The organism is Hellea balneolensis DSM 19091 (assembly GCF_000428525.1).
Lineage (GTDB): Bacteria > Pseudomonadota > Alphaproteobacteria > Caulobacterales > Maricaulaceae > Hellea > Hellea balneolensis.
The window spans coordinates 1-57,671 of the sequence record NZ_AUAC01000002.1 but is presented as its reverse complement, the minus strand read 5'-3'; the positions used below and the strand labels follow the sequence as shown (position 1 = coordinate 57,671).

The 57,671-nt window shown below is 46.8% G+C and carries 57 protein-coding genes, 1 tRNA gene and 2 pseudogenes (1 of these 60 running past the window's edge); 19 read left to right on the top strand and 41 right to left on the bottom strand.

Features of this window, described 5'->3' with window-relative positions:
- A protein-coding gene (gene rplM, locus F569_RS0100380) for a 50S ribosomal protein L13 (protein ID WP_026940553.1) crosses the window boundary here: on the bottom strand, nucleotides 1–250 show its 5' portion. It extends 221 nt beyond the left edge of the window; 250 of the gene's 471 nt are visible here — the first part of the coding sequence; it begins with the start codon at nucleotides 248–250; the stop codon falls past the left edge of the window.
- A gap of 360 nt (nucleotides 251–610) precedes the next feature.
- Between rplM and F569_RS0100375 the strand changes: the two genes are divergently transcribed.
- Nucleotides 611–1,537 (top strand): hypothetical protein, encoded by a 927-nt coding sequence (locus tag F569_RS0100375; RefSeq protein WP_162143703.1) that lies wholly within the window; start codon nucleotides 611–613, stop codon nucleotides 1,535–1,537.
- A 55-nt stretch (nucleotides 1,538–1,592) separates the two neighbouring features.
- A complete protein-coding gene (locus F569_RS0100370) occupies nucleotides 1,593–2,444 on the top strand; it encodes a hypothetical protein (protein ID WP_026940551.1) in 852 nt (283 codons plus the stop codon).
- On the opposite strand, the gene F569_RS0100365 is transcribed toward F569_RS0100370, so the two are convergent.
- From F569_RS0100365 to F569_RS0100350, 4 genes are all read right to left on the bottom strand, one after another.
- Nucleotides 2,441–3,466, bottom strand: a complete 1,026-nt coding sequence (locus F569_RS0100365) for a COX15/CtaA family protein (protein WP_026940550.1) — start codon at nucleotides 3,464–3,466, stop codon at nucleotides 2,441–2,443. The two genes, F569_RS0100370 and F569_RS0100365, sit on opposite strands and share 4 nt — an antisense overlap.
- 58 nt (nucleotides 3,467–3,524) lie before the next feature.
- Nucleotides 3,525–3,601, bottom strand: a tRNA-Pro gene (locus tag F569_RS0100360).
- 63 nt (nucleotides 3,602–3,664) lie between these two features.
- Nucleotides 3,665–4,258 (bottom strand): MerR family transcriptional regulator, encoded by a 594-nt coding sequence (locus tag F569_RS18600; RefSeq protein WP_051279020.1) that lies wholly within the window; start codon nucleotides 4,256–4,258, stop codon nucleotides 3,665–3,667.
- A gap of 34 nt (nucleotides 4,259–4,292) precedes the next feature.
- Nucleotides 4,293–4,598 carry an integration host factor subunit alpha gene (locus F569_RS0100350; protein ID WP_026940549.1) on the bottom strand — a complete coding sequence of 102 codons (306 nt, stop codon included), beginning with the start codon at nucleotides 4,596–4,598 and terminating at the stop codon, nucleotides 4,293–4,295.
- A 329-nt stretch (nucleotides 4,599–4,927) separates the two neighbouring features.
- Between F569_RS0100350 and rpsU the strand changes: the two genes are divergently transcribed.
- Entirely contained in the window at nucleotides 4,928–5,164 is a 237-nt protein-coding gene (gene rpsU / locus F569_RS0100345; protein ID WP_026940548.1) for a 30S ribosomal protein S21, read from the top strand.
- A 60-nt stretch (nucleotides 5,165–5,224) separates the two neighbouring features.
- Here the strand turns inward: rpsU and F569_RS15765 are convergent, their stop codons facing one another.
- The 5 genes from F569_RS15765 to F569_RS0100320 form a co-directional block, all read right to left on the bottom strand.
- Entirely contained in the window at nucleotides 5,225–5,515 is a 291-nt protein-coding gene (locus F569_RS15765; protein WP_034386968.1) for a type II toxin-antitoxin system RelE/ParE family toxin, read from the bottom strand.
- Nucleotides 5,516–5,518: 3 nt separating this feature from the next.
- Nucleotides 5,519–5,794: a CopG family ribbon-helix-helix protein gene (locus F569_RS0100335; RefSeq protein WP_026940547.1), complete on the bottom strand. Its 276-nt coding sequence runs from the start codon at nucleotides 5,792–5,794 to the stop codon at nucleotides 5,519–5,521.
- Nucleotides 5,795–5,881: 87 nt separating this feature from the next.
- The gene (locus tag F569_RS0100330; protein WP_034386965.1) at nucleotides 5,882–6,589 is read right to left on the bottom strand and encodes a DUF4272 domain-containing protein; all 708 of its coding nucleotides are present in this window, start codon (nucleotides 6,587–6,589) and stop codon (nucleotides 5,882–5,884) included.
- A 10-nt stretch (nucleotides 6,590–6,599) separates the two neighbouring features.
- The gene (locus tag F569_RS0100325) at nucleotides 6,600–7,628 is read right to left on the bottom strand and encodes an aspartate-semialdehyde dehydrogenase (protein WP_026940545.1); all 1,029 of its coding nucleotides are present in this window, start codon (nucleotides 7,626–7,628) and stop codon (nucleotides 6,600–6,602) included.
- A gap of 121 nt (nucleotides 7,629–7,749) precedes the next feature.
- Complete coding sequence (locus F569_RS0100320) at nucleotides 7,750–8,052, bottom strand: hypothetical protein (protein WP_026940544.1); 303 nt, start codon at nucleotides 8,050–8,052, stop codon at nucleotides 7,750–7,752.
- 48 nt (nucleotides 8,053–8,100) lie between these two features.
- Between F569_RS0100320 and F569_RS0100315 the strand changes: the two genes are divergently transcribed.
- The 3 genes from F569_RS0100315 to F569_RS0100305 are packed head-to-tail and all read left to right on the top strand — an operon-like array spanning nucleotide 8,101 to nucleotide 9,468.
- On the top strand, nucleotides 8,101–8,568 hold the full coding sequence (locus tag F569_RS0100315) for a hypothetical protein (protein ID WP_026940543.1): 468 nt from the start codon (nucleotides 8,101–8,103) through the stop codon (nucleotides 8,566–8,568).
- Nucleotides 8,549–9,022 (top strand): hypothetical protein, encoded by a 474-nt coding sequence (locus F569_RS15760; protein WP_154813592.1) that lies wholly within the window; start codon nucleotides 8,549–8,551, stop codon nucleotides 9,020–9,022. Before F569_RS0100315 ends, F569_RS15760 begins: the two co-directional genes overlap by 20 nt.
- Nucleotides 9,019–9,468, top strand: a complete 450-nt coding sequence (locus tag F569_RS0100305) for a hypothetical protein (protein ID WP_026940542.1) — start codon at nucleotides 9,019–9,021, stop codon at nucleotides 9,466–9,468. Before F569_RS15760 ends, F569_RS0100305 begins: the two co-directional genes overlap by 4 nt.
- Here F569_RS0100305 and F569_RS0100300 read toward each other — a convergent pair.
- A complete protein-coding gene (locus F569_RS0100300; protein ID WP_026940541.1) occupies nucleotides 9,465–10,649 on the bottom strand; it encodes an acyl-CoA dehydrogenase in 1,185 nt (394 codons plus the stop codon). The two genes, F569_RS0100305 and F569_RS0100300, sit on opposite strands and share 4 nt — an antisense overlap.
- A 36-nt stretch (nucleotides 10,650–10,685) precedes the next feature.
- Entirely contained in the window at nucleotides 10,686–11,771 is a 1,086-nt protein-coding gene (locus F569_RS18595) for an arginine N-succinyltransferase (protein ID WP_051279018.1), read from the bottom strand.
- A gap of 106 nt (nucleotides 11,772–11,877) precedes the next feature.
- On the opposite strand from F569_RS18595, the gene F569_RS0100290 reads away from it, so the two are divergent.
- Nucleotides 11,878–12,309 (top strand): Lrp/AsnC family transcriptional regulator, encoded by a 432-nt coding sequence (locus tag F569_RS0100290; protein ID WP_026940540.1) that lies wholly within the window; start codon nucleotides 11,878–11,880, stop codon nucleotides 12,307–12,309.
- On the opposite strand, the gene F569_RS18590 is transcribed toward F569_RS0100290, so the two are convergent.
- Nucleotides 12,306–12,917: a DUF2799 domain-containing protein gene (locus F569_RS18590; RefSeq protein WP_051279016.1), complete on the bottom strand. Its 612-nt coding sequence runs from the start codon at nucleotides 12,915–12,917 to the stop codon at nucleotides 12,306–12,308. The two genes, F569_RS0100290 and F569_RS18590, sit on opposite strands and share 4 nt — an antisense overlap.
- A 103-nt stretch (nucleotides 12,918–13,020) precedes the next feature.
- Between F569_RS18590 and F569_RS15745 the strand changes: the two genes are divergently transcribed.
- Entirely contained in the window at nucleotides 13,021–14,016 is a 996-nt protein-coding gene (locus tag F569_RS15745) for a patatin-like phospholipase family protein (RefSeq protein WP_051279014.1), read from the top strand.
- A gap of 12 nt (nucleotides 14,017–14,028) precedes the next feature.
- Here the strand turns inward: F569_RS15745 and F569_RS0100275 are convergent, their stop codons facing one another.
- From F569_RS0100275 to F569_RS0100265, 3 genes are all read right to left on the bottom strand, one after another.
- On the bottom strand, nucleotides 14,029–14,988 hold the full coding sequence (locus tag F569_RS0100275; RefSeq protein WP_026940539.1) for a beta-ketoacyl-ACP synthase III: 960 nt from the start codon (nucleotides 14,986–14,988) through the stop codon (nucleotides 14,029–14,031).
- Complete coding sequence (gene plsX, locus F569_RS0100270; protein ID WP_026940538.1) at nucleotides 14,985–16,037, bottom strand: phosphate acyltransferase PlsX; 1,053 nt, start codon at nucleotides 16,035–16,037, stop codon at nucleotides 14,985–14,987. The genes F569_RS0100275 and plsX overlap by 4 nt, the downstream gene beginning before the upstream one ends.
- 90 nt (nucleotides 16,038–16,127) lie before the next feature.
- On the bottom strand, nucleotides 16,128–16,676 hold the full coding sequence (locus F569_RS0100265) for a ubiquinol-cytochrome C chaperone family protein (RefSeq protein ID WP_026940537.1): 549 nt from the start codon (nucleotides 16,674–16,676) through the stop codon (nucleotides 16,128–16,130).
- 91 nt (nucleotides 16,677–16,767) lie between these two features.
- On the opposite strand from F569_RS0100265, the gene F569_RS0100260 reads away from it, so the two are divergent.
- A complete protein-coding gene (locus F569_RS0100260) occupies nucleotides 16,768–17,274 on the top strand; it encodes an outer membrane protein assembly factor BamE (RefSeq protein WP_034387290.1) in 507 nt (168 codons plus the stop codon).
- Nucleotides 17,275–17,346: 72 nt separating this feature from the next.
- Here the strand turns inward: F569_RS0100260 and thiL are convergent, their stop codons facing one another.
- Genes thiL through nrdR form a run of 7 tightly spaced genes read right to left on the bottom strand, consistent with a single transcriptional unit; the run spans nucleotide 17,347 to nucleotide 22,139 of the window.
- Nucleotides 17,347–18,354 carry a thiamine-phosphate kinase gene (gene thiL, locus F569_RS0100255; RefSeq protein WP_162143702.1) on the bottom strand — a complete coding sequence of 336 codons (1,008 nt, stop codon included), beginning with the start codon at nucleotides 18,352–18,354 and terminating at the stop codon, nucleotides 17,347–17,349.
- Nucleotides 18,317–18,808 carry a transcription antitermination factor NusB gene (nusB, locus tag F569_RS15740; RefSeq protein WP_051279012.1) on the bottom strand — a complete coding sequence of 164 codons (492 nt, stop codon included), beginning with the start codon at nucleotides 18,806–18,808 and terminating at the stop codon, nucleotides 18,317–18,319. Before nusB ends, thiL begins: the two co-directional genes overlap by 38 nt.
- Nucleotides 18,805–19,236: a 6,7-dimethyl-8-ribityllumazine synthase gene (ribH, locus tag F569_RS0100245; protein ID WP_034386960.1), complete on the bottom strand. Its 432-nt coding sequence runs from the start codon at nucleotides 19,234–19,236 to the stop codon at nucleotides 18,805–18,807. Before ribH ends, nusB begins: the two co-directional genes overlap by 4 nt.
- A 2-nt stretch (nucleotides 19,237–19,238) precedes the next feature.
- The gene (ribB, locus tag F569_RS0100240) at nucleotides 19,239–20,387 is read right to left on the bottom strand and encodes a 3,4-dihydroxy-2-butanone-4-phosphate synthase (RefSeq protein WP_026940533.1); all 1,149 of its coding nucleotides are present in this window, start codon (nucleotides 20,385–20,387) and stop codon (nucleotides 19,239–19,241) included.
- Between the two features lies 1 nt (nucleotide 20,388).
- A complete protein-coding gene (locus F569_RS0100235; protein ID WP_026940532.1) occupies nucleotides 20,389–21,009 on the bottom strand; it encodes a riboflavin synthase in 621 nt (206 codons plus the stop codon).
- A complete protein-coding gene (locus F569_RS0100230) occupies nucleotides 21,009–21,662 on the bottom strand; it encodes a RibD family protein (RefSeq protein ID WP_026940531.1) in 654 nt (217 codons plus the stop codon). Before F569_RS0100230 ends, F569_RS0100235 begins: the two co-directional genes overlap by 1 nt.
- A 3-nt stretch (nucleotides 21,663–21,665) precedes the next feature.
- Entirely contained in the window at nucleotides 21,666–22,139 is a 474-nt protein-coding gene (nrdR, locus tag F569_RS0100225; RefSeq protein ID WP_026940530.1) for a transcriptional regulator NrdR, read from the bottom strand.
- 76 nt (nucleotides 22,140–22,215) lie between these two features.
- Between nrdR and F569_RS0100220 the strand changes: the two genes are divergently transcribed.
- A complete protein-coding gene (locus F569_RS0100220) occupies nucleotides 22,216–22,635 on the top strand; it encodes a PaaI family thioesterase (RefSeq protein WP_026940529.1) in 420 nt (139 codons plus the stop codon).
- Here F569_RS0100220 and glyA read toward each other — a convergent pair.
- Both glyA and hemA read right to left on the bottom strand, forming a co-directional pair.
- Nucleotides 22,623–23,918 (bottom strand): serine hydroxymethyltransferase, encoded by a 1,296-nt coding sequence (gene glyA, locus F569_RS0100215; RefSeq protein ID WP_026940528.1) that lies wholly within the window; start codon nucleotides 23,916–23,918, stop codon nucleotides 22,623–22,625. The genes F569_RS0100220 and glyA overlap by 13 nt on opposite strands.
- Nucleotides 23,919–24,002: 84 nt before the next feature.
- Nucleotides 24,003–25,259, bottom strand: coding sequence for a 5-aminolevulinate synthase (hemA, locus tag F569_RS0100210; RefSeq protein ID WP_233353548.1), 1,257 nt, complete (start codon nucleotides 25,257–25,259; stop codon nucleotides 24,003–24,005).
- Between the two features lie 120 nt (nucleotides 25,260–25,379).
- On the opposite strand from hemA, the gene hemB reads away from it, so the two are divergent.
- Nucleotides 25,380–26,348: a porphobilinogen synthase gene (gene hemB / locus F569_RS0100205; RefSeq protein WP_324603223.1), complete on the top strand. Its 969-nt coding sequence runs from the start codon at nucleotides 25,380–25,382 to the stop codon at nucleotides 26,346–26,348.
- 2 nt (nucleotides 26,349–26,350) lie between these two features.
- Here the strand turns inward: hemB and F569_RS0100200 are convergent, their stop codons facing one another.
- Nucleotides 26,351–27,205, bottom strand: coding sequence for an NAD(P)-dependent oxidoreductase (locus F569_RS0100200; protein ID WP_026940525.1), 855 nt, complete (start codon nucleotides 27,203–27,205; stop codon nucleotides 26,351–26,353).
- Nucleotides 27,206–27,317: 112 nt separating this feature from the next.
- On the opposite strand from F569_RS0100200, the gene F569_RS0100195 reads away from it, so the two are divergent.
- The 8 genes from F569_RS0100195 (at nucleotide 27,318) to F569_RS0100160 (ending at nucleotide 38,001) form a co-directional block, all read left to right on the top strand.
- A complete protein-coding gene (locus tag F569_RS0100195; RefSeq protein ID WP_026940524.1) occupies nucleotides 27,318–29,156 on the top strand; it encodes an SLC13 family permease in 1,839 nt (612 codons plus the stop codon).
- Between the two features lie 16 nt (nucleotides 29,157–29,172).
- Entirely contained in the window at nucleotides 29,173–29,901 is a 729-nt protein-coding gene (locus F569_RS0100190) for an arginyltransferase (RefSeq protein WP_026940523.1), read from the top strand.
- Nucleotides 29,898–31,040 (top strand): TRAP transporter substrate-binding protein, encoded by a 1,143-nt coding sequence (locus tag F569_RS0100185; protein ID WP_026940522.1) that lies wholly within the window; start codon nucleotides 29,898–29,900, stop codon nucleotides 31,038–31,040. Before F569_RS0100190 ends, F569_RS0100185 begins: the two co-directional genes overlap by 4 nt.
- A 1-nt stretch (nucleotide 31,041) precedes the next feature.
- Nucleotides 31,042–31,728, top strand: a complete 687-nt coding sequence (locus tag F569_RS15735; RefSeq protein WP_051279010.1) for a TRAP transporter small permease subunit — start codon at nucleotides 31,042–31,044, stop codon at nucleotides 31,726–31,728.
- Nucleotides 31,728–33,302 (top strand): TRAP transporter large permease, encoded by a 1,575-nt coding sequence (locus F569_RS0100175; protein WP_026940521.1) that lies wholly within the window; start codon nucleotides 31,728–31,730, stop codon nucleotides 33,300–33,302. Before F569_RS15735 ends, F569_RS0100175 begins: the two co-directional genes overlap by 1 nt.
- 64 nt (nucleotides 33,303–33,366) lie before the next feature.
- On the top strand, nucleotides 33,367–33,933 hold the full coding sequence (locus F569_RS0100170; RefSeq protein WP_026940520.1) for a LemA family protein: 567 nt from the start codon (nucleotides 33,367–33,369) through the stop codon (nucleotides 33,931–33,933).
- A gap of 24 nt (nucleotides 33,934–33,957) precedes the next feature.
- The gene (locus F569_RS15730) at nucleotides 33,958–35,025 is read left to right on the top strand and encodes a M48 family metallopeptidase (RefSeq protein WP_051279008.1); all 1,068 of its coding nucleotides are present in this window, start codon (nucleotides 33,958–33,960) and stop codon (nucleotides 35,023–35,025) included.
- A 69-nt stretch (nucleotides 35,026–35,094) separates the two neighbouring features.
- Nucleotides 35,095–38,001, top strand: a complete 2,907-nt coding sequence (locus F569_RS0100160; RefSeq protein ID WP_026940519.1) for a M16 family metallopeptidase — start codon at nucleotides 35,095–35,097, stop codon at nucleotides 37,999–38,001.
- A gap of 65 nt (nucleotides 38,002–38,066) precedes the next feature.
- Here F569_RS0100160 and parC read toward each other — a convergent pair whose 3' ends face one another.
- From parC to F569_RS15710, 15 genes and pseudogenes are all read right to left on the bottom strand, one after another.
- The gene (parC, locus tag F569_RS0100155; protein WP_051279006.1) at nucleotides 38,067–40,325 is read right to left on the bottom strand and encodes a DNA topoisomerase IV subunit A; all 2,259 of its coding nucleotides are present in this window, start codon (nucleotides 40,323–40,325) and stop codon (nucleotides 38,067–38,069) included.
- A 132-nt stretch (nucleotides 40,326–40,457) separates the two neighbouring features.
- On the bottom strand, nucleotides 40,458–40,598 hold the full coding sequence (locus tag F569_RS0100150) for a hypothetical protein (RefSeq protein WP_154813591.1): 141 nt from the start codon (nucleotides 40,596–40,598) through the stop codon (nucleotides 40,458–40,460).
- A 387-nt stretch (nucleotides 40,599–40,985) separates the two neighbouring features.
- A pseudogene (locus F569_RS15725) lies at nucleotides 40,986–42,020 on the bottom strand (IS110 family RNA-guided transposase).
- 383 nt (nucleotides 42,021–42,403) lie between these two features.
- On the bottom strand, nucleotides 42,404–42,694 hold the full coding sequence (locus tag F569_RS0100140) for a hypothetical protein (RefSeq protein ID WP_162143701.1): 291 nt from the start codon (nucleotides 42,692–42,694) through the stop codon (nucleotides 42,404–42,406).
- The gene (locus tag F569_RS19450; protein WP_154813589.1) at nucleotides 42,684–42,821 is read right to left on the bottom strand and encodes a hypothetical protein; all 138 of its coding nucleotides are present in this window, start codon (nucleotides 42,819–42,821) and stop codon (nucleotides 42,684–42,686) included. The genes F569_RS0100140 and F569_RS19450 overlap by 11 nt, the downstream gene beginning before the upstream one ends.
- 722 nt (nucleotides 42,822–43,543) lie before the next feature.
- Nucleotides 43,544–44,581 (bottom strand): sugar kinase, encoded by a 1,038-nt coding sequence (locus F569_RS0100130; protein ID WP_026940515.1) that lies wholly within the window; start codon nucleotides 44,579–44,581, stop codon nucleotides 43,544–43,546.
- A gap of 12 nt (nucleotides 44,582–44,593) precedes the next feature.
- Entirely contained in the window at nucleotides 44,594–45,226 is a 633-nt protein-coding gene (gene eda, locus F569_RS0100125; protein WP_051279004.1) for a bifunctional 4-hydroxy-2-oxoglutarate aldolase/2-dehydro-3-deoxy-phosphogluconate aldolase, read from the bottom strand.
- Between the two features lie 79 nt (nucleotides 45,227–45,305).
- Nucleotides 45,306–46,187 (bottom strand): NAD(P)-dependent oxidoreductase, encoded by an 882-nt coding sequence (locus tag F569_RS0100120; protein WP_026940513.1) that lies wholly within the window; start codon nucleotides 46,185–46,187, stop codon nucleotides 45,306–45,308.
- 39 nt (nucleotides 46,188–46,226) lie between these two features.
- A complete protein-coding gene (locus F569_RS0100115) occupies nucleotides 46,227–47,513 on the bottom strand; it encodes an MFS transporter (protein ID WP_026940512.1) in 1,287 nt (428 codons plus the stop codon).
- Complete coding sequence (locus F569_RS15720) at nucleotides 47,510–47,884, bottom strand: cupin domain-containing protein (protein WP_051279002.1); 375 nt, start codon at nucleotides 47,882–47,884, stop codon at nucleotides 47,510–47,512. The genes F569_RS0100115 and F569_RS15720 overlap by 4 nt, the downstream gene beginning before the upstream one ends.
- 2 nt (nucleotides 47,885–47,886) lie before the next feature.
- Complete coding sequence (locus tag F569_RS15715) at nucleotides 47,887–50,091, bottom strand: heparinase II/III domain-containing protein (RefSeq protein WP_051279000.1); 2,205 nt, start codon at nucleotides 50,089–50,091, stop codon at nucleotides 47,887–47,889.
- A complete protein-coding gene (locus F569_RS0100100) occupies nucleotides 50,091–52,343 on the bottom strand; it encodes a polysaccharide lyase 6 family protein (RefSeq protein WP_026940511.1) in 2,253 nt (750 codons plus the stop codon). The genes F569_RS15715 and F569_RS0100100 overlap by 1 nt, the downstream gene beginning before the upstream one ends.
- 128 nt (nucleotides 52,344–52,471) lie before the next feature.
- Entirely contained in the window at nucleotides 52,472–53,218 is a 747-nt protein-coding gene (locus F569_RS0100095; RefSeq protein ID WP_026940510.1) for a FadR/GntR family transcriptional regulator, read from the bottom strand.
- Nucleotides 53,219–53,362: 144 nt separating this feature from the next.
- Entirely contained in the window at nucleotides 53,363–56,443 is a 3,081-nt protein-coding gene (locus tag F569_RS0100085) for a TonB-dependent receptor (RefSeq protein ID WP_034386958.1), read from the bottom strand.
- 412 nt (nucleotides 56,444–56,855) lie between these two features.
- Nucleotides 56,856–57,671: pseudogene (locus tag F569_RS15710) on the bottom strand (IS30 family transposase); the annotation flags it as partial.

Here is a 57,671-nt window from a genome sequence, read left to right as displayed (position 1 = left end):
CGCCCGGGTAACCTGTGTGCCAGTAATAAACTTTGTCATTACGTTTCTTGCCTGTGAAAGCGACTTTCTCAGCATTGATGACAATAACATTATCGCCGTGGTCGATGTGCGGCGTGTAATTTGGTAGGTGTTTACCGCGGAGACGCATGGCAATGAATGTAGCAAGGCGGCCAACAACGACATCCTCAGCATCAATCAAAATCCATTTCTTCTCAACCTCAGCGGTTTTGACGAATTTTGTGGTTTTCATAATATCCTCTAATGAATTCAGCCGTCCCAAATGAAACAACATCTTTCGTGATGGCGGGTAACTACAGAGATGAAGCATAGGCGTCAACACCTTATTCTCATAACCTATTGCAATTTTACAAACAAAAACAATATGTTATAAAAGCGGTATTATGTTACCATACTTTTTTCTGCTTAAATATTCATAAAGCTCAATACGGCACTCTATCTCCTAATAGCCTTTCAGTAGACACTCATCGGCAACTTCATCAGAGAGGTAACAGAAATGTGAGATCGGCACTGTAAAAATCATAGCTCATTTCAAGGTCTAGGCACGCTGTTTGCAAAGATAGTTGAGAATTTTATCGTTGGAATGAAGATTATGATACTGCAAAACTGGACAACTGAACATTCACAAAACTTTCGTAAGAAAACTTTAGTTGCTAATCACAATCTGAATGAAACCGGCCTCTTTACAGATGACGCCTTAGCTATGCTTTTGGACAAACATCCAAGATCTCATTTGGATGTCTGCACCTTAGCAGGCCATGAGATTTATCAAGGAAAGTTCCGCACAGGCGATGCCAGAGACGTAGACGGCAAAACTCTTATTGAAGCCGCTCGAAAAGGCGTGATTTGGATGAATGTCCGTGAAGGCATGAACTTGCACCCTGAGTATAAAGATGTTCTGGATCAAATGTATGGAGAGCTTTCAGAGCATAGCGGAACGAAGGCTTTCAACCCCCGCGGCGGTATCTTAATCACCTGCCCTACCGCGCAGACGCCTTATCATTGCGATCCTACGGATACGATGTTGTGGCATATTCATGGGCATAAACGGTTCTATTTATACCCCGATACACCACGCTTTCTACCCGACGAAAACTATGAACGCGTCCTATACTCAATGACGGAAGATTATTTACCCTACGACATATCTATGGAAAAAGATGCGACCATATACGATCTCACAGGTAATGATCTTATTAGTTGGCCACTAAATATGCCACACCGCGTAGAAAATATGGGGTTTTGCGTGTCCATAACAGCCGAATTCTCAACGCCTGAAAGTTCGCTCAAAAACGCAGTTATGTATTGCAATGCTGTCTTGCGCCAAAAATTAGGTATGAATCCGCAATGGCGTAGCGCTTCTACTCCTGAAAAATTAGCCAAAGCCTTTGCGGGACGGGTCATGCGTAAGCTCAACGTGCTCTCTTCTTTCAAAGATAAAGACTATGTAACTTTCAAGGTAGATAGAACGGCTCCTAACTATATTGCAGATGTTAAGCCCTTCATTCGAAACTTTTAGAGAATTTGAAGTAATTTTACTATTCTTATAAAAGCTTGATGTCCTATATAGAGTTATGTTTTCACGTAATTTTTTCGCCATTTCGGCTCTAATATCACTTATGGCATGCCAAAGCGGCGAGAGATCTAAAAGTGAAATAGAGGCAACCGAAGCCGACATCGTGCTTCGAGCCACGACTGACATCCAAACGCCCTCCCCCATTCGAGCGGCCACTTTTGTCCCAAATAGCGTCGCCTCTTGGCTTGGACATATCATCTTACTTGACAATAAAGGCACTTTGCATCGCGCGACGACTGATAGCAGCGAGACTGATATTGTTGCACTTGGAAAGTATGATGACGTCATTGGGCTAGCGAGGGAAAAACAATCCGGTGTTTTTCTTGCACTCACACCTCAAGGAAAAATTAAAGCCTTTGTTCAATCGGATAATGACGGCAATTTCAGTCCCCTTGCTGTGTCTCAGGGCGATGAAAGCTTCGAACGGTTTTGTGCGTCTGCAGAGCTAAGCGGCGATACAATCTGGGCCGTCTCCACACGCAAAGACGTTCAAAAGTTAACTGTAGAAATATTTGAGGACACATCACTTTCACTTAGCAAGTCTGAGGTGAAAATTGATGACAACAATAACTGTATGTCAAATAATGCGCTTCATATAAATGAAAATTTCGTCCTAAAACCGGGTTCCTCAAACGGATTGGTGTTAAGCTCTGATAAAGTCAATAAGACAGTAGAAATCACCAATGGCTTAAGTATTAACGGTATAAAGGAAGTCGGTCTCGTGAGCGTTACCTCCGCCAATATGGGCAGTGTTTTCAATGAAGGCGTCGTGCTAGTCGCGGATGAAAATGAAGGACGGCTTGTTCTGATTTCACGCGCATATGCCCTGAATGAGCTGACTACGCCCTAGGCTTTGTGCGCAACTCGCAATGCCATTATCAGCGATATCCAAAGAAATACGGCTGAGAACTGATGCAACAGCGCAAGCCATAATGCATCCCCCGTCAACAAGACATAGATGCCCAATAAGACCTGCCATAGCAGTAGTCCTTTAAAGACAATCATATATTTTTTAAGGCGCTTATGCGGTCTCGCCGCAACGAACACCCATATTGTGACAACCAAAATAATATAAGCCAAAATGCGGTGATTAAATTGAACGGCCGCAATATTCTCAAACATATTTCGCCAAAACGGATCCATAGAAGAATATCCAGCGGGGACAAAATCGCCATCCATCAGAGGCCATGTATTATAAGTTCGCCCGGCCTTGAGACCCGCTACAAAAGCGCCGGCTACGATTTGAAGAAATACAAGGCCTGCTAAGAGCTTCATTCTTTTCTTAGGGACCTCCGAATTTGAAGGTGCTGGCCATCCTTCGGCTTGATTTCGCCAGAGCCAAACGAGCCCAGCTAAGATAATAAAAGCCACACCTAAATGAGTCGCTAACCTATATTGGCTGACATCTACACGGTCATTTACAAGACCACTGGCGACCATCCACCATCCTATGCCGCCTTGCACACCGATCAAGCACATGATGCTGAAAAACTTCAGCGTTTGTCCTTCAGGTAATCTCTTGCGGAAAAAGAAATAGAAAAAAGGAAGTGCATAAGCGAGCCCAATCAGGCGCCCTAATTGCCTGTGGCTCCACTCCCAAAAATAAATGACTTTAAAACCTTCCAAGTCCATATCTGGATGTTCAGCGGAAAACTCCGGAATTTGTTTGTACTTCTCAAACTCTAATAGCCAAGCCTCGAAACTCAGCGGTGGCAAGGCCCCTGAAATCGGGGCCCACTCTGTAATGGAAAGCCCTGAATTTGTAAGGCGCGTTTTTCCGCCCAATACGATCATTAGGGTCACGAGGACTACCATAAAAAACAGCCAATTTCTGATACTTGCATCAGTTTTTTTGAGAGCGGGATAAGTCATATATGCTATATACGGGAGCGGGTGAAAAATGGCGCTGTGACATTTTTTCTAGAGATGATGGTCGGAGTAACAGGATTCGAACCTGTGACCCCTAAGCCCCCAGCTTAGTGCGCTACCGGACTGCGCTATACTCCGACACTCTCATCGAGGCAGCTCTATAGGCGGGTGCGCAAGAGAGAGCAATAGCTCTGTGCGCCTTCAAGTAGGATTTTTAAACTCGGCATCTTTGAACTCCAACCAACGGCGACGCAGAGATACCAATCGTTCTAAAGCGCCCTCAAGGTCGGAACGTTCTTCTGTAGAGAGGCCAACCTCTTCGGGAACAGGCTCCTCTTCCTCAACATACTCAACAATATGGGCAGCTGAGGGTTGTGAGGCCGGCTTTTCCTCTTTACGCGGAATAAAGGCGACAACCCGTTCATCTTCTACTTCTAAGGATTTGACGACTTCTGCCTTTTGAATGCGTTCGGGAATAAGAACTGTTTCTGTGACTTCTTTTTCTGTGGCTGCTTTTTGGACGGATTGTCCAAGCTCAATGACACGTCCGGCGCCTTTTACCCTAATAAGTTTTTGCACGTCTTTGATCGGGTGCTTTTCATCGTGAAGGAGAATTTTGATACCGCGTAAAAATTCAATATCCTCGGGACGATAAAATCTGCGGCCGCCGCCTCTTTTAATGGGCTTAATTTGTGGGAACTTAGATTCCCAGAAACGCAAGACATGCGGCTGCAAACTAAGCTCTTCACCAGCTTCGCTGATAGTTCTAAAGGCACGTGTTGTTTTGGCCTGCATCCAGATTCCTTTGCTTACGAATCAGACTCTAGCATTATTTTGGCGTCAATGCCGAATCGACACGTTCGCGCAAAATTTGTGAGGGTTTAAATACGAGAACACGCCTTGGGGTGATAGGGACTGCTTTGCCCGTTTTCGGGTTGCGGCCCATACGTTCTTTTTTATCCCTCAGAGAGAACGTCCCAAACCCGGCTAGCTTAACCTGCTCTCCGCGGAGAAGGGCTTCACTGATATGGTCGATAACAGACTCTACAAGTTCAGAGCTCTCAGTTCGAGACAAACCGATTTCACGGTAAACTGCCTCAGCTAAGTCTGCGCGTGTGACTGTTCCCGTGCTCATAAACCTAACCCCCTGAAAAGTTGATCACTTAAAGCAAACTCAACAGGGTTGAGGCAAGGGTAAAACTTTAAAAACTGTTAAAAAACAGACGCTTTTGTGCCTAAGGCGGCTGTTCATTGGCAAAGTTGAGTCAATTTTTGACAGCTCCACTTTCCAAGCTTGCTATAAACTAATTCGCCAAGACTTATGTGAAACCTGACATATTGGCTGTTTTTCAACAATTCTTGACTTTACGGCGCGGCTCCGCCCCGCTATGGGAGAGCTATTCAATAAGGCTTCGAAATTGTTCAAAGCCTTAAATTTAGAATTAGAAATGAGTTGAAAACCACATGGTTGAAATCTACGTCCGTCAAAACAATGTCGATCAGGCCCTCCGCGCTTTGAAGAAAAAGCTTCAGAACGAAGGCATCCTGCGCGAAATGAAGGCGCGTAAGCATTTTGAGAAACCTTCCGAGAAGCGTGTCCGCGAAAAAGCAGAAGCTGTTCGCCGCGTTCGCAAGCTTGCACGCAAGCGCGCTCAAATCGAGGGCCTCATCCCTTCCAAGAAAAAACCGCGCCGTCGTTAAGACCCGCAGTTTAGGTTAAAAATAGAAAAAGCCGCCTTTTTTGGGCGGCTTTTTTGTTGGTTAAAACCTTAACCGAGCGCCATCTTGGCGTCGATCCCAAACACGTAGAATTTGAATTTCTTTGTCTGTAATTTTGTAAAATATTGCAAAGGGTGATTTAACGACGTTTAAAACACGAACGGTTTCTATACGTTCATATTTGCGACCAAGGTAAGGATTCTCAGACAAGAGCATCTTCGTCGTTTTATAGTTTTTTATGAAACCGCTTCGCCCGCTTGGGAAGGTCAAACTGTAATACTGTGTTGCCCATTTTAAATCCTCAATGGCATCATCAGTTAGCTTTAAATGCATGGTTTATGCGCGGTCAGCAGATTTTGGCATATTCAGTGGATTGGGTGTGTCTAGAGAGTCAAGCCAGTCATCAACAGCTTTCTCTGATACCAGAAGACCCGCGTCAGCTTTTTCAATAGCCGCTAAAATAGCGGTCTCTTTTTCTTGTTCTGCTTGCAGATAATTTTGTATGGCTTGATTGACAATATAACCCGGCGTGCGGTCAAGCGACTTTGCCGCAACATCAAGCGCCTCTTTAGTTTCTGGCTGTAAGCGAACGGTAAAAGGCACTGACGACATAATTAGACTCCATTTGTATACATCGTATACTAATCGAGTCGTATGTCAAATTTCACTAAACGCCTTAATGGGCGGTTTTTTTGCTATCTAAGTATCAGTTGAAACATCATCCCATGATTGCCCCATATACCCCACAAGCCAATTTAGAGCGTATTGGCGCTCTAGAACTACGCTTTGATTTAAGCTGCCAGGCATAGGTCTACCATTTAATCGCGCATCTGTGACAGCCCAATGATAGCGATAAATCAGATCAGCCTCATCTAGTAATTCTGAGGCGGTTCGCAACTTTGCATTTGCTTCAAACTCCTCCCTTTTAAGCCGCGCAAATGGCTCCCAGATATCTTTGGAAGTTTGAGCCTCGTCAGGATAAGGCAATTCATCAACGTATCCCAAAGCCCACGTCAGTACATAGAGCGCCTCAGATCGCCATGCAAACTGAACGCGCTGATGATAACTAGGTTCAGGATCATCGATAAAGTTTTGTTCAGCAGGCGTGAAACTATCAACAGAGAATTCTTGGATTATCTTTTCAACGATATCTTCTGGAGCCCCGCATCCCTTATCCGAAACAGCTGCCAATGCATACATGCGGTTTGAAAGCTCCTTCAGGCTACGGAACGTTACTTCTGCTTCATCTTCAATAAATGGAAGGGTGTTTAAAACTGGAATACCCCCAGATTTGAGTGTTGCAATCGAGCGTTTCTTTCGGTCAATCTGAGATTGGGTCACAGATTCATGAACTGGAAAGGCTTCCGCCTCTTTAGAGGCAGACTTCTTTTTTAACCAATCAAACATCCCCACAAACCTATGCCGCCTTGCGCCCTTTAAAGCCGCGATTGATAAGCACTTCTGCGATCTGAACCGTGTTCAATGCAGCACCCTTGCGCAGATTATCTGAAACGCACCACATATTCAGCGTATTGTCCTGCGTGCTGTCCTCGCGCACGCGAGAGATATAGGTGGCATATTCACCGACACATTCAATAGGCGTAACATAACCACCATCTTCTTGCTTATCGACAACCATCAGGCCTGGAGATTCCCGCAATATAGATCGTGCCTCATCGGCAGAAAGCTCTTCAGCAAATTCGATGTTCAGGCTCTCGGCATGGCCGACAAATGTTGGGACGCGGACACAGGTGGCCGTGACTTTAACAGAGGGGTCGAGAATTTTCATGGTCTCAGCCTTCATCTTCCACTCTTCTTTGGTATCGCCGCCATCCATAAAGACGTCGATATGCGGGATAACGTTGAAAGCGATTTGCTTGGTGAAGTTGACAGGCGGAAATGTGTCTTGCGGATGGAACACAGATTTCGTCTGCTCCCATAGCTCATCCATATTCTTTTTACCGCCGCCTGATACGGATTGATAGGTCGAGACGACAACGCGTTTAATTTTCGCGCGGTAATGAAGCGGCTTAAGCGCAACGACCATCTGTATAGTTGAACAATTCGGATTAGCAATAATACCTTTCTTCATGTCATCTACAGCCTCGGCGTTCACCTCAGGCACGACAAGCGGAACATCTGGATCCATCCGCCATGCGCTGGAATTATCGATTACGATAGCGCCGGCCTCGGCGATTTTGGGAGACCATTTTTTGGACACATCACCGCCTGCGGACATCAAAGCAATGTCGCATTTGGAGAAATCAAATGTTTCAAGGTCAACGCACTTGATGTCTTTGTCACCAAAGCTAACAATACGCCCGACTGATTTACGGCTAGCAACAGCAAATACTTCTTCCACATCAATATCTGACTCGGCCAGAATTTCGAGCATTTCCGTTCCGACATTTCCTGTCGCGCCGACGATTGCAAAACGATACCCCATAATGGCCTCCTTGAGGATAAATGTTGCGCCTAAATTAGCGCGGCACGTCTAGGGGAAAGCCGGTTTCACCGCAAGCCTTATTCGCGGTGAGAGACTCACAGTTTCGTTTGCTCTTATGCGCCTATTTCTTTCGCATGCGATAATAGAGTAGACCCGCGATAAGACCGACAAAAACGAAACCGCCTGTCTCAAGCTTAGTGAAAGGCCCGATCCATGGCTCTGCCAGATCACCCATGCCGCTAACGTCAACATTGCCGCCGTAAAGCATCAAGGCACCGATCAATACCGCTAGCAAAGCCAATATGCTCATCATCGCAAACATCGCCCCGTAAAGCTTGTTGTCTGCTGCACGCTGTGCGGCTTTGCGTTCTTGTTGTTTTTGATATCGGCTAGCGCGGCGCAATCTGGGAGACTCATTTGTCATACTGTAGCCTAACATAGCCAAAATGGTTTTTCATGTTAAAATGACGTTATGCTGTTCTTACGATTCATCTTAGGGCTTGGCCTTCTTTTTGCCGTGACTGCGCAAGCTCAAGTCAACATGCCTGATCCCCAAGAAGACATTCCCCTGACTGAATCTGAACTCAAGACTGCCTTTAAGGGACAAACACATCGCGGTACGTATAACTTCAAACGCGTTAGTTTTCGGACTTTTGGGTTTGAAGAAACGACGCGTAAAGATGGCCGCGTTGAGCACCAACAAGACGGCCATACGGATACTGGTAGCTATACCATAAATGATGATTTGATTTGCTTTATCTATGATCCGAATGAGCGCGGTGAATTTGCACGTTTTAATCCAATATGCTTCAATATTTATCGGCGGGGTAATTGCTATTATCATTACCAACGTTCGGTTAGTAATAGACCCGTAAGCGGCTTCACAGCTCGCAGCGTAATAAAAGGAGACAACCCTGATTGTGCCCCACAAATTTCTTAAATTGAGTATTGCTGCTCTTCTTTTTGCCTCTCCGATTACAGCCATAGCCCAAAGTCAAAAAACAGATATACGTCCCAATGCTAATCGATTGCTCGGGGAAGATTTAAGGCTAAGCTTTAAAGGTAAAATCCATAGCGGGGCCTATAACTTTACAGAAAAAGGCGAGCCTACACGCTTCTACGAAGAAGCACATAATACTGATGGCCGCATAAGCTATACAGAAAATGGCCGTAAAGACCCCGGAACATGGCTCATTCTAAAGGACACAATGTGTTATCTTTATGACGCCCCTGATATGCCGGGCGGGTGCTTTCGCGTCTATAGAGTTGAAAATTGTTACTACTTTTACTCGGATCAAAATATAGAGCTCAAAGATGAGCTTGACCGAGACTATTGGACAGCACGAAGTGTAATAAAAGGTGAGCAACCAAAGTGTGAGGCCTCGATATCATGAAGACATTTTTTACAGCGGTTATCCTAATTTTTATCGCCTTGCCCACTTCCGCACAGGAAATCCCTAATCTTGACCGCTTGACTGGCAAGCACCTCTATGATGCCTTTATAGGCCAAACAATGGACGGAATCTATAAACGGCCACGCGAGCGTTCTGGAACGAATGAATTTACGGAAAGCTTCTACGCAGATGGCAGTACCTATTATCGCGAAGGTGACGTAACAGATAACGGAAATTGGCGAATCTCAGGTGATGTTATCTGCTTTACTTATTCAGGCGACTTATCCGGCGAAGAGAGCTGCTTCGTTGTCTATGCATCTGGATCATGTCTGTATTCTTACAACCCCAGAAACGTACGAAATGGCAAACCAATCAATAGTAATGCTTGGTCAGCCAAAACGCTTATTCGCGGCGATGTCTCCACATGCGATAACTTAATTTCCTAAAAGAACGCCTGATGCCCCGTCTGGGCACGGCCTAGAATGAGCGCGTGAATGTCATGCGTGCCTTCATAGGTGTTGACCGTTTCCAAATTCATGGCGTGGCGCAAAATGTGATATTCTTCACTAATTCCATTACCGCCGTGAATATCCCGCGAGACACGTGCAATATCGAGCGCCTTACCGCAATTATTACGTTTCATAAGCGAGATTGACTCAGGGCTCCAAGCCCCCTCGTCTAAGGCACGGCCCAAAGCAAGCGCACCCTGCAAACCCAAAGCGATTTCAGTCTGCATATCTGCAAGTTTCTTTTGAACAAGCTGAGTTGCCGCAATCGGTTTTCCAAACACAATGCGTTCCATGGCGTAGTCACGGGCCGCATGCCAGCAAAACTCAGCCGCTCCCATAGCGCCCCACGCAATCCCATAACGGGCTTTATTCAGGCAACTAAACGGCCCGCGAAGACCCTTAACATTTGGCATTAAATTTTCAGCCGGCACGAAACAATCATCAAAGGCAAGTTCACCAGTGATTGACGCACGTAAGCTTAGTTTACCTTTAATCTCCGGAGTGGAGAAACCTTTCATGCCGCGCTCTAGGATAAAGCCGCGAATAACGCCGTCCAACTTTGCCCAGACAACAGCAACATCAGCTACAGGTGAATTTGTGATCCACATCTTTGAGCCATTAAGAATATAACCGCCTGGGGCCGCCACAGCTGTCGTGCGCATCGCGCCCGGATCCGAACCGCCATCGGTCTCAGTTAGCCCAAAGCAACCAATCCATTCACCGGTTGCGAGCTTAGGTAAATATTTCTTCTTTTGTTCCTCCGAACCAAAGGACTCAATCGGATACATCACAAGTGAGCTTTGCACGGACATCATGGATCTATAACCACTATCGATGCGTTCAACTTCGCGGGCAACAAGGCCGTAAACCACGTGACTGGCACCGATTCCGCCATAAACTTCATCAACCATAGCTCCGAGCAATCCGAGCCCCCCCATTTCGTTGAAAATTTCGCGGTCAAAGCGCTCTTCACTATAGGCGGACTTAACACGCGGCATCAATTTGTCTGTGCAATATCCACGCGCCGTATCACGTATCATCCGCTCATCTTCAGACAGAGAGCTTTCCAAAAAGAGCGGATCGTCCCATTGATGGGTCATAGTAATTTCAGATGCCATGCGAGGCTCCAGTTTTAGTTTTATGAGTTATTAAATTTACAAGTGAGCTTTGACTAGGGTCTCTTGTGCCGCAGTTCTGCGAGGTTCCGCTTGCCAATATCTGACATCACCGCCCATCTCCGCGCCCAAGATATGAGCAGCTTCAGGCAGGACCAAAAGCCCATTTTCACTTGCTTTGGCGGGCGTTAGGACGGCTCTAAAATTATTAACTTTGCCTGAAGCGATCAAAGTTGGCACGCCCTGAGACCCACTTGGCGAGGCTATAATCGTGCCTGTTTTGGCATTCATTATTGTCCGTATTGTGTCTCGATGAGCTGACATTATTGGTCCAGCATCGAAAAGATCTATTGTACCTGAAAAAATAAAGCCCTCGCGCTGCAATAAACGCATGGCCCCTATTCCCGATGGATGTGGCTGTCCGAGAGAAGCTTTAACGTCTAGCGGCATTTCGCATGTTTCAATACAGCCGATAGGTACGATGTCCCCTAAAGTATCAGGGTTTCGATCATAATACTCGGCATCAGCTTCAAGAAAACTTTTCTCAAGCTTATATTCGAAAAGGTGATCATAAAGCGGGCTACCTTCTGCGCCGCAAATACCGCGAAGCTCAGCAATAACGCTGTCTCCAAACCGCCAAGACTCCGACGCCATTAAGAGATAGCGAACCTTGGCAAGGTAACGCCCTAATCCGTCAGCCCGAAAATCGGGATGAAGAAAGAGCGAGCCGACTTCTGTCGCGCCCGTAAACCGCGAAGAGGCTTGCAAGCACTGATCGGGCCCGTCGCCCTTAATATCAAAATTGATAAAGGGACTATCTTTTCCAATTTGGGTTTTCACTGCTGCACACCCAATAAGACGATCAGAACGTGTATCAAACAATCCGAGCAGATATTTATGCGGGTCTTCCAATGGCTTTTTGCCTGAAAAACTCATCTCTGATGACGCGATATAGTCTTTTAGAAAGGCGAGGCGCGGCTGAAGACTAGATAAGCCCCCGCTAGATTGGCTTACAAGCTTAAGTAAATCAGGGGCATCTGACGTAACAACGGGACGAAAAAGATATGTATCTTGAATTGCGCTCAATTTAAGCTCCGTAATGCCCCACCCTACTGCGCTCAACATTTTGAGTCGCATTAAATACAGATAAGCAAAATTTTTAATGATTTTGCAGTATTATATTGAGCGTTATGAAGTATAATATTGTTCAAATTGAGGAATTATTTTGACAATGCGCGTAACTTTCAAAGATCAACAGCTCCTCTCCGTCTTGCGCGGCAATGCCAGAGCGACAACAACGCAGCTTGCTCAGATATTAGGACTTTCACGCTCTACGGTACAAAAACGCCTTGAAAGATTGGAAACAGAAGGTGTTATAGCCGGTTACACTGTGCAATTGACTTCTGAATATCTCGACCAGGAAATCAAAGCTCACGTCATGATTACGGTCAGCCCTCGCATGACAGCAGAAATTATCTCCCAGATGGAAAAGCTCGAAGGTATACGCGCGATCTACTCAGTCTCTGGTCCGCACGATCTTATAGCCGAAGTCGCGGCTATGAGCGTCACAGACCTTGATGGCATGATAGACAAGATCATCGCGATTGAAGGCGTTGAACGCACGGTGAGTTCCGTGATTTTATCGACAAGATTAAAACGTTAAAAACTGTGCCGTGATATATCATTCTCATATTCGAACTCTCGAACATCCTGTCTTAAATCATCTAACTCACCTTCTAGGCGGTATTGCTTTTTAATTAAGCGCTTTCGCTCTTTAGCGCTGAGAGGGATAACGTTACCCTCATCGTCCTTATCAATAATATCGCCAGCAAGCCGCCCGCGCACATTGACTAAGGCCTCAAGCATGTCGTCATAGTTTTCGACAAGCCTTTTATGCTCTTTATAGATTTCATAAGCGGCGCGCCCCTCATCATAGCCCTGAGAAAAGCCTGAAGTCTCAGCCCCAGAACAGACTTGATTATAGCTGCTGCCGTTTTCACCCAATTCAAAGCCTTGTTCATAAGTACAATATTTGGTCAAACCACTCTCAAAAGCTGTGAGGTAAAGCTTACGATCCGGCTGGACGCCATATTTGGCACACGTCTTTGCATAGTCAGCAAGTTTGTCACGCGGTTTACCATTGACCCCGTCTTTATATCCTATGTCACTCCAACTGCCAGACACGCATTGGCTTTCGGAAATAGAGGCGCAGCCGGCAAGTCCGATCACGGCAGTTGATATAATTGCGATGTTTAAAATTGAAACTCTCATATGCGGCCCTTTATTTTGGTGTTTTTACAGACCTAACAAAGCAAGACTGAATTTTGCCTGAGATAGACGTTCATTTTCGTGTCAGCTTACGTTACAGATAATTATGAGACTCGACCCTGACAGCATTGGTGACAATAAAACGCCCCCCTTGGGATTGGCTCTTGGCGGCGGCGTAGCCCGGGGGTGGGCGCATATAGGGGCGCTTCGTGCTTTAATCGAAGCCGGTATTAAGCCAGACATCATCGCAGGAACGTCTATCGGCGCGGTTGTCGGCGGAGCCTATCTTGCGGGTAAGCTCGACGTATTGGAAAACTGGGCACGTGCGCTAAATAAGCGGCGAATGATGAGCTATATGGATGTCCGCTGGGGAGGATCCGGTTTCTTACGTGGGGAGCGCCTCGCCCGTGTTCTAAATCATTACCTTGGGGATACCCGGATTGAAGATTTGGACCGAAAATTTGCAGCTGTCGCATGCGATCTTCGCACCGGATACGAGGTTTGGTTGCAACGGGGTCCAATGGTTCCTGCTGTACGCGCCTCTTATGCCCTTCCCGGCGCGTTTGAACCTATTAAAATTGATGGGCGTTATATGATTGATGGCGCTCTTGTGAATCCCGTCCCAGTCTCAGCTTGCCGTGCTTTGGGGGCACATATGGTTATCGCTGTAAGCTTAAACGGAGACGCCTTTGGTCCTATAGGAAGCTCTCATGAGATGAACTTCGAAGACGAGGATGAGGACGACACAGCGGACCCGTTTGAACTTGCCTCACAATCCCTGAACAAATTACGTCCTGACCGCCTTTTAATAAAATCAATGATTGGGGACTCAAAGCCCGGCAAAGGGCCAAAGATAGGCTCTGTTATGATGGGGACGTTAAATATTGTTATGGACCGTATTTCTCGCTCTAGATTAGCAGGGGACCCGCCCGATGTCTTTGTTGCGCCGCGTATCGGCCACATAGGAATGCTTGAGTTTACCAAAGCAGATGAACTTATCGAACGTGGATATCGGGCAATGCAGCATGAGATCCCGCTTATTAAATCTGTTATGGATGTCTTGGGCCAAATGCCCTCTGCAGTACAAGAACCGAACAGTTAAGTTTAGAAGCCTTTAAAACTTAAAAAGCGCTGCGCCCCAAGTAAAGCCGCCGCCAAAAGCTTCGAGCATGACGAGGTCGCCGCGTTTAATGCGGCCATCTTTGACAGCAACATCCATTGCGAGCGGGACGGAGGCCGCAGAGGTATTCGCGTGATATTCAACGGTTGAGATGACCTGCTTTGGGTCAAGCTTTAACCGCTTTGCTACGCCGTTTAAAATACGCTGATTGGCTTGATGCGGCACAAACCAGTCAATATCAGAAATGGGAATACCTGCCTTTTCAGCGCAGTCCTGCATTGCGCCTGCAATGTCTTTGACGGCGTGTTTGAAGACTTGATTTCCGATCATTCGCACATGCCCGACAGTCTGTGTTTTGGACGGCCCGCCATCGACATAAAGCAGCTCGCGGTGTTCACCATTGGAGCGGATGAATGTGCTTAAGATGCCGTCATCCGAACCTTCTTGCGCAGAGACCACGACAGCTCCAGCCCCATCCCCAAACAGGACGCAAGTTGTGCGGTCTTCCCAATCCAAAATACGGGAAAATGTTTCCGCGCCGATCAGTAATGCATTTTTTGCTGTGCCAGATTTCAGCAGAGCATCCACGACATTCACGCCGTAAATAAAACCGCTACACACGGCTTGCAGATCAAAGGCTGCTCCATGCTTTATACCAAGCTTATGCTGAATAATCGTTGCCGTAGACGGGAAGGTATAATCGGGGGTTGTCGTGGCAACAACAATAAGGTCAATATCATCAGCGCTCATACCTGCATCGTTCAAAGCGGCTTGAGCGGCGGCGAGACCGAGGTCAGAAGTACATTCCCCTTCAGCCGCGATATGACGCTGCCCTATTCCGGTACGTTCACGAATCCACTCATCTGAGGTTTCAACGCGTTCTGAAAGCTCAGCATTGGATAGTATCTTCTGCGGCAGGTAACTGCCGATACCTTTGATGACACTCCGGATCATGCGATAAATCCTATATCGACATCTTCCTCATGCAAAGCATCAAGCGTACGGTCAATCTCCTCCATGAAGTCACTCTCCGCCAAGCCAATGGCTTTGCCAAGCGCCGTAGAAAAGCCAACGTGATCTGTCCCGCCATGACTTTTAATCACAATGCCGTTGAGACCTAGCAATACAGCGCCATTGACATTACGCGGATCGATTTGTTTGCGAAGCTTGCGCAGCGCGAACATATTCAAAAAAGTTGTAAATTTAGACCAAACGCTATTCTGCAAAGCGACCCTAAAATATGTCCCAATCAGCTTGGCCGTTCCCTCAGCCGTCTTCAAAGCAAGATTTCCGGCAAAGCCATCAGTGACAAAAACTTCGGCTCCGCCCATTGAGATGTCATTGCCCTCTACATACCCAATATAATTCAAACCAAGTTCACTTTGGGAAAGACGCTCATGTGCCGCCTTCACGGTATCATTACCTTTTCCTTCTTCGGAGCCGACATTTAAAAGTCCAACCCGGGGGCTTTTGACTTTATACAGTGCCCGGTAATAAGCTTCACCCAACACAGCAAATTCGGTGAGTTGTGCCGCATCGCAATCGACGTTTGCTCCTACATCAAGCACCACACCCATACCATTTGCGTTCGGCCAGGTCGCGGCAAGGGCTGGCCTTTGAACGCCAGGTTTCATACGCAACCGCACTTTCGAAATCGCCATCAACCCGCCCGTATTACCGGCAGAAAGGGCAATTGTCGCTTCCCCTTGCTTTACGGACTCAATCGCGTTCCACATGGAACTGCCCTTACCTCTCCGCAGCGCTTGTGAAGGCTTTTCGTCCATGGCGATAGACAGCTCTGTATGACGGACTTCCGAACGGGCTTTGGTTAAGGGGGCTTTGGAAAGTAGCGGCGCAAGAGCCTTTTCATCACCATGCAGCAAAAAACGGGCACGTCTGTTCTTTCCCTCGTGTTTCAGGAAATACTCGATGCCCTTAATAACGATACCAGGAGCATCATCTCCCCCCATAGCATCAATCGAAACTATTAACCCTTCGAGCATAAAGCCCTTCCTAAAACTTATATTCAAGGGGTCTATAAGGGATGAAGCTGTGAGAGGCTAACTAAAATTGGTGAAAGAATTCAGATGGTTTTAAAGGTTTGGCGCTTCCGGAATAGCAAAATCAGTTAAGGCGATTTGACCCAAACTAATATCCTGAAGATTTTGAGAAAACGACACCGTGTAGGCCGCTAAGCTCGATGCATACATACTCTCTCTGCCCTCCAAAAGCCCGTCTTTAAGCGCCTGCTCAAGACTGACTTTAGTTTCGGGGCTCTTAATTGCTTGAGTATAGGCCTTAACCCGTGTGTAAAAGAGCTGCATCATGGGCTTTATACGGCGTTTTATTCCTGTATCTGAAAGGCCCTCTTCGCGCATCGCAATCTCAAAATCATCACGCATGACATCAAAAATAGCTTGCGAAAGAAGCTCACCTTGTTTGCCATGAACCGACAAAGCTTCCAAGATAACGGCGATGTGCAAAGTTAAAATATCAATACGGCCGTCATAATTATCAGGGGCTTTTCCATCTCCGTAAAACTCTGCTTTGCGAGCTTGCTCCATTAGCGCGCTGTAAATCCTCGCGGCGTCTTCTAAGGCGGGGTCTTTACGTCCAAATAATTTGCTGAAAAATCCTGTCACTTACAATCCGTTAAATTTACACATAGCCTATTGCCAGCCAATGGGCGTTTCGCTAGGTCATAGCGAAAGTTCAAACAAACAAAAGCGTTATATGACTCGTTTCATTGCTAAAACTGTCGCACTTGCCGCGCTCGCTGGGGTTTTAACAGCTTGCAACCCCGTTCTTCGAACACATGGATATGTTCCTACCGTGGATGCTAAACCACAAGAAGTGAACCCTGATACTGATACTAAAGCAACCGTATTGGCACGCCTCGGTAACCCTTCAGTAAAATCAACATTTGACGAAGACATCAAAGACGACACATGGTTTTATATGAATGCGGTGCGTCAGCGTTATGCGTATCTGCGGCCAAAAGTCGAAGACCGAAGCATAACAGCAATTACATTTAACGAAGATGGTCAAGTTACCAAAGTCGCTGAATATGGTATTGAAGATGGCCGCTATGTTGATTACGTAAACAGAAAAACACCGACTCGTGGCCGAGAGCTTTCAGTACTTGAGCAGATTTTCGGCACCATCGGACGTTTGCCAACAGAACAAATTGGCGGACAGCAAGACATTCCCGGGGGGGGAGGAGGACCAGGCGGTCGTTAGATGACGCCAACCAGGTCTTCTTAAAAGCCCGAAAAAAGGTCAGACCTTCTTTCGGGTTTTTCTTTGGAAAATCTAAAAGTGTGTATGGCCAGCCTTATCAAAAGTTATGACTTTGCCATCCGATAAAATGGAAACGCCCTCACCGTTTTCCACAGTTCCAACCTTTGACACTCTTCCTCCTATAGCTTTGACGCCTTTACGAATCATGTTGGCATCATCAGGAGATGCTGAAAAAACGAGTTCATAATCATCACCCGCTGTAATGAGTGTCTTGAAGGCTTCTTCTTCGTTTTCTTGGCCTGCAAGCCACGCGCCGGCGGCTCTGGAAAGCGGTATTTTATCCGCATCAATAACGAGCCTCATCTCACCAGCTCTGGCCAGGTGCCGTGCATCCGCAACTAATCCGTCGGATATATCTGCACAGCTATTGGCATAAGTCCGCAAAGTTTTACGAAATAAGAGGCGGGGTTCCGGGCGATAATAAGCCTCTTCGAAATGCCATAAATCCTGAGCATCGGGCTGAGGCTCAAGCGCATCGCCAAGAACAGACTGTAAACCTAAATAAGCATCACCAATTGTTCCTGTCACCCATATGTCATCGCCTATATTTGCGCCGGATCTGCGCACCATTTTGCCTTCTGGTACGTCTCCAAGCAAAGTGGCACTAACAACCATAGGCCCATCGATTGATGTGGTGTCTCCTCCAAGCAAAGTGAAATCATAGGCATCTTGAACATCCTTAAGTCCTGCAGCAAATCCAGAAAAATATCGTGTTTCAATATCTCTTGGCCAAGCAATAGAGAGTAAGTAGCCTATTGGATTGGCACCTTTGGCGGCCAAGTCAGACAGGTTCACTCGCAAGAGCTTCTCAGCTGTGTCGCCGCCATAATGACCATTAGGAAAATGTACGCCTTCAACCATGGTATCTTTGGTTAGAATTAGGTCTTTGCCTTTATGCGGTTTTAAAAAGGCCGCATCATCTTTCAAACCTAACCCGCCAGGCCCTGCGAGGGGGGCAAGATATGTGGCTATAAAGTCAAATTCACCCATGGCTCGCAGAAGGTCCGCCAATAAGGCCAAATTCGGCTCCGCGCACAGCCTTGGCCATTTTATCGAGAGCGCCATTAACAAAACCTGGCTCTTTACCTTCGAAGAAATCAGCTGCAATTGACACGTACTGATCTATAATCACGAGCGCAGGAACATCGGGACGGCGTTGAATTTCATATCCAGCAGAACGCATAATCGCCCGTAGAGTTAGATCAAGACGCTTTAATGACCACTTCTCAGAAAGATTATCCGAAATACTCTTATCGATTTCTTTTTGGAATTTTACAACGCCTTCGACAAGATCAGAGAAAAACTCTTCATCGGCGACAATATAATCCTTTTCGTCTTCATGTCCAAAGCGATGCTCAATAAATTCTTTTACGACTGAGGTCGAAAGCGAACCGCCAACATCCATTTGATAAAGCGCTTGAACCGCGGCTAATCGCGCGGCACGGCGGAGCTTTGAATGAGGCCCCTTGTTCATTGCTTTGTACTAAGCTCAGATCTGATTTTGATCATTTTCAATGCCGCATTTGCGGCAAAACCACCTTTATCCTTTTTGTCTTTACTCGCCCGTGCCCAAGCTTGGTCTTCGTTTTCAACTGTTATGATTCCGTTTCCAATAGCGAGTTGTTGATTAACAGCCAAATCCATAATAGCGCGAGCACTTTCCTGGCAGACATAATCATAATGCGTCGTCTCACCGCGAATGACACAGCCCAAGGCCACATAACCGTCAAACCCTGCATTTGCCGCTTCTGCCATTGAGATAACATGCGGAATTTCCAAAGCCCCGGGAACCGTTACTTTTGTGATTTCAACTTTCGCCTCTTGGAGGGCGCCTAGTGCGCCCTCTAATAACGCATCAGAGATTTTATCATAAAATCGTGCTTCGATAACGAGCATTTTCATATCTATTTACTTCCGCTGACAAGTGGCGTGATGCCAACAAGTTCAAGATCATAAGCCTCAAGCCCAATGAGTTTAGGCATGGTATTCGTAATCAAGCGCATCTTTTGAACACCTTGGTGAGCGAGGATTTGCGCGCCAACGCCATATTCACGAATATTCTGTTCCTTGCGGTCCACAAAGCTCTTATGGGCTCCGAGGCGCTCCAGAAGAGTGTCGATAGATCCTTCCCGAATAAGGACGAGAACGGAATGCCCGTCATGCGCAGCGAGCTGTTTCATCGCATCCCAAATCAAACCTGAACGCGGGCTTTCTTCATAGAGAATATCACCCGCAAAATCGACTTTATGAACACGCACAAGAGTCTCAGTATCATCGCTTGGCGTTCCCTTAGACAGAGCCACATGCTCTTTTCCATCGAGGAAGTTACGATAGACATGAATTTTAAAATCATCGCCATTTTGCGAGGTGAAATCAGACGACGCAACATGCTTTACGAAGTGATCTTTCTTCATACGATAGGCCACAAGGTCTTCAATCGTGCCGATTTTCAATCCATGGAATTGAGCAAACTTAACAAGATCGTCTAGACGTGCCATTGTGCCGTCATCATTCATGATTTCGCAAATCACGGCAGATGGGTTTAGTCCCGCCATACGCGAGATATCCACTGACGCTTCAGTATGACCTGTTCTCACTAAAACACCGCCATCCTTGGCAATAATCGGAAACATATGCCCCGGAGAAACAATATCATCAGCACGACTCTCTGGGTCTATCGCGGTTTGAATTGTGTGCGAGCGGTCACCAGCACTTATCCCTGTCGTAACACCTTCACGAGCCTCAATGGATTGTGTGAATGCTGTTTCAAAACGTGAGCGGTTATCAGCAGACATATTCGACAAACCCAAAACATCTGCTTTTGCCTGTTCAATAGCCAAGCAAATTAGACCACGGCCGAATTTTGCCATAAAGTTGATAGCATCAGGTGTTGCAAATTGAGCTGGGATAATGAGATCCCCTTCGTTTTCACGGTCTTCAGCATCCACAAGGATATACATCCGGCCATTTCGGGCATCATCTATAATTTCTTCTGGTGTTGCGAGATTATAGGTTTGCTGAGAGTCGGCTTCATTCAATTTGATATCTGACATGCTATGCTTTCGTACGCGCCCGGGAATTCTCTAAGTATCTGGCCACATAACGTGCTATGAGGTCGATTTCCAGATTTACTTTGCTCCCAACCTGTAATTTCCCCAATGTGGTGACTTGCCACGTATGAGGAATGATATTGACCTCAAATTGGTTGTTCTCCACGTCATTCACCGTCAGGGACACACCATCAATCGTGATAGAACCTTTGGGCGCAATACCAAAGGCTATTTCGGCAGGTGCTTCAAACCGCAATTTGTGAGATCCGGCAATCTCTTCAAGGCTAATCAGAGTTCCGACACCATCAACGTGGCCGGTTACTAAATGTCCACCCATTTCATCTTTGCCTGTCAAAGCCCGCTCGAGATTGACCCGCGTGCCCTCATCCCAATCATCCAAGGTGGTTTTAGACAGGCTCTCATCGGAAACTTCAATAGCATACCATTCAGGGCCCTTCTCAATAACAGTCATACACGCCCCTGAATGAGAAATAGAGGCCCCGATATCGATTGTGTCAGTGTCATATGCACAGGTCACATCCATACGCGTATCGCCCCACTCTCCGCCAGTTCCGCGCGTAACGGACTTAATTATTCCTATATCTGTTATGATACCCGTAAACACTAAACTATCCGCTCATATCTTTCGTAAAGGTCATCGCCCAAATCTCTAATCTCAATACGATTGAACCGCTTGGCGAGGTTCATATTTTCGAGCCCCAAATCACCTATTGAGCCTCGGCTGTCACCCCCTAAAATGATAGGCGCCCTAAACCACTCAATCACATCAATAGCATCGAGGCGCAAAAAACTTGCCGCCAATGTCCCGCCGCCTTCAACGAGAAGCGATGCAATGCCATATTCATGAAGAAAACTCATCGCAAAACCCAAATCAAGACCATCATTTAAAGGTGTTTTGAGCAATCTAACGCCCTGCATTTCTAAAGCTTCGGCATTCTCACCTGTGGTCACATTCGTGAACAGCCAGACAGGCGTTTTCTTAGCCGTCCTTGCAAGGTTTGATCGCCATGATAATCGAAGATTTGTATCGAAAATCACGCGGACAGGATCTTCTTCCCCATCAATACGTGTTGTCAATTGGGGGTTATCAAGAACGGCGGTATTAGCCCCAACAGCGATGGCGTCGTGCCGCGCGCGAAGTTTACGCCCTTCAGCCCGCGCTTTCTCTCCGGTTATCCATTCTGACATGCCATTGGCGAGCGCGATTTTACCGTCTAGGGAGGTCGCAAGTTTCAGTGTAATACGGGGCCGTGCCAAGATTTACTCTTCTTCGCTCTCTTCAGAATCAAGTTTTTCTTCTTCGATAAAGGTCTCGAAATCAGCTGTCGCACGGAAGTCTTTATAGACTGAAGCATAGCGAACATAAGCCACCTTATCGAGACCTGCGAGACCTTCCATGACAAGTGCGCCGATATGGTCGGATGTAATGTCTGAATTACCGGCGCTTTCAAGCTGCCTGACTACGCCACTAATCATTTGCTCAATCCGTTCTGGTTCCACGGGACGTTTTTGCATCGCAATCATAATCGATCGCGCAAGTTTATCCCTATCGAAAGGCGTTCTGCGCCCTGATTTTTTCACAACTGTCAGTTCTCTAAGCTGCACGCGCTCAAATGTCGTAAACCGGCCCGCACATTTTCCGCAGAGGCGACGACGGCGAACAGCTGTATTATCTTCGGCCTGACGGCTATCTTTAACCTGAGTATCTTCGGAACTACAAAATGGACAACGCATGAGCAGTTAAGTAACACGTTTGCTCGGAAGCGCAAATGGGTTAAGTGTCTGCATCAGCTTAGAGAATTGAGCCCACATGAGTAAAGTTTCAGCCCAAGACATGAACCAGTTTTTCAAAGAAAACTTCACTGGAAATCGCGGCGCGATACCTGATATTACGCTTGCCAAGCCGGATCATATCATTATGGAAGCCGCAATGGATGATAGCAATTTACGGCCCGGAGGGTTTGTTTCAGGCCCGACTCAAATGGCGCTTGCTGATCACATTGCTTATGCTGTCATATTTACGCGGCTTGGCATCACACCTATGGCGCTAACATCCAATCTCAACATAGATTTTCTTCGCCCTTTGCAAGACGAAATAGTTCATATCGAGGGTAAAATGGTCAAATTAGGCCGCTCTCTGGCTGTCATTGCTGTCAATATTCGCGGCAAGAACAGCAAAAAACTCTCAAGCCGCGCGACAGTTACCTATGCTTTGCCTCAGCCTTCATAAATTGGGAATTTAGCGGTAAGGGCTTTTACGCGCTCACGCACAGAAGCTTCAACTTCGGGATTTCCCTTCGGGCTTTCAGCCAAAGCATCCAGAACTTCAGCCATTAACTCACCAATGAGTTTAAATTCAGCCGTTCCAAATCCGCGCGTTGTTCCAGCAGGTGATCCAACGCGAATACCAGATGTGATAGTGAACTTCTCTTTATCAAACGGGATACCATTTTTGTTACACGTGATATAAGCGCGGCCCAATGCTTTTTCAGCAGAGCGGCCTTTCACGCCCTTGGGAGACAAGTCAATCAGCGCCAAATGCGTATCTGTGCCGCCTGTGACAACCGCATAACCAGCCTCAACAAGAGCCTCAGCCATAGCTTTGCAATTATCAATCACGGCTTGGCTGTAAGCTTTAAACTCAGGCTTTAAAGCATCGCCAAAGGCTGCTGCTTTACCTGCAATCACATGCATAAGCGGGCCGCCTTGCAGACCTGGGAAGATCGCTGAATTGAATTTCTTTGCCAAAACTTCATCATTTGTCAGAATCATCCCCCCGCGAGGGCCGCGCAGTGTTTTATGCGTTGTCGTTGTCGCGACATGGGCATGAGGGAAAGGCGAAGGATGCGTTCCGCCGGCCACAAGACCTGCGAAATGAGCCATATCCACATGAAGGTAGGCGCCAACATTATCCGCAATTGCGCGGAAACGAGCGAAATCGATTTGACGTGAATAAGCTGAACCACCGCAAATAATCATCTTTGGCTTGTGTTGGACCGCAAGAGCTTCCACTTGGTCATAATCAATCAGATTTGTGTCGTTCGTTACGCCGTAAGCAATTGCATTGAACCACTTACCGGACATATTCGGCGGAGCACCATGCGTTAAGTGACCGCCAGAAGCTAAATCCATTCCCAAAATCGTATCCCCAGGCTGTAAAAGCGCCAAGAAAACACCTTGATTGGCTTGGGACCCAGAATTGGGCTGTACGTTAGCAAAGCCGCAATCAAAAAGTTCGCACGCGCGATCAATTGCAAGTTGCTCCGCCACATCCACATGCTGACAACCGCCATAATAACGTTTTCCCGGATAGCCCTCGGCGTATTTGTTTGTCAGAACGGAGCCTTGCGCTTCCATAACGGCTTTTGAGACAATGTTCTCAGACGCAATCAACTCAATTTCATGTTGCTGGCGGTCATATTCGTCTTGCATTGACGCAAAAAGTTCAGGGTCACGGTCTTTAAGGGATTGACTGAAATAATTGCCTAGATGGGCAGTACTTTGATCTGTCATGGGATGATTCCGTTTTTAAATTCTACGGGCGAGATAGTTTGAAATAGGCTGCATCGCAATGCGAGAGGTGAATTTTACATGTCTCTAAGCAACATCCGCTTTTTTCAGGCCAAATTCAGCCCAAACAATGTCCAGAGCGCTCATGAGTTCATCCATCATGGCATCTGTGTGGAATGGGCTTGGCGTGAAACGCAAGCGCTCTGTGCCGCGTGGAACCGTTGGGAAGTTGATGGGTTGCGCATAGATGCCGAAATCCTCAATCAAGCGATCTGATATTGCTTGGCATTTGACGGGGTCGCCGACCATCAGAGGAACAATATGTGTTTCGCCGTCAATAAAATCATACCCGACTTCACGGAAACGGGCCTTGAGGACATTCGCACGTTCTTGATGTTGAGCGCGTTTTTCAGGCGTCATTTTCAAAACCCGCACAGACCGCAAGGCCCCTGCCGCTGTGCTGGGTGGTATAGACGTCGTGAAAATAAAGCCAGACGCCATAGAGCGCACCGCATCAATGATGACGCTATCCGCTGCGATGTAACCACCAACCATACCATAAGCCTTGGCTAGTGTACCTTGAATGATGTCAATACGGTCCATCAAGCCGCGTTCTTCGCTAACACCGCCGCCTGTAGGACCATACATACCTACGGCATGCACTTCATCAATATAAGTTAAAGCATTGTATTTATCCGCTAAATCACAAATCTGCTCAATTGGGGCAATATCCGCATCCATGGAATAAACAGATTCAAAAGCGATAAGTTTAGGGGCCTCAAAAGGCAGCTCTTTGAGCTTAGCTTCGAGATCTGCAAGGTCGTTATGCTTGAAGATCTTCTTCTCGCAACGTGCGCGCTGGATACCAGATATCATAGAGGCGTGATTCATTTCATCAGACAGAATGACAAGGCCAGGCAGGATTTTGCTCATAACTCCCAAAGTCGCTTCATTCGCAACATACCCCGACGTTAAAACCAGTGCCGCATCCTTTTGGTGAAGCGAGGCAAGTTCTTGTTCGAGCTGAACATGATAACGCGTCGTGCCTGAAATATTGCGCGTCCCACCTGATCCTGTTCCAGCGGCATCAACGGCGGATTTCACTGCCTCAACAACACATTCGTTCTGGCCCATGCCCAGATAATCATTCGAGCACCAAACAGTGATGTCTTGCTCACTATTGTCTTTAAACCATGTCGCTTCGGGGAAAGCTCCTGCTTTGCGCCGAATATCCCGAAAAATACGATAACGTCCCTCTTCACGGACATTATCGACCGCGGATTGGAATTTTTCTCTGAATTTCGCACCCATAATGGGATTCCCAAATTTGTTTTCAACTTCCATATATAGGAAATCATTTAAATTACCACTACTCAAACGTCGCAAATTGTCTCATATCAAAAATTGAAACGGCTTGTATAAACGTTTGAAACTATGGAGTTAATCGTGTCCACCTATCCTCACATGCGTTTACGTCGCACACGCCGCGAAGATTGGTCGCGCCGATTAGTTCGTGAAAATGCTCTCACACAAGATGATCTTATATGGACAATCGTTTTATCTGATGGGCCTGATAAGCGCAGCCCGGTACCATCTATGCCGGGTGTTGAACGTGTGAATTTGAGCGAGATCGTAAAAGAAGCTGAGCGTGCCCGGGCTTTGGGAATTCCCGCTATTGCTTTGTTTCCACACATCAATTCAAAATTCAAAGATGCCAATGCCAGTGAAGCCCTAAATCCTAATGGTCTTGTTCCCGAGGCTGTTCGCGCAGTCAAAGCCGCAGTACCTGAGATAGGCATAATCGTTGATGTGGCGCTCGACCCTTACACGGACCACGGCCATGATGGCTTAATGGAAGGCGAGACTATTATAAATGACCCAACCGTTGAACTTTTAGCTGAAAGTGCCTTGATTTTGGCGGATGCAGGTGCGGATATTGTCGCCCCTTCTGATATGATGGATGGCCGCGTCGGAGCCATACGCAACTCCCTAGAGACCAGTGGATATTCTGATGTAATGATAATGTCATATGCGGCCAAATATGCGTCTGGTTTTTACGGCCCTTATCGCGACGCCATCGGCACCGCGTCAGCTCTCAAAGGTGATAAGCGCACATACCAAATGGACCCTAGCAATAGCGATGAAGCTTTACGTGAAGTCGAACAGGACATTCTCGAAGGTGCCGACATGGTGATGGTCAAGCCGGGAATGCCTTACCTTGATATTATCCGCCGTATTAAAGACGAGTTTGCCATGCCCACCTATGCATTCCAAGTCAGCGGCGAATACGCCATGATGATGGCGGCAGTGCAAAATGGTTGGCTAGACGAGGAGCGTATTATTATGGAGAGCCTGAACGGATTCAAACGCGCGGGTTGTGACGGCATTCTGACCTATTTCGCACCCAAGGCTGCCGAATGGCTCTCGCGGTAAATTTAGCTTAAGCGCTTTAGTAGGCTAGACGTATCCCATCGATTTCCGCCCATTTCTTGAACATCACTATAATATTCGTCCACCATTTTCGTTAGCACTAATTCAGCACCAACATCTTTGGCTGTTTTCAAGGTTATCCCCAAATCTTTGCGCATCCAATCCACCGCAAAACCAAAGTCATATTCATCGCGCCCCATGGTGGAAGCCCGGTTATCCATCTGCCAGCTTTGCGCTGCGCCTTTACCAATAGCTTGAATGACTTCATCAATATCAAGACCCGCTTTTTGCGCAAAATGAACACCTTCGGCCAATCCTTGCAAAATTCCTGCAATGCAGATTTGATTGACCATCTTGGTGAGCTGTCCTGCTCCGCTTAGGCCCATTAATTTCATTGCTTTCGCATACGGCTCCATAATTGGCTCTGCTTTTATATAGTCTTCTTTATCACCGCCGCACATAATTGTGAGCTGACCATTTACCGCTCCAGCTTCTCCTCCTGAAATCGGCGCATCTACAAAACCAATACCTTTAGCCATAGCCATTCCATGACATTCACGAGCGCATTCAGCCGAAGCTGTTGTATGATCAACAATGATGCTACCCGCTTCCAAAACTTTCAAAGCTGGCGTGACGACGGCATAAACATCCGGATCATCCCCGACGCAAATCATAACAAAATCAGCGTTTTTGACAGCCTCTTCAATAGTATCCGCAAACTGGCCGTCATACTCATCTGACCACAACTTTGATTTGGACTTTGTCCTATTCCATACAGTCACTTGATGTCCGGCTCTTAATAAATGCCCAGCCATGGGATATCCCATAACGCCCAAACCTAAAAATGCACATCTGGCCATCTATAAATCTCCAAAATATCCTTGCCTTACGCGCTTCTATTCAATCAAATAAAGATATGACAGTTTTTTCTAAAATTGAGAATTAACTCAAAAAAAGGCAGAACCCTTAAGGATGGATAGTTTCACGATAACAGCCAGTTGGCAGATGTGGGCGACAATGCTCATCGTTCTGATTGCTGTCTGGTTCTATGTTAGAGAACGTTATTCAATAGAGACGATTTCAGTGGGCGTCATTGCGGCGCTCTTGATTTTCTTTCACTTCTTCTCGCCTCCCGGTTCTGAGGGACTTGATAGCAGTTCCCTTCTATCAGGCTTCGCGGCGCCTGCCCTTATTACCATCATGGCTTTGCTTGTCGTCGGTCAAGGCATGTTTCAGACTGGGGCGCTCGAAGGCCCAATCATGAGCATCAATAATGCGCTCGACAAAAGCCCCCGCCGCACTTTGTTCCTTGTCTTTGCTGTCGCCTTTGCCGTGTCTATGTTTATGAATAACACGCCGGTTGTCGTTATGTTTATTCCTGTCTTATCCGCCATGTCATCAAGGCTGCGCCGCTCAGCGTCCCGCTACATGATGCCTTTAAGTTTCATGTGTATTCTTGCGGGTATGACTACGCTGATCGGATCTTCGACTAACCTTCTGGTTAATGACGTCCTGCAACGCAGCAGCGATATGTCACTTGGTTTTTTCTCTCAATTTTCAATGGGAATAGTATTAGCGGCCATTGGCGCTATTTATATTATCTTGGCCTCTCCATATCTATTGCCCGAACGCAAAAGTCTCGAAAAAGAAGTCAGCGAGTCCGGACAACAATATATTGCGCAAATACGCGTAACTGAGAACCATCCGTTGAAAGGCACACAACCTATTGCAGGCCTCTACCCTGCGCTAAAAAACGTAACAGTTCGTATGATACAACGCGGCGAAAAAGGCCTGCTACCGCCTTTCGAACATGCCTTGCAAACAGGTGACGTCTTGATTGTTGCCGCAACCCGTAAATCTCTCTCGAATCTCTTATCCTCGAGTCCTCGATATCTGGAAGGTATGCTCAACATTGCCGGCTTCCACGATGAGAGTAAGACAGGTGAAAATACAGAGGCCATCATCATCAGCGAAGCCGTTATTGCGCCGGGCTCACGTATGATCGGACGCAACATTGAGCAAGTCGGTTTCAGGCGGCAGACAGGATGCCTTGTTTTGGGCATACAGCGCCGCTCACGAATGATCCGAAAACGGATGCTTGAAATACGCCTTGAGGCTGGTGATGTGCTGCTGCTATTTGGATATGACGCAGACATGAGAGAACTGCGCAATAACCGGGACTTGTTATTACTCGACTGGTCAAAAGCGGAACTCCCGGATATTCGAAAATCTCTATTTGCACGAATTATCTTCGCTGGGACTATATTTGCCGCAGCCACGAGTTTTGTCCCGATTGAAATTGCTGCCCTAAGTGGTGCCCTCGCTATGATTATGAGCGGGTGCCTAAACATACGTCAGGCGGTACGCGCATTGGATATGCGAATCTTCTTGCTGATCGGCGCAGCTTTCGCCATGGGGCTAGCCTTAGAAAATACTGGCGGAGCCGCCTATATCGGCATGAAAGCCGTCGAGACTTTCCAGCCCTTTGGTAATCATGTCCTAATAGCGGCTGTTTTCTTGTTAATCGCGCTTATGACCAACATCATATCCAATAGCGCATCAGCCTTGCTATTTGCGCCAATAGCACTCGCAATAAGCCAACAGACGGGCATAGATCCCATAGCCATGGTTATGACGGTCATTTTTGCAGCAAATTGCTCTTTTGCGACACCTATTGCTTATCAAACGAACCTGTTAGTGATGGGCCCAGGGCGCTATAATTTCGCTGATTTTGCCAAATTTGGTATCCCTCTTATTTTCCTTATGTGGATTAGCTTCACACTCCTCGTTCCTCTGTTCTTTCAAATATAGCGTGATATAGAGCCTTATGACGCAACCTTTTGATCCGAATCGACTACAGTTTTACCTGACGATTCCTTCGCCATGCCCATATCTGCCGGGACGCATGGAGCGTAAAATATTTACGCAACTCGACCCCTTAACGGGCCCTCATTTAAATAACTACCTAACGCATGCAGGCTTCAGGCGATCACAGAATGTGATCTATCGGCCAGCATGCGAAACTTGCCGCGAGTGCCGGTCGCTTCGTATACGAACGGCGGAATTTACACCAAGTAAGAGCTTTCGCCGCATTAAAGCCAATAATGCTGACCTCACAATGACCGTTCAAGAATCCTTTGCAACAGAAGAGCAATATGATCTTCTCCACCGTTATTTAATCTCCCGTCATCATGGCGGCGGAATGTCAGAGATGGATTTTGTTCGCTATGAAATGATGGTTGAAGAATGCTCAGCGGAAACTGAAATCATCGAGTATCGCGACACATCCAACACTCTTATAGCAGCGGTTTTAATTGACCGACTGCAGGACGGGCTGTCGATGGTTTATAGCTTTTTCAATCCAGAAGAGCGAAAGCGCAGTCTTGGCAACTTGATGATATTGGATCAAATAAGTCGCTGTCGATCACAAGACTTACCTTATCTCTATTTGGGGTATTGGGTCGAAGGGAGCCCTAAAATGGATTACAAAGCTCGTTTTCAGCCTTGTGAAATTCTTGGCGCTGAAGGATGGCGTGTCATGGAGAGTGGCAAATGAAACGCCGTCACATTTTAGGAGCCGCTGCTGCCGTCGCGACAGGCACAGGGGTTGCAGCAATACTTGGTAAAAATCCCAAAACCCCCGCTGCGGCTAAAACCGAGAAAAAGATAGGCGCGCCAAATATCTCCAAAGGACTGAAACAATTCCGCATGGCCACGACGTGGCCCAAAGACTTTCCGGGCTTGGGGCAGATGCCTAACCGTTTCTCCAAAGCGCTTTATGATATGAGCAATGGCCGAATAGACGTTAAAGTCTATGCTGCTGGAGAACTTGTCGGGGCGCTTGAATGTTTCGATGCGACGTCAACAGGCGCGGCGGATATGTATCACGGCGCGGAGTATTACTGGCAAGGAAAGTCCAAAGGCTTTTCATTCTTCACAGCTGTGCCCATGGGCATGACCGCCTCAGAGATAATGGGGTGGATAGATCATGGCGGCGGCCAGAAATTATGGGATGAACTGTCTGCCAGCTTTAACATCAAGCCTTTCCAAGCCGGAAATACAGGCCACCAAACAGGCGGTTGGTTCAAAAAAGAAATGAACTCTCTTGAGGACTTTAAAGGTCTGAGGTTTAGGATGCCGGGCATAGGCGGAGAAGTCCTCAGGCGCCTTGGGGCTGCGCCCGTGAACATGCCGGGCGGTGAGATTTACCAGGCGCTACAATCAGGCTTACTCGACGGCACAGAATGGGTTGGCCCTTGGAATGATTATGCCTTTGGATTTTACCGTGAGGCCCCTTATTATTACGCGCCGGGATTTCATGAGCCAGGAGCTTCTCTTGCTGTAGGTATCAATCTTGACGTTTGGAATAGTTTTAGCGCCTCGGAACAGGCCATGATTAGCTTTGCTTGCAAAGCGGCAAATGATGCTAGCCTTGGCGAATATACCTATGAAAACGCCAGAGCGCTCAACATTCTAAAAACGCAGCACGGCATTGAACCTCGTTTCTTCAGTGATGAAATCATGATAAAGATTGGGAAGATAAGTGAAGATGTCGTCCGTGAATTAGGCTCATCAGATGCGCGTACAAAAAAAATATACGACTCCTATCTGGCTGCCCGAAATGAATATCGCGGCTGGACGGAAATGAGTGATGGCCGCTATATCCGCGCCCGTCAAGCAGCGTTAAAAACTTAAAATGGATACTGGGGAAGTCATTATAAGTTTGGGGGTCGCCGTTAAAGCCATAGGCTGGGCTTTTATGCCGATACTTCTCTTGCCATTAATCTATATTTTTCTGCCTAATATCAATATCTTACAATCAATTTCAAAAGCTATCATTCGCACAATAGACAGTTTTTCTTACGCAACAGGCGAAGCCGTCAAGTGGCTTCTTCCAATTTTAGTTCTGACAGTTGCTTTCACTGTATTCGCGCTTTCTATTTTTGGCCAAAGTTGGACGAAACTTTTTGAAAGCGCGGATTATTTCCATGCCTCAGTCATCATGCTCGGAGCCGCGGCTACATTACTCGCAGGGCAGCATGTTAGAGTGGATGTTTTCCATGTACGGATGAGCGCAAAGACCCGCGCCCTTATCGACTTCATGGGTTATTACGCCCTGCTCCTGCCTGTCTGTCTTATAATTCTCTGGAATTCTCAGGGCTTTGTCAGTTTTGCTTGGCGTATTTTCGAAGGGTCATCAGATGCAGATGGCATTAGGGGTGATTTTCTTCTTAAAACGCTTATTCCTATTTTTGCTGTAACGATGATCCTTCAAGGCCTCGCTATCGCCCTACGCGCTGCTATGTGCCTAAGCGGACAAGACAGGCCTGAACGACCGCCCCATACACCGCAATTTTTTTCCGAGCAGGAGCTTGAGCACTAATGGCCGAGATATTGGCCATAGCGATGTTTGCTCTCGCCTGTATCGGTTTGATGGGCGGCTATAGTGTGGCCTTTACGCTTAGCGGCGTCTCTTTGATTTTTGCAGCGCTAGGCGTTGCGACGGGGACATTTGAAGCTGAGTTCCTTCTCTCATTACCTGGCCGTATTTATCCGCTAATAACGCGTGAAATTCTCATGGCTGTCCCGCTTTTTGTTTTTATGGGGGTTATGCTTGAAAAGTCCCGCATTGCTGAGGATTTGCTAGAGGCCATGGGGGATTTATTTGGCCCCCTGAAAGGCGGTCTGGGCGTCTCAGTTGTCTTCGTAGGGGCGCTTCTCGCAGCTTCCACTGGCATTGTTGGTGCGACAGTCGTTACTATGGGGTTATTGTCCTTACCAACCATGTTGAAACGAAATTACGCGCCTTCCCTCGCCTCAGGTTCCATTGCCGCTTCGGGAACCTTAGGGCAAATCATTCCGCCCTCTATCGTGCTTGTTATTTTGGGCGATCAAATGAGCAATGCTTACCAAGAAGCGCAGCGCAGTTTTGGCCTTGAGGCTACCGGAGTTGTCTCCGTCGGGGACTTATTCGCTGGAGCGCTATTGCCAGGGCTTATACTAGTCGCGCTTTATGCACTCTACATTTCTATCACCGCTATTCTTAAACCGTCAATGGCTCCGGCGCAGGACTGGCCTGAGGGTGTGTCGCCATGGGCCTTTATTCGCAAAACTCTAATAGCGATGCTACCACCGATATTCCTTATTATTGCCGTGCTGGGGTCTATATTGTCAGGATATGCAACGCCGACACGCGGTGCCGCTTTGGGCGCTTTGGGCGCAATATTGCTGGCCGCTTACCGCATTGCGCCAACGACCTTGGGACGTAGGGCCGCATTGCTGGCGGCCATAGGTTTAATCTTACTTGTTGTAATTAACCTGACAGGCGTGGATATGCGCTTTGATCAGAATGACTGGACGGGCTCTGAACGCATAGCTGTTAGCTTGGCCTTAGCTCTGGCGGGAATGGCGATTATTGGAACGGGTTTCTCTATGTTGCCGCTTATAAGCAATAAACAGCTCGGCGACGTCTCGCGAACCACAATGCATATTACATGCATGGTGTTCGTTATCCTGATTGGCGCGACAGTCTTTACCCTTATCTTTCGTGGGTTCGGAGGTGATGAGCTTGTCGGAGAACTCCTAAGCGCAGCACCCGGCGGCAAGTGGGGCGCCTTAGCCCTTGTGATGCTTGTCATGTTTATTCTGGGGTTCTTCTTAGACTTTATTGAAATCACATTTGTGGTCGTGCCTCTAGTCGCGCCGCCTCTTCTGGCGACGGGCATGGACCCCATTTGGCTTGGCGTTTTGATGGCGCTAAACCTGCAGACTAGTTTCCTCACGCCGCCTTTTGGCTTTGCATTATTTTACCTAAGAGGCGTCGCGCCGCCTGAAGTTACAACAACGGCGCTTTACCGAGGTGTCTTGCCCTTTATTATGATACAGCTCTTTGTGATTTTACTTGTAATCTTCATACCGAGCATGGCGACTAAACTCCCTGCAATCATGCTCAATTAAATCATTTGTCTTTTGTAGGATTTTTCCGCTAAACTAGTAACACATTCCGAATTAGGGGACACTCATGGAAATTTTACTCGTTATCCTTGGCATTATTGTCATTCTTGCCGTCATCATTATCGGTATTTACAACCGTCTTGTTGCCCTTCGACAAACTTGCAATCAAGCTTGGTCCGATATTGAAGTGCAGCTCAAGCAACGCCAAGACCTTGTCCCTCAACTCGTCAATACGGTCAAAGGCTACGCTAAACATGAAAAAGGCACATTTGAGGATGTTATCAAGGCGCGTAACATGGCTGTCTCAGCAGACACACCCAAAGACGCCGCGGCGGCAGAAGGCTTCTTAACCCAAGCGCTTGGTAAACTCTTTGCGCTTGCTGAGGCCTATCCTGACCTTAAAGCCAATACCAATTTCCTTCAGCTCCAAGATCAACTCGCAGATGTTGAAAATAAGATCGCCGCGTCTCGCCGTTTTTACAATAATGCTGCTCAAGAATATAACACGTCCCGCGAACAATTCCCGGCTGTTCTCGTAGCAGGTCCCTTTGGCTTCCACGCGCGTGAGTTTTTCGAAGCCCCTGAAGGCCGAGAAGCGCTTCAAACAGCTCCAGTTGTTGACTTCGATACATAGGGTTAAGCGCACGGACTTTTTGCCATGATGAAAGCTTATGGCCTGAAGACACATATTTGGAACAACAACTTGCGCTCGGTTGTGTTGTTGATTTTATTTCCTGTTCTGTTGCTGTTTATGGCCTTTGGTCTTATCCTGCTTTGGACCGCAATATCCTCTGACATGAATACCGAGCAGGGTTTAGTCTATGCTCTGAATACAATGCCCAGCGCGGCTCCCATTGCTTTAGGGGCTGCCGGCGGCTGGTTTGCAATCGCATTTATGGGTCATCAAGCCATGATTGACATGGCAACAAAATCCAAGTCCGTCACAATATCCCAAGAACCCCGCGCTTATCGCTTGTTAGAGAATCTATCGATCTCGCGAGGAGAAACCACTCCAAAACTAAAAATCATCGAAACCCCTGCAATGAATGCTTTCGCAAGTGGTATTCGAGATAAAAATTACACTGTGACCCTGACGCGGGGCCTCATGCAAAACCTCGATGACGAAGAGCTTGAAGCCGTTATCGCGCATGAACTGTCTCATATCCGCAATCGCGACGTGCGGCTTCTGATTATTGCTGTTATTTTCGTTGGTATTTTTGCCTTTGTCGGAGAGGGTTTAGTGCGAAGCGTCTTTAGAACAAATCTGGCGCGAAATGACCATCATAGACGCAGCGGCGGCGGCAATGCGGGAGCCCTTATCTTTTTCGCCATAGCCATTATTGGCGTCTCCTATCTTCTGGCAATGCTCACGCGCTTTGCCCTGTCCCGCAAGCGTGAATTCATGGCCGATGCTGGAGCTGTTGAGCTTACCAAAAACCCTGACGCTATGATACGTGCGCTTCAGAAAATTTCAGGACGCGCTGAATTACACAATGTACCGGCTGAAATTAAAGAGATGGCCTTTGAAAATGCACGGACAGGATTTGCCGGCATGTTTGCCACGCACCCGCCTATAGAAAAGCGCATTGAAGCTTTGGTCAAATTTGCCGGTGGACAAACAGGTACAAATACTCGCCCGCAAAAACGTTCCGGTGTGAGTTCTCAAAACACGTCTAAGCGGGAAAATAGACCCCCATTTGGACGCCGAGGACCATGGACACGCTAAAATTTACAGACTATACACTTATCGATAATCAATAATAACAATCTGAATTAGACCTATGAGGACAGCTCCATGACCAAGAAACTTTTATTATCAGCCAGTGTGGCCCTAATGCTCGCCGCGTGCCAAGGCGCAGAAAACACGGCGAAAGACGCCGCCAATAAAGCCAAAGATGTCGCGACCTCTATGGCTAAGATCGACCTGCCTGATGGCGTCACACTTGTTGAGACTGTCACAAAATCGGGTGATGAAGTTGTTATCCCTTATAACAAATACAAACTCGCAAATGGCATGACGGTGGTTATTCACCAAGATAAATCGGACCCTCTGGTCCATGTTGATGTAACGTATCACGTCGGCTCTGGCCGTGAAGACATCGGCAAATCCGGCTTTGCACATTTCTTTGAGCATATGATGTTTCAAGGATCAGAGAACGTAGCGGATGAAGAACATTTTAAAATCATCACCGAAGCCGGCGGTACGCTTAACGGCACCACAAATACTGACCGCACAAATTACTTCCAAACAGTCCCATCAAACCAGCTCGAAAAGATGCTTTGGCTTGAAGCTGACAGAATGGGCTATTTCTTAAATGCCGTAACACAAGAGAAATTCGAAGTTCAGCGTGAAACCGTTAAAAATGAGCGCGGGCAACGCGTTGATAATAGACCTTACGGTCTGCTGGGCGAACGTGTCGGCGAAGCGACATTCCCTGAAGGCCATCCCTATAGCTGGTCTGTCATCGGTTATCTCGAAGATCTCGACCGCGCAACATTAGATGACTTGAAAAAGTTTTTCCTGCGTTGGTATGGCCCTAATAATGCCGTCATTACAATTGGCGGCGATCTGGACGAAGCCCAGACGCTGGAATGGGTCAGTAAATATTTCGCGCCAATCCCGACAGGCCCTGAAGTCACAGACCCTGAATATGTTCCGGTCACATTGGATGAAGACCGCTATATTTCACTCGAGGACAAAAACGCCCGCCTTCCGCTCTTATACATGTCTTGGCCAACAGTTCACGCGAACCATCCTGATGAGGCCCCTCTTGATGTCTTGCAAAACATTATGGGAGGCGGACAAACATCCCTTCTCTACAAAAACTTAGATAAGCCTGGCCTGACCGTACAATCCTCAGCAGGTCATTTCTGCCGCGAAATTTCTTGTAGCTTCACATTATTTGCACTGGCTAATCCCGCGCGCGTGAAGTCACTCGCAGATATGGAAAAAGTCATTCGGGATTCACTTGTGGAATTTGAAGGTCGCGGCGTTGAAGATGATGACCTAACCCGCGTGAAAGCCGATATTGTTTCTGGCATGATTTACGGTCTTGAAAGCGTGAGCGGAAAAGTCTCGCAGCTCGCGGCCTATGAGACATATCGCGACTCTCCAAACGGTATTGCAGATGACATGGCCCGTTATGAAAACGTCACCAAAGCCGATGTGATGCGCGTTTATAATCAATACATCAAAGGCCAAAATGCCGTTATTATGTCAATCGTACCCGAAGGCATGACAGAGGCTATAGCGGCGCCTGATACGTGGGAGCGTTATGAGCGTACAATTCCAGAAGACGGGCCGTCCCCTGATGTAGATTGGCAGTTACCGGAAGATAATTTCGATAGAGCCGTTGTTCCTCCAGCAGGTCCCAATCCATCTATAAAAGCACCGGATGTCTATAATGCGACTGTTGGGGATATACCGCTTCTTGGCGCCATCAATGATGAAGTCCCAACAACGACTATCAGCCTTCGGATCAAAACAGGCCAAATGCACGAACCTATGGATAAGCTTGGCCTCGCCGCTATGACAGCGGCCATGGTGGATGAAGCCACACAGTCTATGTCGGTTGAAGACATCTCTAATGAGCTTGCGAAACTTGGGTCTAGCTATAGCTGGTCTTCGGGCGATAGTTTCACGACCTTGCGTATTCGCAGCCTGAGTAAAAACCTTGATAAGACGGTAGAACTTGCTGTGGCTTCACTTCTAGAGCCTAAATTTGACCAAGCTGACTTTGAACGCAACCAAGCCAATACGCTACAAGGTATTCGCCAAGCGAAAAAGCAGCCTAGTCAAACGGCTAGCGAGATATTTAACAAAAAAATGTATGGCGCCAACAACAACTTCGCATTTGGCAATGCAGGTACGGAAGAGACGGCTCAAAACATTACACTTGATGACGTAAAAGCGTTTTACGGGACGCATTACTCTCCAAAAATCGCTAGTATCATAGCGGTCAGTGATCTTAGCAAAGGCGCGCTAACCAAAGCCCTGGAGCCTCTAAAAGCCTGGGAAGGCGGAGACGTCGCTATGCCCGAATCTAAAGCGTTTCCTGAGCTTCAAGGTAAAACGGTCTACTTCATGGATCAACCTGGCGCGCCTCAATCCGAAATCCGTATCGGTCAACGAGCCTTACCTTATGATGCGACCGGCGAATATTATCGTTCAGGGCTTATGAATTATCCGCTTGGCGGCGCCTTTAACTCACGTATCAACCTGAACCTTCGTGAAGATAAAGGCTATACCTATGGCGCGCGTTCATTCTTTAGCGGGAACGAGACACGGGGATGGTACCGCGCAGGTGCAGGTGTCCGCGCCGACTCTACGGCGGCCTCAATTACAGAATTTGTCAAAGAAATCTCCGGGTTCTATGAAGAAGGCATAACGCCAGAAGAGCTTGAATTTACCAAGTCGGCTATCGGGCAACGTGATGCACGCTCCTATGAGACCCCGCGTCAAAAGCTTGGCTTCCTTGGCCAGATGATGACCTATGATCTTAAGCCCTCATTTGTAGATGAACAGGCTGATATCTTACAAGGTATAGGCAAAGAAGAGATCGACACCCTTGCTAAGAAACATCTTAATCTGGACGAAATGATTATGGTCGTCGTCGGCGACAAGGCCAAATATATGGGCGAAATTGAAGCGCTTGGGTATAAGGTTATCGAAGTCGATGCTGACGGAGAGCCCGTCAAATAGATAATATCTAACATCCCGTCGTGAGGCTTTGCGTCGCGTCGGGATGACAAAACTTAAGGATTGGACTAAAGTCGTTTATCAGGAGCAAATAGGCCCTGACGAGAGAAACCTCTCGGGGCCATACGCCCTGCCCCGGCTCTTTTTCCTTCAAGAATATTCCAATCGGGAACGCTATTTGTTCGTCCTGCACTATCGACGAAACTAAGGCCCTCTAAAGCTGTGAAAGTGGTAATATCCGCTAACCCGCCATCTTTATATTTTTGCAGGCGGACACCTTTACCGCGTGTCATTTCCGGCAACTCTTCAACATCAAAGACAAGAATCTTCCGGTTCTCTCCGATACATGCGATTTTTTCGCCTGTGACCTCAACACAGCGCAAAGCCTCCACATCACCCTTAACATTGAGCGTCTTACGACCACCCTTTGTAGAAGCAATTACATCAGCTTCATTTACGCGGAAGCCATAACCCTCTGAGCTTGCCACAAGGAGCTTGCGTGCAGGGTCATGTAGGAAGAGGCCAATTGGTGTGTGATCATTTTCCAAATCAATCATCAAGCGAATGGGCTCACCGTTACCGCGCCCGCCCGGAAGCTTATCCGCGCCAATCGTATAAAATTTACCGTTAGAGGCAAAGAGAATAATTTTATCTGTTGTCTGGCAAGGCACAATAAAGGCGGCGCTATCGCCCTCTTTAAATTTGATAGACCCCGTATCAGAGACATGGCCTTTCATGGCGCGTATCCAGCCTTTCTCTGAGAGAACAACCGTCACAGGCTGTTTCTCAATAAAGGCTTGTGCGAAGTCTATGTCCATTTCAGGCGCTTCTGCAAATGTCGTGCGGCGCGCACCAATCTCTGTCTTTGGGCCGTAAGCCTCCCGAACTGCCTTAACCTGCTCCGCAACTTTATCCCATTGCTTCTTCTCGGAACCAAGCAAGCTTTCAATCTCTGCCTTCTCCACAGCGAGCTTGTCATGCTCGGTTTTGATTTCAACTTCTTGCAACTTATTCAATGCCCGTAAGCGCATATTTAAAATGGCATCGGCTTGACGATCCGTGAGCTTAAAAGCCTTAATCAATTCATCTTTGGGTTTATCCTCAAAGCGGACAATGCGAATGACCTCATCGATATTTAGAAAGGCAATCATATAGCCATCTAAAATTTCCATACGGTCTATTATTTTACCAAGGCGTTGGTTTGAGCGGCGCTGCAAAACCACACGGCGATGATCAAGGAAGGCTTGTATAACCTCTTTTAAATCCATAACGCGAGGCGTGCGCGTCGCGTCCAGCACATTCATGTTAAGTGATGTGCGGCTCTCAAGACCTGTAATTTTAAACAGGCTTTCCATGAGAAGGTCAGGATCAATATTCTTGCTCTTAGGCTCCAGAACAATCCGAATATCCTCGGCGCTCTCATCCCGCACATCTTCGAGCCATGGCGCCTTTTTCGTCTCAATCACTTCGGCAAGTTTTTCAATCAAACGCGATTTTTGAACCTGATAAGGAACTTCCGTGACAACAATCTGATACATACCGCGGCCAAGGTCTTCTTTATGCCAGCGGGAGCGGACCTTAAAGCTTCCCTTCCCCGTTTTATAGGCGTCCAGAATAGACACCTTACTATCAACAATAATGCCGCCCGTGGGCAGGTCTGGACCTTGTATATAATCCATCAGGGTCGAGATACGGGCATTAGGCGTCTTAATCAGGTGCAGCGCCGCCGAGCATATCTCGGCCACATTATGCGGCGGAATTGACGTCGCCATGCCCACGGCAATACCCGTGGAGCCATTAGCCAGCAAGTTAGGAAAACCAGCGGGCAAAACAACAGGCTCTTCATCTTCTTCATTATAGGTCAGCGTGAAATCGACAGCATCTTCTTCAAGACCTTCGAGCAAGGCAACGCCCGCCGCCGTCATTTTGGCTTCGGTATAACGCATGGCAGCCGGGCTATCCCCGTCAATATTACCAAAGTTCCCTTGCCCATCGACAAGAGGATAGCGCGAGGAGAAACTCTGGGAGAGCTTGACTAGCGCATCATAAATAGAGGCATCACCATGGGGATGATATTGTCCCATAACATCCCCGACAATACGCGCAGACTTCTTATGCGCCGTCTCAGGGTTGAGCTTAAGCTGACGCATCGCATAAAGGATCCTGCGGTGAACGGGTTTCAAGCCGTCGCGCACATCCGGCAAAGCTCGCTGCGTAATCGTTGAAAGAGCATAAGCGAGATAACGTGACGACAAAGCATCATCGATATGCTCTTCAATTACGCCGTCCTCAGGAAGGCCGCCTTCAGTCGTGTTGTCATCAGTCATGGAGATCTCTTATGATTCGGCTCCATCATAGCGAGGCGCACCCCTACGCTCCACATCAACAGGCCATAATCCCGTGCTTTTTCTAAGATTTAAGTAACGCACAGGCCCGTATAATGGCACGAGCCCGCGCCTTTAGCCGTTCAGATTCCGCAAAACAGCCTGCCGCCACGCCCGATTGCAAAGCATATCCAGCTTAAGCCGCATCATAATATTCGCGCCGTCAAAGCGGGCATAGGCCCGAATGACTCGCAAGAGCTTGGACGTATAACGCACGCGACTATGATGGAGGGTAAAGCTATCTGGAAGGAAAAGTTCATACACTGAACTTGAACTGACAGATCACCGCTAAAAATCTGCGGAACTGTCAGATCAGGTCGGAACTTCTCCTCTGAGTTTACGTCTCCTTCTTTAATTGGTTTGTTGAGTCAAGTTCCTAATTTCTTTTAATTAATGGTTCTGTTCTTTCCCGTGTCACGCTTCTCTTCGCAGTCGACTGATCAGGGATAGCCGCTGCATGCATGTTTCGGAATCGGTGTGTGGAGCGCCTTGCTTTGAGGCGTGCTCATAATAAGATGGCACAGGAGACCTAATCGGCGTCATCCACAAACACCTCGTCTGGGTCAGGACGAACCGTTGGTTTTAATATGAAGGTTTAGCGCCTCATTTTGCGTCCTCCATATCAGACCAACGATAAGGTGTGCCGTCGAGCCACATACGATGTAGAATAACGGCTAATTTACGAGCAACAGCCACAGTGCCACGTTTGCGACCTCTGGACCTTATTAGCCGTAATCCCCAGGCCTTGAGCGGGGACATCTGTTTGGTTCGAGTAAGCAGGGAGTTAGCCGCTGAGTATAGAGCGGCTCTCACATCGGCATCACCGGCCCGAGATATCCGGCCTGTGTTATCCATCTCGCCAGATTGAGAGCGTCTGGGAGTAAGTCCGAAGTGGGCAGCAACATTCCTAGAGGATGTAAACCGCGTTGGATCATCAATCGCAGCTTTGAAGTGGAGGGCTGTCATCGCGCCAACACCCGGTGTTGTCATAAGAAGGCTGCAGATAGGGTCTTGTCGCGCCACTAATTTTACCCTTTTGTCGAGTTCTCTGTAATGCACATATAGTGCAGCGCGGGCTTCCAGCATTGGCAGAAGGGCAAAAGCCAAACCTTCATCTGCGTCCATAATGGGGCGTACAGTGTCTTCGAATTTCGTATGCGAGAGTGGCGCGGGCAGTCTAATCCCAAAAGCCTTGAACAGGCCGCGTATCTCATTCTCCAGATCAACGCATTTACGCAGAACGGCCTTACGGCTTGTGAGGAGAGCTTTTATATAATGGGCTTCTCGGCTCTTCATATGTACTGGGCGGTACCAACCCGAACGTACGATCTGCGCTATACCTCTGGCATCATTCTTATCCGTTTTGTTGCGCATGGCAGACAAAGCCGCACTGACATGGCGAGCTTCCATGCAGACAACATAGTAACCAACTTCTTGCAATCCATAAAATAACGTTTGACTCATCGTGCCCGCTTCAAAGCCGATCTTTTATACCGGATGACCAAACTTCGCGAGGCATTCGTGTATTGCCTCGACTTCACAATCTAAGGCTCGTTCCAGAACAATCTTACCGTCACTGTCAATCACGCACAGAGCCAAAGATCGCAGTGCGACATCTAATCCTACAAAATAACCCATTCTTATCTCCTATAGCTACAGATCAACATCTGCAGACTATCAGGAACTCGACCACGTAATCAGTCCGTCCAATTACGCATGCTTTGAGGATAATTCTACCTATTTCTTCAATGCCACTTACCTCACAAACAGCCTAACTTTTTGCCTCACAAATCTCTTGCGTAACCGTATAACTCATTTTATTTATTAATGTATCGAAGCAATGATCACCACAGGTTCAGGAACCATTTTTACACTTATATTTAGTTAGCAATATCAGTAGCTTACGCTATCTTTTCAAGGGCAACAACTGAATAGCGCCTGTGAAAATGAAACTCACTATTTTTGCTTAAGTGCGCTGTAAGTGAAAAACCCTAAAGAAAGCACAGGAATCGTAAAAGCGATTAGCTATCAGACAGAACTTCCCTTAGTTTGAAAGCTTGCTTCAAATTGGAGAGAGATAGCTTACCTGCCTGCCCTACCAGTTTTCGACCGTCTTTAAACTCAATGACGAACATTTGCTTTTTGTTCAATGCCCCTAAAGCGCCACATGCAAGTAAACCTAACGGCCCTAAAGCTAACCCGCCAATAATTCCTAATACAGTAGCGGCTCCTACATTGACTTTCTCAATGTCGATTTCTTCAAATTTCTGCACATCGACAAAGGGATAGATAATTTTTTTGCTACTTACCAACCTGCTCTGAAAGTAAAAAATCATCACCTTTCAACGCAGTTTTGAAACGTCCAAAGACTCCATGATAAACATAGCTCTCCTTGCTCGGTAGAAAGCCGCCTCCTAGAACTTCAAAATCTGCAAACATGATCTTTTCTTCTTTGGTAAGACAATACCAAAATATACTTAAATCGTCTATACGAAATTCATCTTTGTTTCAGTCTCCCTTTCATGTCAGCGAAAAGAAAAACACAACAAAAAAATGTACGCGGAAATAATGTGAGGGTCATGTGCAAGAAACTTGGCATGGCGCAAGAAGACCTTGCTGCCGCCCTCAATCTTGACTTTGGTTATCAGTTTATGCGGAGTAACATTTTAGAAATTGAAAGACCATGAACTAGAGGCGTTGGCATCGGTACTAGAAACGACAGCAGACGCCCCACTCGAATAGCTTAATGAAGGGCACTATGCTTTTTCTTAGAGCCTCACTCGAAACTGCCTAACTGTCAGTAGAGACGACCTCCTCAAATTTTAAATTTCAAATTTATACTCACCTTACAGAAATCACACATATGGAAATCAATCCAACTCGCCAATATCTCTTAAGTTTATTGGACTCGTAAAAGTTAAAGCATCTATAGCTTGCAAGAATAGGTCATTAATCAACGAATATACGCAGAAATAGTACTTGCGCGCCTTCACATCCGCAGAGAGATATGTATTACGATTACAAGGTTGGAAAAGATTCAATGAAATATAATTATGAAATGATTTGCGACAAACTTTCAAGTAAAACAATTTGACCTCAATGATCTCCCCCAAAGTAATGAAGGCCCTGACGACAAGTTTTGAGGTTCCCTGAAAATTATCCTAGCGTTGAACGCGGCCCGAGCCATCGCCGCCCATTAAGGCTTCGACTTCTTTGCGGTTTACGCGGTTAAAATCACCCAGAATTGAATGCTTAAGTGCGGACCCTGCAACAGCAAACTCAAGGCTTTGCTGACGGTCCTCATAAAGATTTAAACCTGCGATAAAGGCAGAGGCAAAGCTATCGCCGCCGCCAACACGGTCAACAATATCTGTTAGCTCATATTTTTTTGATGATAAAAATCCATTTTCGCGGTCGCGCATACAGGCGGACCAACCGTTAATATTCGCGTTAACGGCCGCGCGAAGCGTAATCGCAATCGTCGACATGCCGGGATAGATATCGAGGACTTTTTGGGACAGCTCTTCATATTTTGAAAGGTCCAAGTGACCTGACCCGCTTTCGACATCAACATCCACAGAAATACCGAGAGACTTCTGACAGTCCTCCTCATTGGCGATCCCAACATCAATATACTTGACCAAGTCTTGCATAACCTCCGGCGCAGTTTTCCCATATTTCCAAAGCTTACCTCGGAAATTAAAATCGCAAGATGTTGTAACACCTGCTTTTTGGGCTTCCTTTACACATTCCAAACTGAGGTCAGCTGAGCCTTGAGACAGAGCGGGCGTAATACCCGTAATGTGGAGCCACTTAGCCCCTTTGAAAATTGCGGGCCAATCAAAATCACCGACTCGAGCTTCGCAGATCGATGAGGCCGCCCGGTCATAGATCACTTTGGACGGGCGCTGATTAGCTCCTGTTTCAAGATAATAAATACCAACGCGATCACCTTGGCGTTTCACGTTGGATGTATCAACTCCGAGAGCACGGAGGGCGTTGATCGCGCTTTGGCCAATATCATTATCTGGAAGCGCGGAAATAAAGCCCGCATCGAATCCATAATTTGACAGCGAGACAGCTACATTGGCTTCGCCGCCTCCGAATGTTGCTTCGAAGGCTGGGCTTTGGAAAAAGCGCTCATAGCCATGGGTGCGCAGGCGAAGCATGATTTCGCCAAAAGATAGAAAGTCAGCCATTATATTTTCCGTTTATGAGTTTGCGATTGCAATCGCATCTTTTGCTAATTTTGTAATGGCACCGAAGTCACCAGCCTCAATCGCGTCTTTAGGGGTAAGCCAAGACCCGCCACATGCCAGAACAGCCGGAATAGCCAAATGTTCTTTTAGGTTTGCGGGATTGACGCCGCCCGTAGGCATAAACTCAACATCTCTGAAAACGGAAGACAAGGCCTTAAGCATTTTGGGGCCACCTACAACAGAGGCAGGAAAAAGTTTCACCGTGCGTAATCCCATATTCCAGGCGCTTTGTAATTCTGTCGCTGTAGAAATACCCGGAAGGATAGGAATAGCCGCCTCTTTCGCAACATCAACAGAGGCTGGGTCAAGTCCAGGAGAGACGATAAAGGTTGCGCCGCGGCGTATAACTGCTTTTGACTGGTCAGCACTTAATACCGTTCCCGCGCCTACATGGGCCTTCGGGAATTCTTTTGCTATTGCTTCAAGGCAATCTAGAGCGGCATCAGTACGCAGCACCACCTCAAGAACATCTAAGCCACCTTCAAGAAGAGCTTCAGAAATCTTCAAAGCCGTGTCCGGACTGTCTGATTGGACAAGGGGGACAACCCGATTATGTCTTAATGTAGAGATGAGTTTTTTTGTCATGATAAAATCTTGTTTAAAAATATAATATTTTTAAATGTCATATATCGGTCAGCTTTGATACCAAAACTGACGGATATTTTTACTTTTTGAGCTTTACAAAGTAGTCGTAAATTTCAGGCACATTACCGTCACCCATACCCGCATCAACAGCGGCTTGAAGGCTTTTGGATGTCGCCTCAGCTACCAAAGAGACAGAGCCTAGATCAGACACCATTTGAGCGAAATACCCCAAGTCTTTATTCGCGTTATTAATGGAGAATCCCAAATCACTATTGTTGTCGACGGCGTAGTTTTTACAAAACTTCATGAATGGCGAATTAGACGGGCCTGCTGACATGATGTCATAAAGCTGTTGACGATCAACACCTGCAAGCTCTGCTGCAGCAAAAGCTTGAGACATAGCCGTGACGGTTGTCATGCCCATGAAATTATTGATGAGCTTAGTCGTATGCCCTGCCCCCAATGCGCCGAGATAGAAAACATTCTCGCCTTGCTCTTTAAGCATAGACTCATATTTGTCGAAAGTTTCCTTATCGCCCGCCGCCATAATATTTAGTAGTCCGTCTTTGGCGTGAGCGGGTGTGCGGCCCAGCGGCGCATCAATCATGCCTACGCCCTTTTTAGCAAGGTCAGCCCCGATTTTCTTAGTAGAGGCTGGAATTGACGTCCCGAAATCAATCAACACAGAGCCGGGCTTAATACCGGCCAAAACGCCATTATCGCCATAGACAATTTTCTCAACAACCGCTGAGGTCGTCAGGCAGAACTGAACGATGTCAGCTTTCTCTGCGAGTTCTTTAGGCGAGCTTGCCTCTGTTGCATTACCTCGGTCAAGAACGCGCTGAACCGCGTCCTTATTAAGGTCCATAACGATAACTTCAAATCCACGTTTTTGAAGGTTTTCGACCATATTGCCGCCCATGAGACCAAGGCCGATAAATCCAATAATTGGTTTAGACATAAGTGTGACTCCTAATTCAGTCTTTTTTATTTGTATGAGTTACGCAGATTTGCCTGCACGAGGTTTAAGAGGTTCGATTTTCGGAATGAGTATAAGAACGCTCAACACAGCCAAGACAGCTAGAGCCACACCAATGATGAATGCAGGCATATAGCTTTCAGTTGTGATTTGCGGAACAATCCAAACTAAGAAGGCCGCAGCCAACTTAGCTGCTGTACCCGCATAGCCAGCCAATGAACCCACAGCTTTAGTACTGTATAAGTCACTTGGAAGCGTTTGAACGTTACCAATAGATGTTTGGAAACCAAAAAGGATAGTCGCCATAATTAACACCGCTAAAATCGGCGTTGAGGCTACAGACATAGCCAACAAAGCTGGAACCATAATGGCCGCACCTAATGTGATGACAAACTTACGCGTCTTATTAACAGTCCACCCCTTACCCAATAGGTTTTGCGCCAGTAGTCCGCCAAACCAAGCCCCAAACATCGCGCCTACATAAGGCACCCATGCATAAAGGCCGAGTTCTTTAACGTTAAACCCAAAGCTATCGATGAGATAGATCGGAATCCACGCGACAAACAACCACCAAATCGGATCAATAAACATAGCTGGCAAAATGGCTCCCCAAGTTTCTTTACGCGAGAGCATTTCACCTGTTGAAGGGTTGTAATCCGTCTCATCTTCACCATCATCTGTTTTGACGAGTTGCCCAGAAAGGATATATTCACGCTCCTTTGGATCAAGCCAAGGATGATCTTCAGGTTTTGATTTATAAATGATCAACCAAGGTATGAGCCATAACAGACCGATAAGACCGATTGCTATAAATATGGCTTTCCACCCCATAAAAGCGGCTAAAAGCGCCAATATAATCGGAGAAAGAATTCCCCCAATAGCCGCACCAGAATTAAATATTCCTTGCGCTAGAGCGCGTTCTTTAACTGGGAACCATTCAGCATTTGCTTTAGAAGCACCAGGCCAGTTACCCGCCTCGGCAACGCCTAAAATAATTCTAAAGAGTTGAAAAGTCATCACACTTGAACCAAATGCATGAAGCGCTGTTGCGATAGACCAAACACCTATAGACAAAACAAACCCAATCCGTGTGCCTAGCCAATCAAATATCTTACCAAAAATGGTTTGGCCAAAAGCATAAGCTAATACGAACACACCAAAAATATTGGCATAGTCTTGATTTGAAAATCCGAATTCAGCTTTGATCTCAGGCCATAGAATACCCAAAGCCCCTCGATCAATATAATTAATAACGGTTGCAAGCGCTACGAGCCCAACGACCCACCAACGTAAATTACCCTTCATCATGATGTTTCCCCTTCAGGCTTTTCGCCTTTATAATAATTTTCGAAAAAGTCTTCGCGGATGGGCGAGAACATATCGAGCAATACGCCCGCTTCGATACAAATCGCGCCGTGCATGACGTGAGGTGTCATCAGGAAACTATCCCCCGCTTTCAAGCGTTTCGTTTCATCCCCTACGGTCACATCAAAAACGCCACTTTCTACATAGGCAATCTGACTATGATAGTGTTCGTGCATGTACCCTTCAGCACCCGTTTCAAACGTCGCTTTTACCAACATTATGTCATCACTATGACTTAGGATTTGGCGCTTTATTCCTGGATCGACATCTTCTTTCGGAACATCCTTATCAAAAACAAAATTTGAACTTTGCATAATTAATTCCTTGCCGCTTTATGTGTCTCAGAATGAAATAATTTGTATGGGCCGGTCCATGTTACATCAGTTCCATCCACATCAATCGTATGGACGGTATCTGCACCCCCGTCACCAGCCAGCCCTAAACCAACACGCTCTCCCGCCTTGGTTTCGATAAGAATATATTCATCGCCGCCATCTTCGAAGTGACGGACAGATTTGACCGCGCTATGGCTGCCTATAGTATATTCAAGGGTTGGATTATAATCCCCATGCGGCTCTATGACCGATACAAATGATACGCCGTCAGACGTTCTAGCTCGAAGCATAAATCCAGGTTCAGGCTTAAGATTAAAATTTGGATCATTTGCGCCAATTTGTGTGAATACAATTTTAGCCTCGGACGGCACAACCGATGTCACAGAATAGAATTTTTTGTCCAAGAGCCATGTGACTTGTGACAGACCGTCTACTGGATTGGCCTCTGCGACTTTCCAGAGATATTGATAACCGTTTTTCTTTCCCAGCGGTGCACGCGACAGTGGATAGGCCTGAAGATCAAAATTTGTTTCAATCAGATGGCCGTTATAATGGAACGGCAAATCATAACTGTGGACGTTCTCAGAATGGGCCTCTACTAGATCTATAACGATAGGCTCTGAAAAAGCTGCATCATCAATCATAGCCACCGAGCGATCAAATCTTACATCGTCATAAGCGGTCGTAATTTCAGCTGACGTTATTTTGAGCCCATCCTCATTAACGAAATTGCCTATCTTCGGCCAATTTGCATTTCCGACATTCACATCACCATTAAAATGACTGGTCTCATCGACGACGAGCGCATTATGCGAGACGGTTTGTTTGGCATATTTATTATTCTCGGCGAGATAATGGCCGCCAAATTTTGCCTCTATGTTCAAGAAACGCGCGGCGCCGTAATCGCGTAAAATCTCGTGACCCGCGTTATAGACAAGCAAGCCCATTTTATCGAAATGCCCATGGCCAAGGCCTTGAGATGTGTTCTTGACGACAACAGCCAACCCCTTTGGATCATCAGAGGCCCTTAGAACATCGAGGGCGCCTTGGTCGCCTTGCGGGCCATCCCCAAACCTCATGGTTTTATAATCAAAAGGTGTAGCTTTACCGGCGGCCAGATCAGCCGCTAATTTACGGCTTTCAGGCGTTAAAACAAATGTGTCTTGCTCTGCCGCGATAGAGAGCAATCCTGTATCGCCTGTCAGCTCATAAGCAATCGCCACGCCGTTTAGCAGCTCATCTGTCCTGATACCTTTTTCTTTGATGGCGTCGTTAATCGGGAAAAACAAGCCGCCATAATTTTGATGAATAAGGCCATAAATCGCTTTTTTCAAAATACCGTCACGTTTTTCGAAAATTTTGAGGTCTGGATTATTTTTCTGAACAGCCTGCGCGAAAATCACAAAAGGCTTGAGGGCAAAACGGTGATAATAAGGTCCCTCATTGTAAAATCCATCGGGGGAGAAGAGCACGTCCATTTGCTTAAGGAAGCCCGCTTCACCAGATCCATCTAAGCCCAACAAGGCTTGCTGAACATATTCATCATCACCAATCGCATAACCTGTCAGCCCGACGGCAGCTGTCGCCCATGTGCCGTGATTATGGACTTTATTAAACGTCTCTGGCGCGCCTACGGATAGGAAGTCGGCCATATTGCGGAGTAAATCTATTTCTATTGTCTCTTTTTGCTCGGGTGTGAGCGTATCTTTTATGGCGTCGTAGCATTGTGCAACGTTGAGCAAAAACATGCTTTCGTTCAAATTTTGCCAAAACATCCGCCCCGGTGATTGCTCTTTCTGCGCTGGGTGTAAGCCCCAGGCGGGATAAACCTTCGCATAGTCCAGCATAGCTTGGGCGGCAAATTCGGCATATTTCTTATCGCCCGTCAGCTCGTAAAGCTGTCCAACATCATAAAGTAAAAAACCGTTGGCTTTGTGGGTTTCGTGCGTATATCCACCGCCCGGGTCTTTGGGAACAGGTATGGTAAACGGGTCGCCCAAGCGAGCCTCCACCCTAGCTTGAGCATTCGCCAAAGTGACATCAAAGCCGCTCATTTTAGATTGGGCCGCTTTGGAATTTGCTGTGTCGGAGGTCATCGCTTCTCCAGCATTTGAGCCCGCATCCTGACAGGCAGTCAGAACTGTTCCCAAAAAAAGACACGCAGTGATATTTGTAATTGAACGCATTACGGATTCAGACCTTCATTATCCGTAATCATCGCTGTCGGGGGCAATCCACTATTTAATTCAATTACGCGGGGCGACGCTGTTTCAATAAATGTGTTATTGAATATTTTCGTCTTTGGCTCACTCACAGTATGCGTCACGAGAAAAGGCGCACTTTTTTCAAAGGTGCTCTTGGAGATATTGGTGACCTGTACCCCATGTAAATGGATTGACGCTTTGGATTTATTTCGCGGCCCGTTACCGACATTTCTCAGAGTGGAATCTGTCATATTAAAATGCGGCCCGAACGTACTCTCGTCTCTTCCACCGCGATAATAATCAACCAAAGCGCCCTCAACATCTTTGAAGGTTGAATTTTCTATCGTTAGGTATTCAGCGTTATAAATGCCGTAATCATCATTTTCTGTATCAAGTTTTAGAATAGCCCCTGAGACTGTTTCAAAAGTCGAGTCCTTTATCAAAATATTGTCAGCAAAGGTTCCCTTAGCCGCCGCAATCACATTAAAAGATTGATTGATGTCCAAATCTTCGAAATTCGAGTCGATGACTTCAAGGCGGTAGTTTTGCAACATCGCATAAGGCGAGGTTCTTATGACTGAATTGCCTTTATAGTCGGGGGCGTCTTTACCGGAAATATCCAATCCAATAAGCTGCAAGCTTCCGCCATCAAGAATTTCAAAAAGCGTAGAGCGCTCAAAGCTCAAATTGACGTCGCCCTCAGCCATCACGGTTAGCGGTTTATCCAATTTCAGGAACTTACCGATAACGTAATCACCAGGACTTAGTGCAAGAACGTCGCCAGCTTCTGCAGATTGAATAGCCGATAACAAGGCTCCCTCATCGGAGTTCACACGTATTGTCTTGCCGGACTGAAATGGCACTATTGGTTCTGTTTTAGGATACCAGGATACGCCCGTCATATCTTTGGTGGTGACTGCAAGCTCTCGGCTCGCACCTGCGCTGATATCCGACTGAGGATACATTAAACCATTTTCTGCACGTGTCATTTTAAGGGCTTCACGAGTAAATCCATCTGTGAACTCAGGCGGATCCATTGAGCCTAATATATTGTCCTCAAAGTCGATCCCGGACATGTCGTCATAGACAGTGAAAACATCACGGCCATCATCATTATAAATCAGATTATTGGAAAAAGTGCTATCACTCGGCGGGCCGCTCCGTTCTTCATCACTGCCCGCACCAAGCTGCAGGTTGTCACTATTGATAAGGCTGTTATTTTCCATCGTTGAGCCTATCACAGGATCATAGCGATTGATGGGCCCATTTGGTACACCGTTCATCACCACGAAGGCACCGCCAAAACGTGTCCCCTTGAGGCCTTCCATGTAATTGTTTCGAACAGTTTGCCGCGCGTTAATTACGCGAACACCGCCAGTATGATCAACATCATTACCGAAAAAGACGTTTCCTTCGACAAGCGTATCATTCCCATGACGCATGGTCAGCGTCCCGCGAGATTCGAAAAATGTATTATTAAGAATTTTGTTTTTTCCGGACTTACTTGAGATAATCTCAAGCTCTCCATCAGCGCGGTCAAAGTAGTTATTCTCTACCGTTGTGTGAGAGTTTTTACGCGAATGATGGCTTGTGCCGATACGTAAAGTTTCTCCGCCATTAGAGCCTAATATAGGCCTTGGTCCGAAATAGTTGTGATCGATACGGTGATAGTTTTCTTGGCTGCCCTCGGTATTCATCCGCACCGCCATAGTCACGCCTTTATTGCGCTTACCGACAAGGTGATTGTGATCAAAACGGTTATTTTTGCCATACATCATGACCCAAAAATCAGTCTCGTAGCGTTCGGGATTATTATAATTATCAATGACAACTTCTGTGACCCGCGAGTAATTTGCGAGCTTTTTCGAATTCCGAAAGGCGATGACTTCGCTTGTGGGCGTGTAGCCATCCCTAAAAACAAGACCAGAAACTTCAAGATACTCACCAGCCATTCGCAAATTGGACTGACCCGATAAAATAACCTGCCCTTTAGTCTCAGCTGTTAGTGTGATCGGCTTGTCTTTCCTCCCTTTTCCCTCAAAGAGAATTTCAAAATTCTCCCAAGTTCCGTTTGCGAGTCTAATAACATCACCAGGTTTTGCAGATTCAACAACCTGGCTATATTCCTGCGGATCTGAAACCAGATACTCTTCGGATGCTGCATCGCATGACGTAATCAAGGCTGCTGTGCCAAGGATTACAATCGGCCTGAGCAATGTTAGCCTTGAAGACATGCGCTGCAACTCCCTGAGATGGCCCGCGTAAAACCGCAGGCGTCAAAAATATTATGTAGGGAAATATCTGGAATACAGACAGCTTTGTCAACCAATATATATACCAATTTTCTATAATTGGTATATATCTAATGAAGTTGTTGAGTCAGTGTGAAGCGTGACCGACTTTCCGACACTTTTCTTTTAACTTCCTGATAAGCTGCCTCTTCGGAGGCGACGAGTAAGGCTTCAATCATACGCGTAAAGTGAGCGCGCATCGCGCTCCTAGCCGCTGAAGGGTCTCTGTTCTTAAGTGCATCTAATATAGCCGTATGCTCGTCTTCACGATGACTACTATCCTTATCACAAACCGATTTATAGACCTTTTGGAGCTGCGCGGCCTCCGTTCGCATCTTCCACATACTATCTATGACAAACACAATCGCATGATTATTTGTAGATCGCGCAATCGTCATATGGAAAGCTTCGTCTGCCGCATCCGGAGAAATATTAGATTTCACCTTTCCGGACATAATATCTATATATTTTTCAAGCTCCTCAATCGCTTCGTCCGTGATAATAGGTGCCGCGAGGGCGGCAGACTCAGCCTCAAATAAGGCCCGAGCTTCGGTTAATTCGAAGGGACCTACTTTTGGCAGACCCTTTAAAGCTTGATTGCTCCCATCAAGGACATAAGCACCCGACCCGACTTTGATTTCAAGACGCCCCTGTGCCTGTAAAGCAATTTCGGCTTCGCGTACGGCAACTCGGCTGACCCCAAATTTAGTCGCAAGATCACGTTCGCCAGGCAATCGGCTGCCAGGCGGGAAAACCCCAGAATCAATAAGTTCTAAAATCTGATTTGCAACAGAGTGATATAATCGTTTTTCAGCCATGAGAAATTTCTATACCAATTATAAAGGGAATACAATATTGGTGATACCAATTAATTTATTGGGCGCCAATAAAATAAAAACGCCCCACAAATGTGAGGCGTTTTCTTTTCTTTACAGCTCGCGATATTTTGCGACATTTTTAAGTTAGAATGTGTAGCTAGCCCCAACGATGATACGGCGATCAGGGATGCCCTGAGCACAGAGCAAGGCACCATCATTAACACACCATTGCTTGATACCGGACTTTGTGATGTTAACCGCCTCAACACCTATATTAAGGCTATCAGTTACATCATAATTGATGCCGCCATTTAACTGTCCTCTTGCAGACGTTACAACAGGGAAGCCTAATGTACTATTCAGGCTAGCACCCGCAGCAGTATCCAATGTGCGGAACGCGTCACGCCAAGTATAGCGCAGTCTCGCTGACAAGCCATATTTCTCATAGAAGCCCGTGATGTTGTAGGCATCCTCTGAGAAATCAAGCAATCCACGGTCCCGAGAATAGTTCACGTAGTTAGCTGAATCGTATATGCCATTAATCGCATTAAAGACATCGATACCTCGACGTGTAGACACATTATCGACAATCGAACCACCTTTAAATGTCTGGTGAGTATAATTAGCTAAAATACCAAAACCTGACGCCCATCCAAAACTACCGAGACTGTCCTCGTGATTAGAAAGATCATATTGGAACGACGCTTCAATACCTTGCTGCGTGGTTGAGTCCGGATCGTTAACGCTTTGGTTAAAGCCAGTACAGAAACCCGTGGCTCCAAGAGCTCCAATAATACCGTCACCTTGGGCAATAGGGTTGAAAAAACCACCCTGCGCACATGAGGGGTCTCCGGTAATAAGAAATCCATTTGCGTCCTCGCCCGCATCGGTAAACACCGAGCCAAACAAATTAGTACGCTTCTTATTGAAATAACCCACTTTCAAGACCGCTGCAGGAGCGAAATACCATTCACCTGATACGTCAAATGAATTAACGGTCTCAGGTTCCAAGCCAGGGTTGCCGAGATTTACGGTCGAATTGATATTGTTGCTAAATGTTATTGATGAATTGAGAGAACTGAAGTTAGGTCTTCTGATATCTTTCCCCCAACTGGCCCGCAATTGTATGTCCTCAGTCGGGCTTGCAACCAGATTGAAACGGGGCAAGATAAAGTCATAACTACCCGTTGTTGTTTCGAGATTAGCAACACCGTTGATAATCGTATTACCTGTCGAAGCAACTTCGGTTTCGATATAACGAACACCCGCATTTCCGCGGAAGATGCCAGCTTCAAAATTGGCTTGAGCATATAAAGAATGCGTAGTTTCTTCGATATCGAAAAAGGATGACTCATTAGAACTAAGATCTACATCACTCTCGTAATTCGGATCATGCGCAGCCAAGGCACGCTCAAGAATGGCTAATGTGCCCACAGGATCGTTAAACGCGCGATCTGGATCAACAATAATGAAGTTACGGAAGGCCAGCTCTCTACCGTCAGACTCTCCGAAGTTATCTGGGCCTGCAACTAACAGCTCTGAGAATAGCGTACCACTCGGGCTATTCACGATTCGGCTGAAACCGCCAATACGATCACTTCTGCGGTTAAACGTACTTTGGTTTTTGTTGTAACGATAGCCCACATCAACAGAAGATAATACGCCGCCAATGGAGTCGAAATCACTGAAGTCATATGAGAAATCTGCACGAAGGGCATCTTCAGAGTTTTTCTGAGTATTATTGCTGATATCCACCTGATCCAACACAACATTGGCCGGATTAGTCAAATCACTAACCTGTGGCGCGAAGGGCGAGTTAAAATCAATACCAAATGTGAGCGCACCACCAGTCAAGTCGTATCTTAATGGCGTGCTGTTATCGTTGCTTGTGCCATCTGGTGGCGTTAGCGGGTTTGGGTTAATGAAGTTTAGCTGAGTACTCAGAGTAGGGCCCGCTGAGTCTGATGAAGACATAGAAGCCTCTAAACGCGCAGAAAGGTTACCTTTTTCCCACTCAGTACCCAATCTGAAAATTTGACTATCCGTAACACGCGCGCCCGTATCACTATTAAAACGCAAATTAGGGTCATCATCATCAAAGTTATCAGCTCGAGTGCCATCAGCATTGAAAAGCTCTGTATCTAAGTTGGGTTGGATTGTTCCCACGAGTGCAGCTTGGATACTACCAATACTGACACCGTCCAATGAACCAAAATTCACCGTTTCAAATTGTGAGGGTAAATTTGTATTGAGGATAGCGCGACTACTGACACCAGAGCCTTGAACGCGCGTACTGTCTTGACGACGTTCTTGGTCTGTTACGACGGCATCAAAATAAAGCTTCAAATTATCAGTTGGCTTTGCTTCAATTGTGCCTGCAAAGTTGAGTGTGTCGTATTCAAAGTTTTCGAATTCTTGGTTAAGGAATTGAATACCAAGGAAATCGAAGTCCTGAGCAGCTGGACGAGCCGTTGCATCATTCCGAAAACCATCGTCTCTATTAACTGAAGTATTGGGCACCAAGCTACCATCACGGTCAACACGAGGACGGAAAGAACTCGCTTCTTGCTCAGTGTAACTAATACTTGCAACAACACCTATTTCTTGTCCTGATGCGTTATCCCACTTCTTGCCTAATGTCCCAGAGACTCTCGGTGTCCAACCACCCTCAGTAGATAGGCTACTGTTTTCGCCTTGGACTCGGACCGTTGCTAGAGTTTCCTTCAAGTCAAGCGGGCGTATTGTTCTAAGATTAACAGTACCACCAACTGAGCCCTCAATTGTTTGAGCTTCAGGCGCTTTAATCACTTCTACGCCTGCAATAATACCAGCAGAAAGGTCTTCGAAGTTAATACCACTACGGCCTCCGCCAGAACCTACAGTGGATACACCGTTGACTTCAGTGCGATTTGCATTCGTGCCGCGAATTTGAACACCTGTACCAACACCAGCCGTACGCGTAATTTGGATACCTGTGACGTTTTCAAGAACTTCAGCGAGGTTTTGGTCAGGAAGCTTACCAATATCTTCCGCTAAAATGACCTCGGTAAGGTTAGCAGACTCGCGCTGTTCAATAAGTGCATTTTCGAGAGACTGTCGAATACCTACTGCGATAATTTCATCTGGCTCTGCGTCTTGCGCAAAAGCTACTGATGACATCGCTAGTGTTGATACGGATGCTAATGTAGCCGTAATAATAGATCTATATTGGCTTGGTTTTGACATAGTTATTTTCCCCTGAGAAAATTGGATTCATATTATTCCCTCTAAAGAACCAATAATTCATCTCATGTCAACCCATATTGTTGACCAATTTATTATAATTGGTATGACCAATTAAGATTTTCATGACGTGTTGCATTTTGGCCACAGGCTCAGCCAACATACTTAACACTCAGTGGTTTTCGACAGGGTTTCAAAATAAGCCATAATATCTGCAAGTTATGTATCCAACGCATTGCGTCCGACGCAGTCACATGAATTTACAAATACACTAACTTGCCTACTGGTCAGTCACTTCTCACCTAAAACAACGCACATAAATCTAAGGGCAATACAGGCATGCCAATGGAAACGTACTACTGTCACTTCTGGGTGCTTTAAGTTGCTTTCCTGATGTCCGCTAAGAGGTGTGAGTTCAACGGGTCGCCGCAACACATTGGCCAAACCGCTCGGCCGGTGTTTCGTAGTCGAGGGTCTTTCGGGGACGCTCGTTGAGAGCTCTAGCTATCCCATTTAATTTAGCTTGGCTATAGACGGAGAGATCGATGCCTTTGAGAAGGTATTGTCTGATGAGGCGATTGGTGTTCTCATTGCCACCACGTTGCCACGGACTATATGGATCGCAAAAGAAGAGGTAGATATCTGTCGCTACCGTAAACACTTTATGGGAAGACATCTCCATGCCTCGATCCCATGTCAGTGATTTGTAGAGTTCCTTGGGTGATTTCTTTGCGTGCTTGGTGAGGGCCGCAGTCACCTTGGCTGTTTCTTTGCCTGGGACTTTAACGAGCATGACATAGCGAGAATGACGCTCTACAAGTGTCGCGATAAAGTTCTGTTTTGACCCTGCAATCAGGTCGCCTTCCCAATGCCCTGGAACAGTTCGGCCTTCTACTTCTGCTGGCCGTTCACGTATGGAGACAGCTTCGGTTATCTGGCCTAAGCTATCTCGCTTGAGGCTGGCGTGGCGTGAACGCCTGATGGTCCGGCGGCTAGCGCGTAAGTGAGCCATGAGTTCTTTCTTTAGTACACCGCGTGCCTGTACATATAGACTTCGATATATAGTCTCATGCGATACGTGCTTTGGCGTCTCTCCTGGATACGTTCTCTTTAACCATCCTGCTATCTGCTGCGGTGACCATTTCTTTTGCAGTTTACGGGCAACAGTCTGCCTGAGGAAGGCGCTACGTGCAGCTTACACAATTTAGGACGACAGGCTCGTTCCCAAGCG

Bases quoted from the DNA above. Each gene is read 5' to 3' on its own strand.
- F569_RS0100375 (WP_162143703.1), top strand. From the start codon at position 611: ATGATACTGCAAAACTGGACAACTGAACATTCACAAAACTTTCGTAAG.
- F569_RS0100370 (WP_026940551.1), top strand. From the start codon at position 1,593: ATGTTTTCACGTAATTTTTTCGCCATTTCGGCTCTAATATCACTTATG.
- F569_RS0100365 (WP_026940550.1), bottom strand. From the start codon at position 3,466: ATGACTTATCCCGCTCTCAAAAAAACTGATGCAAGTATCAGAAATTGG.
- F569_RS18600 (WP_051279020.1), bottom strand. From the start codon at position 4,258: ATGCAGGCCAAAACAACACGTGCCTTTAGAACTATCAGCGAAGCTGGT.
- F569_RS0100350 (WP_026940549.1), bottom strand. From the start codon at position 4,598: ATGAGCACGGGAACAGTCACACGCGCAGACTTAGCTGAGGCAGTTTAC.
- rpsU (WP_026940548.1), top strand. From the start codon at position 4,928: ATGGTTGAAATCTACGTCCGTCAAAACAATGTCGATCAGGCCCTCCGC.
- F569_RS15765 (WP_034386968.1), bottom strand. From the start codon at position 5,515: ATGCATTTAAAGCTAACTGATGATGCCATTGAGGATTTAAAATGGGCA.
- F569_RS0100335 (WP_026940547.1), bottom strand. From the start codon at position 5,794: ATGTCGTCAGTGCCTTTTACCGTTCGCTTACAGCCAGAAACTAAAGAG.
- F569_RS0100330 (WP_034386965.1), bottom strand. From the start codon at position 6,589: ATGTTTGATTGGTTAAAAAAGAAGTCTGCCTCTAAAGAGGCGGAAGCC.
- F569_RS0100325 (WP_026940545.1), bottom strand. From the start codon at position 7,628: ATGGGGTATCGTTTTGCAATCGTCGGCGCGACAGGAAATGTCGGAACG.
- F569_RS0100320 (WP_026940544.1), bottom strand. From the start codon at position 8,052: ATGACAAATGAGTCTCCCAGATTGCGCCGCGCTAGCCGATATCAAAAA.
- F569_RS0100315 (WP_026940543.1), top strand. From the start codon at position 8,101: ATGCTGTTCTTACGATTCATCTTAGGGCTTGGCCTTCTTTTTGCCGTG.
- F569_RS0100305 (WP_026940542.1), top strand. From the start codon at position 9,019: ATGAAGACATTTTTTACAGCGGTTATCCTAATTTTTATCGCCTTGCCC.
- F569_RS0100300 (WP_026940541.1), bottom strand. From the start codon at position 10,649: ATGGCATCTGAAATTACTATGACCCATCAATGGGACGATCCGCTCTTT.
- F569_RS18595 (WP_051279018.1), bottom strand. From the start codon at position 11,771: ATGTTGAGCGCAGTAGGGTGGGGCATTACGGAGCTTAAATTGAGCGCA.
- F569_RS0100290 (WP_026940540.1), top strand. From the start codon at position 11,878: ATGCGCGTAACTTTCAAAGATCAACAGCTCCTCTCCGTCTTGCGCGGC.
- F569_RS18590 (WP_051279016.1), bottom strand. From the start codon at position 12,917: ATGAGAGTTTCAATTTTAAACATCGCAATTATATCAACTGCCGTGATC.
- F569_RS15745 (WP_051279014.1), top strand. From the start codon at position 13,021: ATGAGACTCGACCCTGACAGCATTGGTGACAATAAAACGCCCCCCTTG.
- F569_RS0100275 (WP_026940539.1), bottom strand. From the start codon at position 14,988: ATGATCCGGAGTGTCATCAAAGGTATCGGCAGTTACCTGCCGCAGAAG.
- plsX (WP_026940538.1), bottom strand. From the start codon at position 16,037: ATGCTCGAAGGGTTAATAGTTTCGATTGATGCTATGGGGGGAGATGAT.
- F569_RS0100260 (WP_034387290.1), top strand. From the start codon at position 16,768: ATGACTCGTTTCATTGCTAAAACTGTCGCACTTGCCGCGCTCGCTGGG.
- nusB (WP_051279012.1), bottom strand. From the start codon at position 18,808: ATGAACAAGGGGCCTCATTCAAAGCTCCGCCGTGCCGCGCGATTAGCC.
- ribH (WP_034386960.1), bottom strand. From the start codon at position 19,236: ATGAAAATGCTCGTTATCGAAGCACGATTTTATGATAAAATCTCTGAT.
- ribB (WP_026940533.1), bottom strand. From the start codon at position 20,387: ATGTCAGATATCAAATTGAATGAAGCCGACTCTCAGCAAACCTATAAT.
- nrdR (WP_026940530.1), bottom strand. From the start codon at position 22,139: ATGCGTTGTCCATTTTGTAGTTCCGAAGATACTCAGGTTAAAGATAGC.
- F569_RS0100220 (WP_026940529.1), top strand. From the start codon at position 22,216: ATGAGTAAAGTTTCAGCCCAAGACATGAACCAGTTTTTCAAAGAAAAC.
- glyA (WP_026940528.1), bottom strand. From the start codon at position 23,918: ATGACAGATCAAAGTACTGCCCATCTAGGCAATTATTTCAGTCAATCC.
- hemA (WP_233353548.1), bottom strand. From the start codon at position 25,259: ATGGAAGTTGAAAACAAATTTGGGAATCCCATTATGGGTGCGAAATTC.
- hemB (WP_324603223.1), top strand. From the start codon at position 25,380: ATGCGTTTACGTCGCACACGCCGCGAAGATTGGTCGCGCCGATTAGTT.
- F569_RS0100200 (WP_026940525.1), bottom strand. From the start codon at position 27,205: ATGGCCAGATGTGCATTTTTAGGTTTGGGCGTTATGGGATATCCCATG.
- F569_RS0100195 (WP_026940524.1), top strand. From the start codon at position 27,318: ATGGATAGTTTCACGATAACAGCCAGTTGGCAGATGTGGGCGACAATG.
- F569_RS0100190 (WP_026940523.1), top strand. From the start codon at position 29,173: ATGACGCAACCTTTTGATCCGAATCGACTACAGTTTTACCTGACGATT.
- F569_RS0100185 (WP_026940522.1), top strand. From the start codon at position 29,898: ATGAAACGCCGTCACATTTTAGGAGCCGCTGCTGCCGTCGCGACAGGC.
- F569_RS15735 (WP_051279010.1), top strand. From the start codon at position 31,042: ATGGATACTGGGGAAGTCATTATAAGTTTGGGGGTCGCCGTTAAAGCC.
- F569_RS0100175 (WP_026940521.1), top strand. From the start codon at position 31,728: ATGGCCGAGATATTGGCCATAGCGATGTTTGCTCTCGCCTGTATCGGT.
- F569_RS0100170 (WP_026940520.1), top strand. From the start codon at position 33,367: ATGGAAATTTTACTCGTTATCCTTGGCATTATTGTCATTCTTGCCGTC.
- F569_RS15730 (WP_051279008.1), top strand. From the start codon at position 33,958: ATGATGAAAGCTTATGGCCTGAAGACACATATTTGGAACAACAACTTG.
- F569_RS0100160 (WP_026940519.1), top strand. From the start codon at position 35,095: ATGACCAAGAAACTTTTATTATCAGCCAGTGTGGCCCTAATGCTCGCC.
- parC (WP_051279006.1), bottom strand. From the start codon at position 40,325: ATGACTGATGACAACACGACTGAAGGCGGCCTTCCTGAGGACGGCGTA.
- F569_RS19450 (WP_154813589.1), bottom strand. From the start codon at position 42,821: ATGTTTGCAGATTTTGAAGTTCTAGGAGGCGGCTTTCTACCGAGCAAG.
- F569_RS0100130 (WP_026940515.1), bottom strand. From the start codon at position 44,581: ATGGCTGACTTTCTATCTTTTGGCGAAATCATGCTTCGCCTGCGCACC.
- eda (WP_051279004.1), bottom strand. From the start codon at position 45,226: ATGACAAAAAAACTCATCTCTACATTAAGACATAATCGGGTTGTCCCC.
- F569_RS0100120 (WP_026940513.1), bottom strand. From the start codon at position 46,187: ATGTCTAAACCAATTATTGGATTTATCGGCCTTGGTCTCATGGGCGGC.
- F569_RS0100115 (WP_026940512.1), bottom strand. From the start codon at position 47,513: ATGATGAAGGGTAATTTACGTTGGTGGGTCGTTGGGCTCGTAGCGCTT.
- F569_RS15720 (WP_051279002.1), bottom strand. From the start codon at position 47,884: ATGCAAAGTTCAAATTTTGTTTTTGATAAGGATGTTCCGAAAGAAGAT.
- F569_RS15715 (WP_051279000.1), bottom strand. From the start codon at position 50,091: ATGCGTTCAATTACAAATATCACTGCGTGTCTTTTTTTGGGAACAGTT.
- F569_RS0100100 (WP_026940511.1), bottom strand. From the start codon at position 52,343: ATGTCTTCAAGGCTAACATTGCTCAGGCCGATTGTAATCCTTGGCACA.
- F569_RS0100095 (WP_026940510.1), bottom strand. From the start codon at position 53,218: ATGGCTGAAAAACGATTATATCACTCTGTTGCAAATCAGATTTTAGAA.
- F569_RS0100085 (WP_034386958.1), bottom strand. From the start codon at position 56,443: ATGTCAAAACCAAGCCAATATAGATCTATTATTACGGCTACATTAGCA.